The organism is Alphaproteobacteria bacterium (assembly GCA_037146715.1).
Taxonomy (GTDB): domain Bacteria; phylum Pseudomonadota; class Alphaproteobacteria; order UBA7879; family UBA5542; genus JBAWWO01.
This window is the reverse complement of the sequence record JBAWWO010000002.1, coordinates 1-57,671: the sequence shown is the minus strand read 5'-3', so window position 1 is coordinate 57,671 and position 57,671 is coordinate 1. Positions and strand designations below refer to the sequence as shown.

Here is a 57,671-nt window from a genome sequence, read left to right as displayed (position 1 = left end):
AATTTCAAGGCAGGGAAGGCCAACGCCGGGAGTATATGCCAAAGATAGGTCACGAATGGACTGCAAAGGCTTTGTGGGGGTGATTTCAAATTTTCCTGGTTTTTTGCCCTTATGATAAGCGAGTATTTCTTCAGGGGTAATCTGTATTTTCATTTCCTTAAATTCCTTTTCGTATAAAACCTATTCGAGAGTTTTACAAAAATTTAGCACAAATTGCTATCTTAATTTATTATAGCACATAAAAGCAGGGGTTTTTTCTAGATACAACTAGGTATTTCTGATAAGCTGACCCTATGCTTGGGACTTGACTATCTTTCTATCAAGCGGTAAAGGCTATGATAACTTTTAAGGATGAAGGTTTCTTTATGATTATTGATTTATTTTTTTTGGGCATTACTTTTTTGCTGGGCTGTTTGCTTTATTTGCGACTGGGTCGTCGTACAGGGGCTGAAAAAAGCCCCCTGATGTATGCTCAAAGATTTATGCGCTCTACTAAAGAAGAAGAAAACGTTCCCCAAATTGCGGAACTTCCCTTTGTCGTGGCCATTAGGCAAATTCAGAAAATAGATAAAAATTTTTCTTTGGAGGGGTTCCTAGCTTTCGCCCAGTCTTCTTTTGAGACTATTATTACAACTTACATCAAGGGAAATCTTGAAGATTTAAAGAATTTTTTAAGCAAGCCTATGTATGACTTGTATGAAAAAGAAAAACTGGTGCATGCAAAGAAAAAGCTGATAGGGGATTTGTTATTTTTTAGGTTGATTTCAGCAACCATTAAAGAAATTAAAATAGAAAAATCTATCGCCGAAATTCAAGTATGGTTTGTGTCGGAGCAAACTCAAGTCTTGAAGAATTCAAAAGAAAAAATCGTGGAAGGCGACGAAAATAGCATCGATCGGATTAGCGAATTGTGGACCTTTCAAAGAACCATTACCCGCAAGGGCGATCCGTGGGTACTTAGTGCCGTTGGGGCCCATGCTGAATAACCCAACGTCAGAAATCAGCTACTACTTCGCAAAACTACAAGCTCTTGGAGTTAATCTTCCCCGATTGAATCTCTTGGGCTTGGCCCGAGGGCCCATTCTTTGTTTTGGGCTTATAGTTTTTCTTTTGCTTCTTACAGGTTGTAAAACCGGCCATCATTCTTCCTCTCTTTCCGTTAAAGAAAAATCTTTCAACAGCTTGCCGGGCTGGGAGAAAGACGACAAAGTTCATGAAGCTTTCCACGCCTTCCGCAAGTCTTGTCCTGTTCTATTGAAAGGGGATCCTCACCGCACCATGGGCTTTGGAACAAAGGCTAAGGATTGGCACTCTGCTTGTAAACGGGCTCTGTCCCATAACCCAAAGACCCATCATGAAGCCCGGGAATTTTTTGAAGAACACTTTAGACCCCATCATGTAAAGTATGGTCCAAAAAACCAAGGCGTTTTCACAGGTTATTATGAAAGCGAGCTTAGGGGGTCACGCCATAAGACGGATGAATACTCACACCCCATTTATGCGCCACCTAAAGATCTAATTTGCCACGCAAGCTCAAAAAGTTGTGGCAAGAAAAGCTTTTTTGGGGGAATAGCACCTCACCATGATCGACAAGCTATTCATGAAGGGGCTTTAAAAAATAAAAACCTAGAAATTGTTTGGGTGGATGACCCGGTGGAATCCTTTTTTATGCACATTCAAGGGTCTGCGCGCGTTGTTTTGGACAATGGGAAAGTTGTCCGTTTAATGTATGCAGGGTCTAATGGGCACCCTTTTGTGCCGATTGGTCGAGTTTTGTTAGAAAGAAAACAAGTGCGACCAGAAAGTATGTCGATGCAATCTATCCGAAAATGGATGAAAGACAATCCTCACGAAGCAACCAAACTGATGAATAAAAATCCCCGATATATTTTCTTTAAGGAATTTCACGGAGAAGGCCCCATTGGATGCATGGGGGCACCCTTAACGCCTGGACGTAGTTTGGCCGTAGATCGGGCCTTTATCCCCATGGGGGCGCCCCTATGGGTTAATACGCACTATCCTGAAAACTATTTTAAAATTCAACGGCTCTTCATTGCCCAAGATACTGGTTCTGCTATCAAGGGTCCCATCCGAGGGGATATCTTTTGGGGTTATGGAAAAGAAGCAACGCATAACGCCGGTAAAACGAAAGTTAATGGCGAGTATTATATTTTCCTCCCTTCATAGAGTTTCAGGCTTTTCTTCTTTCTGTACGGCCAGATAAAAGCTAGCCCCCTGACCTTTTTCAGATTCAACCCAAATATCCCAATGCATATGATCAACTATTTTTTTGCAACAAAACAGGTCTTTATTTTCTCCAAAAGCATGAAAGATATTGTTCAATTTTTTCTTAGAAATTTTTGAATTTTTGCCGTGTACTTTAAAAACCAACCCCTCTTGATTTGTCTGAATAAAAATATGAACAACTTTATCAGAGTTTCCATAAAAAAACGCTATAAGTTCTGCCAAAACCCATACTATTCGGAAGTCAACTTTTTCAGTTGTAATAGCAGGGGTTTCATAGCTATAGAAAAAACTAGTACTGGGAGCCTTGCAAGCGACAACATCATTAGTGATCTGCATTACTCTTTCTACAGACTTCAGAGTAGAAGGATATTTCTGTAAATTATAATAGGAAGCTATTAGGTTCTTAAGTTTCTTTTCTAAAAAAGATATTCTATTAAAATCAGGAGCCTCAAGAGGAGCAATTTTTTTCTGCACAAGATAATTAGATTGCCGTAGGTGCTTGTACAGATCCGTGAAAGATTTTTTTATAAATATCTCTAAATTATTATTTTCTTTGATTAAAAATCCTAACATTTCTTTCATTTTGCCATCACCTTTTATTTAGACACTCCTGTTTACAAAAAAATTAAGATTTATAAAAATTGAAAAAATATAAATTTTTCCATTTTTATGAAAAAATATCTAAAAAATCATTAAAAACACTGGATCGGGAGAAAATAAGAAGTTTTTGCAACTTTATTATCATGCGGAATTTTCTATAGATTGGTCGCACATGAAATAATAAAGGTGACATATATGGCAATAAATTCCAACAAAGTACTTATGTACTTTTCTAGAAAACGACAAGAGAGTGCTATAGAGTCTCTTGAGCGGGATTTTTATAAAATGCTTTTAAGCCATAAAGAAGGAGGGGAAGGATCGGGTGCTGCATATAAGTTGTCTTCTAGAATTCACCATATGATTTCCCAACATTATTTTGAGTCAGATCTTTTGGAGTATTTAACCCATTTAGATGTTTGTGTTGTGAGCTATATAAAACCGATTGTACAAAAAATCCCTTTTGAGAAAAAGAAGATGAGTACTTAGTAAATTTGAGTTGCAATTGTTCTTATTTTTTTTTACTTAGATATTAAAGAGGTATAAAACATGACTGCAAAAGAACTGAGAGAACAAGAGCCCAATGAAACGGAGAGGTCTGCCTTTTATTCTTTTGTAGGCAGTCGCATTCGAGATCGCAGAAGAAAACTGAACTGGACCCTTGTTGATTTGGGTAAGAAATTGATATTATCTCACCAACAAGTGCAAAAGTATGAACAGGGACTTGTTCAGCTGTCAGCTGAACGGATCTATGTGCTAGCAAAAACTTTGGGGGTATCAGTCAATTTCTTTTATGAGGGTTACGAACGAGTCTTATCTGAAGAAGAGTTGTCCGAGGAATCAGATCGTATTATTTTGAAACGATCGCGACCTCTTCAAGTATTAATTGTAGACAATGATCCCCTTGATGAACTTCAAATTCGGGAAATCTTAAAGGAATGTCCGATTGAGGTAGAAATCTATTGTCTGCACGCAGGACAACAAGTTTTAGATCTTCTAAAAAACAAGACAAAGTTGTTTCCACGACCTGACGTTATTTTAATGGAGTTAGACTTGCCTCAAGTGGATGGCCTGCATGTGTTGAGAGAAATAAAAAGGGATCGACTCCTAAAAGAGATTCCAGTCATTATACTTTCAAATAATCTTTCCAAGCACGTCATGATTGAAGCGTATAAGAATTTTGCCAGTGGATATATACACAAATCTTTTGAGTCTGCTGACTTCAAAGAGCAATTGCATAATACGATTAAGTATTGGGCCTCAATTGCTCTGCCCAGAATGTGAATAAAAAAAAGGGACAAGATTTCTCTTGCCCCCTCTTAAACTTTGAAAAGTTTATTTCAGCTTATAGTGCCTTAATATTGACAGCAGATTGCTTGCCCTTATTTGTTGCAACTTCGTAGCTTACTTTTTGACCTTCACGTAATTGTGAAAGACCAGCCTTTTCAACAGCGCTGATATGAACGAAAACATCAGCTTTCCCATCATCGGGAGTGATAAATCCATATCCTTTTGTGCTGTTAAACCACTTTACTGTACCATTTGCCATTTTATTCTCCTTCGGCTTTAAGTGCGCCGCCTCACCGTGAAGCGGCTTAGAGTAACGTATTCGATTAAAGTCTTAGGAATTTTGGTCAAACGCATCAGATCAGTTTTGGCAGATCTTAAGTATCCGTTAGTTGGGCTGAAGATGTTTAAAACATCCGCAGCTTGTAAATTCAAAGAGTAAAATACGACTCAATTTTTCACTATAGGGGCCTTCCTAGAAAAAGCAAGGAAAATTATCTAAGGGCAAAAAAGCATCCATAGACTTATTTTATTCTTTTAGGTATAAACAAAGCATGGCCATAAATACTCTTTCCATTCGCGGGGCCCGGGAACATAACCTGAAAAACGTTTCCGTTGATCTGCCCCGAAATCAGCTGATTGTCATCACAGGTCTTAGTGGATCTGGGAAGTCGTCTCTTGCTTTCGATACGATTTATGCCGAGGGGCAACGGCGCTATGTAGAAAGCCTTTCCGCCTATGCCCGCCAGTTTTTAGAGCTGATGCAAAAGCCGGATGTTGATTCGATTGAAGGCCTTTCCCCCGCCATTTCTATTGAGCAAAAAACCACTTCCAAAAACCCCCGCTCAACGGTGGGGACCATCACAGAAATTTATGACTACCTGAGGCTTCTTTATGCCCGCATCGGGGTGCCTTATTCGCCCGCCACCGGTAAGCCCATCAGGAAACAAACCATTTCAGAAATGGTGGATCGTATTTTAGAATTTGATGGGGGCAAAAGGTTTTATCTGTTGGCACCTATGGTTCGGGGCCGTAAGGGCGAATACAAAAAAGAAATCCAAGACTTGCAAAAAAAAGGGTTTCAGCGCTTGAAAATCGATGGCAAGTTTTTTGATATTCAGGAAGCCCCGGAATTAGATAAGAACAAGAAGCATGATATTTCAGTGGTGGTGGATCGCTTTGTGGTAAAGGAAGATATGGGGTCCCGATTGGCCGATAGCTTGGCCACAGCCCTGCAGTTGGGGGAGGGGCTTGCGATTGCTGAAAATGCAGAAACCCAAGAGGAAGTTCTGTTTTCAGAAAAATTTGCCTGCCCCGTTTCTGGGTTTTGCCTTGAGGAAGTTGAGCCCCGTCTTTTTTCTTTCAACAGCCCCTATGGGGCGTGCCCCACCTGTGATGGGTTGGGGGTTAAGCTGGTTTTTGATGAAAGTTTGGTGGTGCCCAATGGTCATCTAAGCCTTCGAGAAGGGGCTATTGAACCCTGGTTTGGCCCCTATGGGGATTACGCCATGCAGATTTTGGAATCTGTTGCGGCCCATTATAAAATTTCAGTGAACACACCTTTTGAGCAAATTCCCCCCGCCATTCAGAAAGTTTTCCTGCACGGATCAGGGACTGAAATGATTTCGATTACCTATGAATTTGGCAGAACCCATACCAAGAAAAAAGTCTTTGAGGGGGTCATTCCCAATTTGCAGCGCCGCTGGAAAGAAACAGATAGTGACCGGGTTCGGGAAGATCTGTCGAAATACCAAACCAGCCAACCGTGCGAGGCCTGTCATGGGTACCGATTGAAGCCTGAAGCCTTGAGTGTGAAAATTCATCATCTTCATATTGGTCAGGTTTGTGATTTGTCGATTGAGGATTCAGCCCAGTGGTTTGAAACCCTGGACCAGCACCTGTCAGAAAAAGAAAAGACTATTGCTATCCGTATTCTAAAGGAAATTCGCGATCGCCTTCATTTTTTGAAGAGTGTGGGATTGGATTACTTGACCTTGTCTCGTATGTCAGGAACTCTTTCGGGGGGGGAATCCCAGCGTATTCGATTGGCATCCCAAATTGGGTCAGGGCTGACGGGGGTGTTGTATGTGCTGGATGAGCCCTCAATTGGTCTGCATCAACGAGATAATGACCGGCTGCTGGTAACCCTGCGCCATCTGCGGGATCTGGGCAATACAGTGATTGTGGTGGAACACGATGAAGATGCCATCCGTCAGGCAGATTATCTGGTCGATATGGGTCCAGGAGCTGGCAACTTGGGGGGGCATATTATTGCCGAAGGCACACCCCAGGAAGTGATGGATAACCCCGCCAGTGTTACGGGAAAATATTTAAAAGGGATTCTGAAAATAGATGTGCCTAAGACCCGCCGCCAGGGGCACGAGGGGAAGTATTTGCGGCTGACAGGGGCAACGGCCAACAACCTAAAAAATGTTTCTGTGGAATTCCCCCTGGGTAAATTTATTTGTGTGACAGGCGTGTCTGGGGGTGGGAAATCTTCCCTTGTGAATGAAACCCTGTATAAAGCCCTGTTCAAGATTTTGCATAACTCTAGAATACAGCCAGGGGCCTATAAGGACTTAACGGGTTTTCAGTATATTGATAAGGTTATTGATATTGACCAGGCGCCTATCGGCAGAACGCCACGGTCTAACCCAGCTACCTATACAGGGGTCTTTACGCCCATTCGGGAATGGTTTGCCAAACTACCAGAAGCTAAGGCTCGTGGGTACTCTGTGGGGCGGTTTTCCTTTAATGTTAAGGGAGGTCGGTGCGAGGCTTGCCAAGGAGATGGCGTCCTGAAGATTGAGATGCATTTCTTGCCCGATGTTTATGTCACTTGCGACCATTGTAAGGGAAAGCGGTATAACCGGGAAACCCTGGATATTAAATTCAAAAATAAATCTATCGCAGATGTTCTGGAAATGACAGTGGATGAGGGATTGGAATTTTTTGACAGTGTTCCCTTCATTCGGGACAAGCTGGAAACCCTGAAAAAAGTAGGCCTAGGATACATTCATATTGGCCAGCGGGCAACGACTCTGTCAGGGGGGGAAGCCCAACGCATTAAGCTTTCAAAAGAGCTGTCAAAGCGCCCCACGGGCAAGACCTTGTACATACTGGATGAACCCACCACAGGTTTGCATTTTGAGGACATTCGAAAGCTGCTGGAAGTACTGCACACCTTTGCAGATCAAGGGAATACCCTGATCATTATTGAACATAATTTAGAGGTCATTAAAACAGCCGACTGGATAATAGATATGGGCCCCGAGGGAGGCAACAAAGGCGGGAAAATTCTAGGGTGTGGCACACCAGAGGATATTGCAAGGTTGAAAACGAGTTATACGGGACAATTTTTAAAGCCGTATTTAAAAACCTAGATTTTTGGCCGATTGCTTCGCGAAATGCCCCCCAATTGATTCCCTCGGGCTTCGACCCGAGGGTCTAAGGGTGCGGAACGCGCCCCTGTTGGGGTGCTGAAAAAGTAAGGCGTGGGTCCTCGGGTCAAGCCCGAGAAATTCAAAAAAGAGAGCCCGAGGAATTCAAACAGAGAGAACCCGAGGAAGGCAATTATGGGGTGGTGTTCCCCCAATCCCGTCATCACGAGCCCCGAAGGGGCGTCGTGATCCAGCTTTTTCTCTATTCATATTTTTCCTTTTTTTATTTTCATTATTTCCATTTTTCGTTTCTTTTTACTTCGTTTTAGTTTCCCTTAAGGGGGCCATAAGAATCATTAGTGCATTTCGTGGACCATCACCAGCCCGGGGGGAATCTTTACTTTTTTGACGAACCTCTTTCTATCCGACTTGTGGTTGGGGCTATCTTGAGTATCAGCGGCCTGTTGACTTCTCTTAAGGGGTGATATACACTAGACTGTAAGGGTGGTATATTTATGAAAAATTTCTACATTTCTCCAATCCAAAAAAGTTCAATCTTTCTTTTATTTTTCTTATTTTTTGTGGGAGCACAAGTCTCTGAATCCTACGCTGACTGTATATATCTTAACAAGAAACAAAGGAATGAAATTTGGCATGATTTGTTAGCCTCCGCAGAAGATTATCAGATGTCTGAGGATTCGGATTTAGGCAAATTAATTTCAAGATACAATAAAATTCTAAAAACAGATCGAAATCTTGCCGAAGAACGAATTCAACAGCTGAAAAAAATTTCTATGAAGGCTGAAGAAGAAATGTTGTCTGTTCCAGACAATAAATGCCTCGATCTTATTAAGATAACTGCAACAAACAAAGCTGCCTATTTAGAACAAGTACTCAAAATAAAAGATAAAGCGTTCAGGAGGGCTATAGGGATAATGCAAACACCTCAAGGAAAGACATTAGGTCGACGCGTGGGGGAACATTATAAAAAGGAATGGCCACTAAGTTTAGATCCCGCCAATAGATCGCCTTCCTGCTTGGGGGGGGCATTCGATCAATGGAATAAACTTGTTGACTCTCCTGAAGGAAAAGATATTCCAGAATTTTATTTTTGGTTAGAAGGCAAACCGGGGTGGAGTAGTTGCCAAATTAAAGATCTAGAAAATTACCCGGTGGTATTTTTCAAAGACGGTCATGCTCAGATAACTTATCCTCAGGGCTTCATAGGTTCCAGACCAGGAGGAAGAATACCAGGCAGAACAGGGCAAAACCAAGGATATTTGTATGCTATTGATAGCAAAGGAGAATTTCATTTTACGGAATATAATATTTCATCTGTTCCTCATCACCCTGACCTTGTGAGAGGAGATTTGGTTGTATGTGCAGGTATTGTAGATTTTAATTCTAAGGGATTTATAACCTATATAGACGTGTCCAGTGGTCACTATGCCCCCTATACGATTCACTTAAGAAAAGGCATGATTCTTATGAAAGAATACTATAAAAATGATCATATTTTTGATCAATTGGCAGAATATGGATACTATAATAATAGAGAACAATTCGTAAAAACTAAATTTTCTAGCATTGAGAATATCCCCGCCATTTATAAAAATTTTGACAAAATGCCTTTTTCTTTTAAAGAACTTTATGATTGCCAGGCAAAAATCCCTGAAGATCTTAAGGATTCTATCACAATATATTACCGGGATTTTTTCGCCCCCCGTGGAAAGCTTGGGTCCTTAAGAACTTTATTCACAGATTTGGCAGCTGTCCACGAAAGAATTGGAGATATGTCTGATCCCCATTCATCATTATACGTTAATATATCTGATCCCTATTCATCATTATACGGTAAAGTTCCTTTAGAATATTTAACCCAAGATAGTTTGCAAGCAATCATCCAATTTCTAAAAGCTGAACTTCTTGATCTAGATTCTGCTGGAGCAAATCCTCAATTGGAAGCTCTTCATGCTGCTTCAAATGATAGTTTTATTGAGATAATGAGCAAAATTAGAACAAAAGAAGCTGACACTCTGCTGAAAAACAAGAAAAAATATGCTAACCTAGCTTATATGCTAAGTCAACCAAAATTATCTTGGGTTCATTTTTATGATGATCTCTCAGAGTTATTACCAGCCCTTGCCCCCAATATAATGATAAATTATGATGGTAAATCAATTCATCTAAAACAAATAAAAGATTTTTATGATGATCTGAAAGTAAAAAAAGAACTCTTAAAAAGATATGAAGAAAGAACAGAATGGACCAGTACAGATAACGTAAAACTAACTGGTCCAGTGTCTTATACTGTTCCTGCAGGCCTTCGCAATCTCGAAAGCATTTTTATCCAAGCTGATAAAAGATCTGCTGTAGAAAATGAAAAAATATTAGCTGCACGCATTGAAAAGAAATATGCACATATCTGGAGAGAAAATATATCAAAGAGAAAAGCTGCATCCGAAGGATGATTGTGGTTTTAAATACTTTTAGATTCCTTATCTTTCTTCTCTGGAATTAGCAGTATTTTGATTCTTTTCTTAGGATCCGGCAGACCCTTTTCGAAAGAGTCAGGCGTAAGCGTATTAAATAACTTGCTTTGTCCGGTCTTCATATCAATTGTTGCATATTCTCCAACCAATTGATTCTTCTTGTCTGTAATTTTTACGTTGTGTTTTAAGAAAATTAGATCTTTTTCCAAGTCATAAAAGCCTTCATCTGAGGTAGCAATTTTATCGGGCATCTTTATTTTTACGTGCCCAAAAGCCTCTAGCCGGATCAAATCTTTTTTATTTGTAATAGGATCTTTTTTGAAAAATCCGTGCATCACATCAGCCCACAGGGTTGAATCTTTTTGGGTAAGGGTCACATTCTTCCGAGCCTTCATAATGTTATTAGCGTCATCAAATTCCACACTTTCTGCGGCTTCAAGCACAATGGGTTCATCCGATGACAGGAAGTTGGTTTTCTTGAATTCAGCCTGTAGAGAGCAGCAGAAGAATAGGGCGATGAAAAGACCCATGGATCCTTGGGGCAAGCCCCAGGAAGACAAGCAGAAAAAATTCTTAACATGGGACCACATCATTTTTTACCCCCTGATTTTCTAATAGTTAATTTAACGGGTCCTAATAATTTCAATGTTCTGTCCTTCTGATTGATGAAAAAGCCCTGGCTTTCAAAGAACCCTTGATCGCTTTCACCTTCAACAAATTCTTTGCCTTCCATGTATCCTTTATTAAGATCAGAAAAGGCTGAATTTGTCCAAATCTCTAGATTATTTTTATCACAAATGAAGTTAACGCTCCCCTTTAACCATACAAGTTTTGATTGATCCGTGGTAATTTCCCCTTCGTCAGACAGAACAAACAAAACAGATCCATCTTTGGAAAGCAGGCGACCGTTTACCTCTTCCAAATAAACCTTATTATCGGCAATTTGGCGAGCTAGCTTGGCGGTGATGGTATAGGGTTGTTCTTTGCCCCCCAAAAATCGGGGGTTTTTGATTTCCTTTTTCTGGAAATCAATGCCGTCAACCTTAATTTTGGTGCCTGAAAAATTCCATGTATGAATCATGTCTCCAATATAAGACCACAGAAAAACTCCCACAATAATGGCGACAATTCCAATAGAAAAAGCCCGCTTAAGAAAACGAGTTCTGGAAAGAGACTCATAACTTGATTCAATAGAAAATTTGTCTTTCAGGCTCATTAGACAATGCCAAGCCGCAACAGATCATGGATATGCAAAATACCCAGAGGTTTATTGTGATCATCTACCACGAACAGGGCCGTAATAGCCCCCGCCATTTTATACAGAGCTTCTTCCAGCAAGGTTTCAGGGCCTACAGTTCGGGGGTTAGGGGACATGACATCCATTACCTTTTCTTTCAGCAAGTGGGGGCTCATATGGCGCCTTAAATCTCCATCCGTAATAATACCCACCAGCTTATCATGTTCAACAACGCCAACGCAGCCAAAGCTTTTTTCTGACATAATCAGAATGGCATCATCCACCTTTTTTCCAGCGTCAATTAAAGGCATTTTTGATCCCTTGTGCATCATATCTTTTGCACGCTTTAATCTGCTGCCTAAATTTCCACCGGGATGGATTGTTTTATAGTCTTCCTTACTGAATCCCTTGCGTTTCAATAAACATAGGGCAATTGCATCCCCCAGGGCCAACATCATGGTGGTTGAGGTTGTGGGTGCCAAACCATTTGGGCACGCTTCAGAGATAGTTGGCAGAATCAAGGCTACATCAGAGTCTTTGGCCAAGCTGCTTTCCCCTTTTTGTGTTATGGAAACCAAGGGAATGTTATAGCGGCGGGTATAGGCAATCAAATCAAAAAGTTCTTTTGTTTCCCCTGAATTTGACAGGGCAAGAACCGCATCCTGGGGCGTAAGCATACCCAAATCTCCATGACTGGCTTCCCCCGGGTGCACAAAAAATGAAGGCGTTCCTGTGGATGAAAGCGTTGCAGCTATTTTCTTACCCACAAGCCCGCTTTTTCCCATGCCTGTGACAATCAGGCGCCCCTTAATGGCAGAAAAAACATCAAGGGCATCCATGAATTTTTGGTCTAACCGATTGGCCAAGACTGTCAGGGCTTCAGCCTCTAGCCTTAATACTCGTAATGCTTCTGTTAGATCTAAGGATTCCATCTTAGTAGGGGAGTTGGGTGGCTGGATCATCATCAGTCACGTATCCAACTGTCATCAAAGACTCAGGGTGATCTGCCAACCAAACCATCTTACCATAGCGATCCCATGGCCTATAATATTTAATGTTCATTGAATTTATAGCCCTATTTTTACCGGAACCCCCGGCTAGCGAATCATCTTCTTTATAGCCGGCTTCTGAATCTGTTGATTTTGAGTCAGCCTTTACCTCCCCTGCAATCAGCATTATAAGGCAGAAAAAACAGAGTATTTTTGACAATGTCATGGGCAATTCCTTTCAGTTGACTTTCTTAACGTGGTAATTTATTTTACGGGGAACAGTCTTAGATATCAATACAGAAAGATACACGGACAGGAAAGGAAAAAATGTCAGCCCTCATTAATATTTCAGGATACAAGTTTGTTACGCTCAACGATACCGTTGCCCTAAGGCCAAAAATAAAGGGACAGTGTGTTCAACTGGGCTTAAAAGGGACCATCCTTTTAGCGCCTGAGGGCATTAATGTGACCATATCGGGAACGAAGGATGCGTTGCAGAATTTTGAGGAATTTTTGAAGGAAGATCCTCGCTTTAGTGATATGACCTTTAAGGAAAGTCCGTCAGATCATCAGCCCTTTAACCGCATGCTTGTCCGGTTGAAAAAAGAAATTATTGCCTTTGGGGTTGAAGGGATTGAACCTGGCGTTTATACGTCTCCTTTTGTGAAGCCAACAGTTTTGAAAGAGTGGCTAGATAAGGGCGAAGACGTGGTTATGTTGGATACTCGGAATGAATATGAAATGAAATTAGGCACTTTCAAGGATGCCATCAACCCCCATATTGATTCTTTTAGAGAGTTTCCTGCCGCTGTACGGGCCTTAGACCCCTCTTTAAAAAACAAAAAAATTGTAACCTTTTGCACAGGCGGTGTGCGCTGTGAGAAAGCAGCCCCTTTCATGGAAAAAGAAGGCTTCAAGGAAGTGTATCAAATTGAAGGCGGCATTTTGAAATATTTTGAGGAATGTGGCGGCGCCCACTGGGAAGGGGACTGTTTCGTCTTTGACCAACGGGTGGCAGTAAATCCAAACTTGGAAGAAACAACGGCCAAACAATGTTTTGCCTGCCGGTCACCTTTGACGTTGGAAGAATGCAAAACTTCTGCGTATCAGCCTAATGTTTCTTGCCCTTATTGCATTGGGAAGAGGGCAGCAGACGCTTTGCCAGTTCATCTGTAGGGAGAGCGCGAAGGTTTCCCACCTTTAGGTGGTCGCTAACCCTTAAGGGCAATCAACACACCGCTGATAATCAGAATTGCCCCAACGACTAAGCGTATGGAGATGGGTTCGTCAAAAAAGTAAAAGCTTAAAATGGGAATGATAATATAGGATAGGGACATAATCATATATCCCCGGCTTAAAGACAAATGCTGTAAAGCAAAAATCCACAAAATAGTCGTAAACCCATAAAGGCAAATAGCCCCAATAAACATGGGCTCTAAAGCCAAATGAAAGGGGGTTTTCAACGTACTTAAAAGCATGGCGCTTTTCTTAAACAGAATCTGCCCCATACATATTAGAATAACCGTACAAAATGCTAAAACATAGGCCATGAGTTATTTATACTCGAGTTGGGGTTTGTGAACAACACTGAAAAACATATAGCAAGGACAATTTAAGTTTGCAGCACTAAGCGACCTTAGGATATTTGAAGGCCTTCACATTTTTGAGTTTGGGACCAAGAGAGCGTTTAGCCTCTAGTAGCTCATATAGGTTCTCTAAACGTAGCCAGTATCCTTCACTTAATCCAAAGAACTTACACAACAACAAATCTGTTTCTGCCGTAATCCCTCGAGTTCCTAGTACGATGGCATGAATGCGATTAGATGGCACCCCGATTGCTTTTGCCAAAGCGTTTTGAGACAGTTCAAGGGGTACTAAAAATTCTTCCTTTAAGATTTCCCCCGCATGGGGGTTATGTAAAAGCTGAGTTTCTATCTTGTTTGCCATGATCTTAGGTCCTCTTTCGTTGTCAATTATTAATGGTAATCTACTATTTCTATATTTAAAGCTTCTGCCTTATTCCAATTAAAGCAAATTCGCCACTGTTGGTTAATGCGAATACTCCACTGGTTTTTTCTATCCCCTTTCAAAGATTCCAGCCTGTTACTATTAGGAATCTTCAAGTCATCTATGATTGTTGCCGCTGCCAACTGACGTAACTTTGAAAGAGCTCTATTCTGTATATCGCGCGGAAATCGACGGGACGCATTGCCGTGCCAAATTTTTTCCGTCTCTTTACATTTAAAGCTTCTAATCATTAAGTGATACGTATCACGTACAGTTTGTCAAGTCAACTAATTTGTGTAGGCTCGAAAGAGGTGCCGCTGCATCAGCTATTGCTTCCTAAAAGCCCTTTGCGAGCTGAAGTATACTTCGTATCCTTATCCAGCCAAATGTTGCAGAAATGTTTTGCAAAATCCATATCAGGAATATCTTTCAGCATTTTATCATTATGATAAAAACGGATGCTTAGGCCGGGGGTGACGATTACAGTCACTAGGTCGCCTTCTTTCAAATCTGGGTAAAAAGAATTTAGAAGATCCCTGTATTCCTTAGATTTTTCTGCGGTCAAAGTGGGTTGACGCTCCATCACTTCAATGGTGCTATCAACCATTTCCTTTTGTGAGGCATCCCACCGGCATTTCACTTGCAAGGCAAAAAGGGTATTAAAGCTCCAAGGAGTTTCCTTAGACCACAAACTGATGTCATAGGCGGGAATGACGAATTTGTAGACCGTACCCTGGCCCATCTTGGATTGATCGCCAAAATATTGTTTAATAACAGAGTTAGAACAGTCATCCGCCCAAGAAAATAGGGGGAGAGCAAGAATAAAAAACAAAACTTTGCAACTATTTTTCATGGTAAATCCTTATCTATTACAAGAACTTCGTCTTCTTTTACATTATTTAACATAGTCCGAATACGCTCGTCGAGCATATCTTGGTCCATATGTTCTGGACGGAGTAAATTAACCTTATTTTCTAAAGATGTTTTTTCTTTCTCTAGCAGTTCAAGGGTTTTTTGTTCCTCTGCTAAGGTTGTTTCCAAAGTCTTCCAAGAAAACCATCCATGATTCCCGCTTAAAAGGTGATACACAACGTAAAGTAGTAGAAAAAAAGCCAAAAAAGGAAAAAGCAGTTTATTCAGATGATATCTAACTTTTCGGCTAATCATTTATGAGTACTTCCTTGGAAATGCTGAGATTCCGGGGTAGAAAGCCTGCCCCTCTAGCTGTTCTTCTATGCGCAAAAGTTGGTTGTATTTTGCCATACGATCCGTGCGAGAAAGAGACCCAGTTTTAATCTGGCCGCTTCCCACAGCAACAGCCAAGTCTGCAATGGTGGTATCTTCCGTTTCACCAGATCTGTGGGAAATAATGGTACTCATACCGTTATTTTTGGCCATTTCAATAGTTTGCAAGGTTTCAGACAGGGTTCCAATTTGATTGGGCTTAATCAAAATGGCATTGCTGACGCCCCATTCCAGACCTTTCTTTAAGCGATTTATGTTGGTGACAAACAGATCGTCCCCCACAATTTGAACGAGCTCTCCCAAGGAAGATGTCATTTCTTTCCAGCTTTCCCAATCATCTTCTGCAAAGGGATCTTCAACGGAAATGATGGGATATTTTTTCACTAGTTTTTCATAAAAACGAACCAGATCTTCCCCGGAAAATTTCTTTTTTTCACCTGTGAATTCGTAGAAGCCTTTTTTATAAAGCTCTGTTGCTGCGACATCTAGGGCAAGGCCGACATCATCGCCCGGCCTATATCCAGCCTTTTCAATGGCCTTCATTAAAAAGTCCAGGGCTTCTGTAGTGGAAGAAAAGTTTGGCGCAAAGCCCCCTTCATCGCCTACATTCGTGTTATGACCCTTATCTTTTAATAGGCTTTTTAAAGAATGAAACACTTCTGATCCCATCCGCATGGCTTCCGAAAAGGTAGAAGCCCCAACAGGAACAATCATGAACTCTTGAATGTCTAAGGTGTTGTCAGCATGACATCCCCCATTAATGATATTCATCAAGGGCACGGGCAATGTGCGGGCCATAGGGCCCCCCAAATATTTATAGAGAGGTAGATCTAATTCCTCAGCCGCTGCTTTTGCGACAGCCAGGCTGGCCCCTAAAATTGCATTAGCCCCCAAGCGCTTTTTGGTGGGGGTGCCATCAAGGCGACACAGAAGATCATCAATTTCCAGTTGGTTCTGCGCATCAAAACCACGCAAGGTTTCGAAAATTTCTCCATTCACATGGGCTACGGCTTTTTGAACTCCTTTGCCTCCAAAGGCAGTTCCACCATCCCGTAATTCTGTGGCCTCATGAGTGCCTGTTGAGGCCCCTGAGGGAACAGAAGCGCGTCCTACAAAACCGCTTTCTAAGATAACTTCGACTTCAACGGTGGGGTGCCCGCGACTATCAAAAATCTGGCGGCCTTTAATATCAATAATACTACTCATGGTTGTCCTCTTACAGTTTTATGGGATTTTTCTTGGCAAAGTGATCTAACTCTTTCAGTTCCCGCAGCACCCATTCCATATCCTTCAATCGAATCATGTTGGGTCCATCGCTGGGAGCATGGTCTGGATCTTGGTGGGTTTCTATAAACACGGCACCAACCCCTATGGCTACAGCGGCCCGGGCTAGAATGGGGGCAAATTCCCGTTTGCCGCCTGTGCTTTCCCCTTGGCCCCCTGGCTCTTGAACTGCATGGGTAGCATCAAAAACGGTTGGATATCCTGTCTGAGCCATAATGGGTAGAGACCGCATATCAACCACCAGGCGATTATAGCCAAAGCAAACACCTCGCTCACATAATAAAATATTATGATTACCTGTGGATTCTATTTTTTTCACTACATTGGCCATGTCCCAGGGGGCTAAAAACTGGCCCTTTTTCACGTTAATTGCTTTGCCAGTATTACCCGCCGCCAACAACAAGTCCGTCTGGCGACATAAAAAAGCGGGGATTTGCAAGATGTCTACGTGGTCTTTAATTTGATCACAATGTTCTGGGCTGTGGACATCTGTAACCAGAGGGCAGTCAAAGGTGGTGCGAATTTCATCAAAAATATTTTGGGCGTTTTTGAGTCCCACTCCCCGAGCCCCCGCCATGCTGGTGCGATTGGCTTTGTCAAAAGAAGTTTTATAGACAAAGGGAATGTCTAACTTTGTGGTCAGTTCCTTTAAAGCGCTGGCCATTTCCATGGCATGATCGCGGCTTTCTAAAAGGCAAGGACCTGCCAACAGCACAAAGGGCAAATTGTTTCCAAACTGAACTTTTCCAGCTTTTACATGTTTAGGCGTCATGGGTATTCCTTTCTAAGGCTGCTTTTATGAATGAGACGAATAGGGGATGGGGCTCAAAGGGTTTCGATTTCAGTTCTGGGTGAAACTGGACGCCTATGAACCAAGGATGATCTTTCAGTTCCATAATTTCAGGAAGCTTCCCATCGGGAGAAAGGCCTGAAAAAATGATACCGGCTTTTTCAAATTGCTTTTGGTATTTTAAATTGACTTCATACCGGTGGCGGTGACGTTCCGTGATGTCTGAGGTTTTATAAATAGAGTGAGCCAAAGACCCCGCCTTTAAATGACAGGGGTATGATCCCAGTCGCATAGTGCCGCCTAATCCTCCATCAGAAGATCTATTTTCTTTAGAATTGTCTTTCTTCCATTCGCTCATAAACCCGACGACGTCATCTTCAGCGGGCCCCCATTCTGTGGTGTTGGCATTGGGCAAGCCGCCCTCGTGGCGGGCCCCATCAATGATGGCCAACTGCATACCATAACAAATGCCAAAATAGGGCACTTTACTTAGTCGAGCGTAGCGTGCCGCGTGCATCATGCCTTCAGTTCCCCGTTGGCCAAACCCACCGGGAACCAAAATAGCATCCACCTCTGCAAGACAAGTTGCTGCATTTTCTGCGGTGATAGAATCTCCATCAATCCAGTGCACATCAACATTTGTATGATTAGCAACGCCCGCGTGAATCAGGGCTTCGCTTAAAGACTTATAGGAATCTTTCATGTCAGTATACTTGCCTACAATGCCAATGGTGACTGTATGCTTCGAACTTGAAAGGGTTTTGCAAAACTTTTCCCATTTTTCCATGTGGGCTTTTTTTTCCCGGCCATGATTAAAGAACTGACAGATTTCTTCGTCAACTTTTTGATCATGGAAATAGAGGGGGACTTGGTAAATACTTTCAACGTCTAGAGCTGTAATGACGCGAGATTTGGGTAAGTTGCAGAATAAAGATAATTTCCGAATTTCATCTTCTGACATGACTTTTTGAGACCGACATAAAAGCAGATCTGGTTGAATACCATAGCCCAACAGTTCTTTGACGGAATGTTGGGTTGGCTTTGTTTTAAGTTCCCCCGCTGCAGCCACGTAGGGAAGTAAAGTCAGGTGAATGAACATGGACCTATTGCGGCCAACTTCGTTGGCGAACTGGCGAATGGCTTCGATAAAGGGAAGGCTTTCAATATCCCCCACCGTGCCCCCAATTTCGCAGAGCATAAAATCATAATTGTCCGCCCCATGGGCAATGAACTCTTTGATACGATCGGTGATGTGGGGAATGACTTGAACGGTGGCGCCTAAGTAATCTCCCCGTCGTTCTTTATGAAGAACATCCCAGTATATTTTACCGGCTGTAATGCTGTCTGTTTTTTCCGCATTCATTCCGGTAAAGCGTTCGTAATGGCCCAGATCTAGGTCCGTTTCTGCCCCATCTTCCGTCACATACACTTCCCCATGTTGAAAGGGGCTCATGGTGCCGGGGTCAATGTTGATATAGGGGTCTAACTTTCGGATTTTGACTTTAAAACCGCGGGCTTGTAACAGGGCCGCGATGGAAGAGGCCGCAATACCTTTGCCTAATGAAGAAAGAACGCCCCCCGTAATAAAAATAAATCGAGCGTTTTCTTTCTGTGTCATAGGTCTTTCTTAAAAAAGTTATAACCCCTTATTTGTTCAGGGGAACGTCTAAAGGTTTCTGCTGTTCTGAATCTTGCGCAATTTTGTCTATCAGCGATGCTTCAGAAACAATTTTCGTGCGCCCATTCATAATCGCAAGGATAATACATAATGACATAAAAATTGTGGCTAAAACAGCTGTTGTTTTGGTTAAGAGATTCGCAGTACCCCGAGCCGTCATCCCGCCCATAGATGGACTTGCGCCCCCAAGACCCCCGCCTTCACTGCGTTGCAGCAAAATAATACCAATCATGGCCAGTGTTACCAGCAACAAAATTACCAATAAAATTAAATTCATTTGAGTCCCTTTTCTATTGATTTGAACCTTATATAATTTGCCATAAAAATTCAAGAAAAAATGCAACCATCTTATAAGGCTATCTTTTACACTCGCTTATACTCATCTTCAAAGCGTTCGATATCATCTTCGCCAAGATAATCGCCCAGTTGAGTTTCGATGATTACAACGGGTTCAGAGGTTTTATTGATGAGTCGATGTTTGGCGCCTTTTGGAATATGGAGGGATGCGCCCTGTTTGAGTTCATGCTCTGTCTCTTCACACAGGGCAAGGGCGGTGCCTTGCACAGTCACCCAAAACTCTTCCCGATGTTTGTGAGACTGCAAAGACAGCTTGGAATGGGGCTTGACCGTAATTTCCTTAACCTTGTATCCAGGTTCTTCCAGCAGCACTTTAAAAGATCCCCAGGGACGCTCTTCAAATATTTTCGTCATACAAAGTCTTTCTTTTTTTTGCAGTATGGATTAAAACAATTGAAAGGACAATAAGGTATAAAACATGGAACTTTTTTGGTTATCAATTTTACAGGGAATTACTGAGTTTATTCCCGTCAGTTCGTCGGCTCATGCTTTTATTTTTGCAAAATTTTTCCATTTTCAGCCCATGACCCGGGCTATGGAAGTCAGCTTAAACACAATCACTCTTAGTGTCATTGTCCTTTATTTCCGAAAAGATATGTGGGAAATGATTCGGGCTACTTTTTTGGTTTTAAAAGGCCGCATGACGGAACCCTTTCACCGGGGTATGAAAATTTGTGTGGCAACTATCCCGGTCGTCATTGCGGGTTATTTTATGCACGAATATTTTGACCACTATGTGCAAATGGCCACATTGATTGGGATTATGTCTATCGTGTTTGGTACATTGCTTATGGTAGTGGATCGTTTTTGTACTGCGAACAGAAAATTTCGCCAAATTTCCTATTGGCACGCCTTTGTTATGGGATGCTTTCAAATGCTTGCTTTGGTTCCTGGGGTCAGTCGGTCTGGGTCAACCTTGATTGGGGCGCGCTTGCTTGGGTATGCTCGACGAGATGCGGCCCATTTTTCCTTTCTAATGGCCATTCCTGTGGGGGTTGGGGCCTTTGTTTTGACCGCCAAAGATTTGATATTTTTCAAGTGTTCTGAGGGGCCTATGGCATTCGTTATGCTGATGCTGCTTCTAACCTTTTCAATTGGGTATGCAACGCTTACTTTTTTCATGAAATGGCTTGCCCACCAACCTCTTTTTATCTGGGCACTTTATAGAATTATTTTTGGCTTGTTTGTGTTGTATTATTTTTATTAGAGTTGATGAATCCAAAAAAAGTTGATGAGTTTTTTAAACTTTTAAAGGCCCAAAACCCCCATCCCAAGGGGGAACTTTACTACACAAACTCCTTCACTTTGTTAGTGGCGGTTATTCTTTCGGCCCAGGCCACAGATGTGGGGGTCAACAAAGTTACAAAATCCCTGTTTGAAAAGTACGACACCCCAAAGAAAATAGTAGCATTGGGGGAGGAAGGCCTAAAGCAATGGGTCAAAACAATCGGTTTGTATAAAACAAAAGCTAGAAATATTTTCAAAACTTGTCAGATTTTAGAAGAACGCTTTCAGGGGGTTGTTCCCCATACTCGGGAAGAGCTGGAATCCCTGCCAGGAGTTGGACGAAAAACAGCCAATGTGGTTTTAAATATTGCATTTAATCAGTCGGTCATTGCAGTTGATACGCACGTTTTTAGGGTTTCGAATCGGACGAGACTCGCCCCCGGCAAAACGCCTGAGGCTGTTGAGGAAAAACTGATGCATATTGTTCCTAAAACCTATATCCACAATGCGCACCATTGGTTGATTTTGCATGGACGCTATGTCTGTAAGGCCCGTCAACCCCTGTGTTATAAATGTGTTGTCCGGGATCTATGTGCGTACCCGGACAAAACAAAAAATCCTGAATCCTGATGCCTGGTTTCTTGCACCAATTCTGGAAGTCTTTTCTTGTTTGCTCTATCGCCTTTTGTGCCTGTATTTCCGCCCTGACTTACCGAAATCATGTATCGAAAAAAGCGACAGCTGTTCGGATTCAGCATGAAAGAATATATGATTTTTTGATGGCGCGTAAAAAAGATCTTCAGTCTAAGATTTTATTTTTGGAAACTGGAGCTTCCGAGAGCTGAACAATATTACTATACTGCCCGAACTTCTGTAACCTCGGGCACATAATAGCGCAGCATGTTTTCAATGCCAGACTTTAAGGTGGCTGAGGAGCTGGGGCAACCGGAGCAGGCCCCCTTCATTTTTAGAAAAACCACGCCATCTTCGAACTTCGTGAAGACAATATCGCCCCCGTCTGCCGCAACAGCGGGCCTGACTCTTGAATTGATGAGCTCTTGAATCTGATCAATGATTTCCCGGTCTGTTCCTTCAACAGTTTCAGACTGAACGGACTCCTCAGGAATTTCATCCAGAATAAGGGGCTTTTTGGCTAACAAATGTTCGATCATAGACCCGAGCAGAGAGGGTTTCAGGGCATACCATTCGGCCTGATCCTGTTTGGTGATGGTGATAAAGTCTTTTCCAATAAAAACTCCTTCTACCCCATCAACAGCAAATAAGCGGGCGGCCAAGGGCGATATTTTGGCCGTTGCGGCATTGGGAAAATCCATGGGGGTATCCAATAGGGCAAACCCAGGAATGAACTTTAAAGAATTAGGATTAGGCGTTTCTTCCGTTTGAATAAACATAAAGATTTACCTGGAAACGGTTTCAATCCACTCGATCAAGCGGGGCTTTGGAATCATCCCAATTTTTGTGTCCACGGCTTCCCCATTTTTAAACATCATCATGGTAGGAATAGTACGAATATCATACCGAGCCGCAATGGCAGAATTTTGGTCAATATCAACTTTTACAATAACTACCTTGCCGTGCAGTTCTTTGGCTAGTTCCTCAAGAACAGGGCCCAACATCTTGCAGGGGCCACACCAGGGCGCCCAAAAATCTACCAACACGGGCAGCGCAGAATCTAGTACATCTTTTTGAAAGGAAGCGTCGGTTGCATTTATAGTCATCATATCCTCTTTTAACAGTCCATTGGGTTTTTTGGAACACACCCACTCGCCCCACTATACCGAAACTATTTTTTTTGTCGAGGGGTAGGTTGAAAATTGCCCGTTTTCAGGGGTCCCCGGGACATGCCCGGGGACGACAAGGGGAAAGGAATGGATCCTTTCCCCTTTCCGTTAATGGTTTATACGGCTTCGATCACGCGGGTGCGGTCGCTCTGCGGTTCATAGGCTGTGTTCAGATCAAGACCTTCGCGCAATTTTTCAAAGTGTTTGACAGCCCATATGAAGCCCACGGTTGTAGGGGCTAGAATAATCCACATACCCCAGTGGCCTAAGTATTCTGTTAGATAAACAAGCCCGAAAGAAGTAATGACGTAGACAATAGCGCGAGACCCCGCATAAATTGTGCTGACGTATGTAAACCTTCCGAAAACAGGGAAGTGTTCCATAAAGACGGCTACTGCTGGTGTTCCTGTCAGCACAAAGAAAGCTGAAAACGCTTGCAAAATAAAGAAGGTCGTAGAGCTGACATTTTCCATTACAAAGGGAAACAGAATAACAAAAGGAACAAACGCCCACGCCCGTAGCCGAACAATCTTTAATGGACATATTTTAAACGCCATAAAGGTAAACAAGAAATAGGAAACCATTTGAAAAATGGACATCACCAAGTTTTGGTGAATAATTTGTTCGGCAGTATAATGAAAGGTGTTTTTCAAAATAAGGCCACAATGCATGAAAGTGAAATAAAAACACACAGCAAAAGCGCACTCTGTCACAAAAAAAGCAGTGACTGTTTTCTTTCCAATTTTCTCTTTCCAAATGCTATTTGAATTTTTTAACAGGGCTGCAGCCTTACCAAGGCCAGCTTCACCCGCATCTTCAATGGCTTTAGCCATGCGGCGTTTCATGTCAGAAAATTCAGGGGTTTCCCGCAGGCGTGTGCGCGCTACAGACCCAACCAGAGCAATAGTTGCCCCAATCCAGAAAGCAATGCGCCAGTTAAGGCCATGAGAGGTTACGAGGCTGGCTACAATCAGCGCAACAACTGTTCCTACACGGGATGTACACCCAATCAGGGCAACGGCTGGGTATCTTAAAGGGGGCTTAGTAATTTCCATTACATAAATAGTGGCCCCGATAATCTCTCCCATAGATGAAAGCCCTTGCATAATACGACAAATCGTCACAATCCACGCGGCAGAAATACCAATCTGGGCATAGGTTGGTAAGTTAGCCATGACAACGCAAGAAATGGCCATACTGGTGGTTGTGATAATAACAGTGGTTTTGCGACCAATTTTATCACCAATATACCCAAATAAAAGGGCCCCAAAAGGCCTTAAAACATAAGTCGAGCAAAAGGCAAAGGCTCCGATAAGCGCCGCCGTATGGGGATCTGTTGCTGGAAAGAAAAGGTCATTCAATAATACCGCCATATGCACATACAGCATCAAATCGAAATATTCCAGAAAAGTCCCAACTTGCAATAAACCTATAGCTTCTCGTTGGTCACGTCTTAAGCCTGCAAATATACTCATGTTTTCCCTCTCTTTTTATTTTTAATATTGACGCGAAAGTAGCACGCACTTGATGTCTGGACAAGAAAGAATTATTCAGATTTATCAATGATGGGGAAAAATATTATTTTTTTCTCTCCATAAAGACCTATAGCTAATCTTCTTTAATGCATAGTTGAGGTTAACGTATTTAAAAATAACATGGATCAAAAAAAGGCTTGACATGCTTTTTATAGGGGGCTTAAATACAATAAGTTATATAAAGTTTAAAAAAAATATGAGGGACGTTAACATGACTAAAAAATTTATTCTTCCATTATTGATCGCTGGTTTGCCTTTCGCGGTATTCGCTGATAAAGCACATCATCATAAAGCAGGTTCTGCTGATAAATCAGGTTTTTATGCAGGTTTAGGTTTAACCTATACGAAAACGCCTGTAACTAGGTTCGGGGTGTATGCGTCAGATTTGCTAGGTGGGGTGGCAGGTTACGATACGGTGCGTCTAGCAGGTAAAAGTAAAATTGGTGGGGCGTTCATGGCGGGCTATCATTATAGACCAGAATCCTGGGGAAATTATTTCTTAGAAGGAGAATTCCTTGCGCGAGTTACTAATAACAAACTTAAAAATGGCAAGGCTGATGTTAAGAGTAATACTAACCCTCCTAATTCGTACATTTTTTCTTTGTCCATTAAACAAAAGGAAACTTATGGGGCTTTGTTAAGAATCGGAAGTTACTTGACAGAATGTTTTGGCCTGTATGGAAGTGTGGGTGCAGTGAATACAAAGTTTCAGACATCTGTTTATGGTCAGGGAACTATTCCTGCTGATAACATAGGGTCTACTAAAACGACGCGCGTATGGGGAACTCGGTTTGGCGGTGGGCTTATTCAAGGGCTTAATGATGATGGAGCGTTGTCTTTAAAGCTTGATTATGGGTATGAAATGTATCAAGCCTATTCAACGGGGCCTTTGCTTGCTTATAATGATCGAGTGGCAACTAATTTAAGCGCTTCTATGTCTCCCAATTTAGCTTCGCATGTTTTGACTTTGTCTTTGAACTATAAAATCTAAGAAAGGAATCCATTGTGAGTAAAAAGATATATTTTTGGGTGTTGTTGGGTCTTTTATCTCTCAATTTTGAAGGGGCAGTTGCTAATCCAGCAGATAACAATATAAGGAGAGCTGCGCAGGGAAACTATACCCCAGACGAGATAGCGATGCTAGTATCAAGCAGGAAATTTACAGTGGAGCAGATCCGAGGGAACGTTTCTGAAGTGAAACAATCCTTAGCCGCGATAAGGCATCCAGAAACGGTGGCAGAGCTTAATAAGGCAATAAGGATGAAGGAAGAAGGAGGGGGAGATGCGAATGCTCTTAAAGTTGAAAAAACAAGAGTTCTCCAGATGACGGTGCTAGCAGAAGATGAAAGTAGGATACGTGGGGAAGCTGGAGCATCAGATCTAAAAGGCACAGAAACACAAGAACACATAGATTGGTTTCATAAGCAGATTAAGAAATTAAACGACTCCAGCGCAGTTTTTGATAAAAAAGGTCTGGAGGCTCTAAGGGGTGAAGCAAGCAAAAAAAAGATTCCGACTATAGAGGGTCAATCTTTGCAGACTCAGCTTTTCGGTATAATTGATGCTAAGCTTGCGATCCTTGACTCTCAGACTGCTAATCAACAACAGAGTTCTAGCCGGCTTAGTAGTGTAGGGGTGAAATCGTTGCAAGAGCTTGCTGTTGAGTATGTTGGACATAGAGATGTTCAGGACCTTATTCAACAGATCAAGAATATTAATCAAATAATAACGGCAAGGGACTACGCTCATTTATTTGTTCCAAGAGCGAAATTTACTGAGTGGTTGCGCAAGAGTGCGACGCCGGGGAAGATCTGCACAACAACTCTAGCAGGAGGCAAGCAAGTAACTCCAGAAGATTGTTCATTATTAATGAAGTATAAGGAAGCTGCCCTAAAGAAAAGGCATATATTGAAAAATATTGCTGGAGATATTTTGACGCAAGAGAATCTAAGGGGGGATGCAAGTCCATTAAAAGTAAAATTTACAACTACACTTGCCAAAATAAATGATGAGATTAGGAACAATAAAAACCTGGGCATTCATTTTGCTTCAGAACCGTTTGGAGACTCTGATGTCTGATTTTAGGGCGATTCAAGCACCCAATAATTGTCTTTCCCGGGTTTGACCCCGAGGGTCTATTTTTTGGTAAGACCAGTGAGTTGGAGTTTGGCAGAGAACACTGAAAATTATGAAACTCTTAACTGAATCTGCTAAAAAAGAAGAAGGTTTAGATCTGGTGATGCCAGTAGGGAAGTAGTTGAATCTGGGATAAACAAGAAAATTTTTTAGATCTGAAGTTTGCAAAAAAGTGGCAGATAATTGGGGAAAATATGAGTAAAAAGATATATTTTTGGGTGTTGTTGGGTCTTTTATCTCTCAATTTTGAAGGGGCAGTTGCTAATCCAGCAGATAACAATATAAGGAGAGCTGCGCAGGGAAACTATACCCCAGACGAGATAGCGATGCTAGTATCAAGTAAGAGATTTACACTGGATGAGATCCGAAGTAACACAATGGCTGTGAAAGCTCGTCTAGCTCAATTGATGAGTAGTAGTAGTTCGGATACGTCAAATCAAGCAACGGAAACTGCTCAAGAGCCGACCCCCAGTGTTCCTCCTCGGCCCGCCAGCCGCCCCCATGCGGCGCCAGCTAGTTTGCAACCTACTCCCCCAGCAACGGAAGCTCAAAAGCCAGCGATGGTAGGGTCGGTTTCCGCTCCTCATCCGAATTCGAAAACGGGAGTTGCTGCTCAAAGGAAGCCAGTTCCCCCCCGCCCCTCTATGCCTCCAGCGGCTAGTTCGCAACCCACTCCCCCGGCAACGAAAGCTTCTCAAGGGCCGGCGACTCGTCCCCTCCCTGTTCCTCCTCCCCCCAGCCGCCGCCCAGTAAGTACTGGTATTGATTGGAATGTGGAGACTTCTGGTAAGCTGACAGAGGCACAACGGGAGGCTCTGAAGAAACGGACTTCTCCTCCACCACCACCACGGCAACCTCAAGCAGCACAGAGAGTACAAGGTTTCAAGATCGAGAGTAAAGAAAGTATTATTCCATCTATGCTTCCGCAAGATTCTGTTATGAAGGAGCTGCAAATTAGAGACGCTGAACAACAAAAACGAGAGCTTCACACTCCTGCCATTCTCAGTCGGAGCTCCTCAATTGATTCTTTTGACTTGCCCCCCTCAGCACTCTCCTCCGGTAAAAGCGTTCAAAAAGAGGGCCAAGAACCTGTCCTTGCGCCCCGTAGAGGATCTGCGACATTCACTATTCCTCCTCCTCCTTTCTCTCTTCCTCCGGATCAGGATATTCAGGCATCAAGCGAAGATGAAGAAGAAGACGCTGCCGGACATCAAGTCATCCGTTTGGAAGGATTGCAAAGCCCTGCGGCTGCAGGGGGAGAAGCATCGCAACAAAGTGATTCTCAAAAGAAAAAACCTCTACTTGTCAGAGCAGGAAGAAAGATATTGAAGTGGGCGGGGCTCAAAAAAGCTAGTTCTCCCTCACCAGAGGATTCTGGATTGACTGAAGCCTCTCCCTTGGCAGAGAAAGTTCAATATTTGGGGCAACTTATCCCGCCAAGGCGGTCGGATGAAAGTCTTACGCCGGAATTTACAGAATGGAGCAGATTAAATAGGATCTTAACTGATTCAACTACATCTGAAGGGGCTAAAAAAGACCAATACATAAAAGTTATACGTCTATTGCTTATTAATCCAAAATTACCTGATTTTATGCGAACTGAATATGAGAACAGTCTTCCTACTAATGTTACCAAAAACTCTAGTTATAGAGATAGGATAGACTATTTGATGGGAGTTGCGAGCAAAGTCTTGGTTAAAAGCTATCAGGGGTCTTCTTATTCTCAAGCGAATAACTTGAGACAAGCTATGTTTAAGGCTGAGGAGGCCTTAAAAACAACAAGTATAAGTATTCAGGGCCCCGCATATCGTGCACTTGTTCAGGCAATGAAGGAATTGCAGATTCAAATGCCAGACTTTGCGGAATAGGCTCTTGCAGAGTAGGAGAGACAGTATAACCAAACTCAGATAAAATGAGTATCTTTCAGTTACTCCCTCGGGCTTAGCGGGAGGGTCCAAACCCTATGTTTTTATAGAAAAATGGATCCTCGAGCCAAACCTGAGGAAAGCAATAGAGGGGAGTATCTTTTCACAGAAGTTTAGCTATAACATTTAAGTTTACGTGACGACTGCAAGAATTCGTCTTCGCAAGTAAGGCGTGGCCATCTAGCCAAGTCCAGGAAGAATGACGGTGCAGAATACATCTTGTGCAGCAGGGGCATATTCAGTTATACATAAAGAATGGTTGCTTTAAACATTTTACGTATTGGGACGTTGACTTTAGACTTCATGAAGTACCTGGGGAATATTTCTTTATTCGCCGCTAACATTCTTTATTGCTGCTTCAGACCGCCTTTTTATTTCAAACAATTTTTTAAGGAACTTTATAAGATCGGTTTCTTGTCTTTGCCGGTGGTAGGGTTGACAGCGGTTTTCACGGGAATGGTGCTCGCGCTGCAAAGCTATACGGGTTTTTCTAGGTTTTCTGCTGAAAATTCTATTGCGACCGTTGTGGTTCTTTCGATAACTCGTGAACTAGGCCCTGTTTTGGCCAGTTTGATGGTAGCGGGGCGCGTGGGGGCAGCCATGGCGGCAGAAATCGGAACTATGCGGGTGACGGAGCAAATTGATGCCTTGATTACCCTGTCAACAAACCCCATGAAATATTTGGTGGTGCCCAAGGTTTTGGCTAGTATTATCAGCTTGCCTCTGTTGGTGATTTGTGCTGATGCTATTGGCGTTCTGGGGGGCTATTTGATCAGCGTTCACAAATTGAAATTTAATGGGGCTTTGTATTTGGAACAAACTTTTAAATATCTAGAAGCTCATGACGTGAATTCGGGTTTGGTTAAGGCGGCTGTATTTGGGTTTATTATTTCTTTATTCGGGTGTTATCAAGGGTATAAATCCAAGGGTGGTGCCCAGGGTGTTGGTTTTGCTACGACGAATGCTGTTGTGTTGGCCTCAATCACCATTCTGATTTCAGACTATATATTAACAGCTCTTTTATTTGCGAAATAGATATGATGATTCCTAAAATAGAAGTTATAAATCTGCATAAAAGTTTTGGAGACAAAAAAGTTCTTCAAGGGGTCAGCTTTAAGGTGATGCCGGGGGAATCTTTGGTGGTTCTGGGGGGGTCAGGCAGCGGAAAATCCGTGTTGTTGAAGTGCATTTTGGGGCTGATTAAACCAGATATGGGCGCTATTAAAATAGATGGGGAAAATATTCTGAACCTTAGCGAATCGGAACGCATGAAAGTGTTGCAGAAATTAGGGATGCTGTTTCAGGGGAGCGCCCTGTTTGATAGCTTGCCCACCTGGAAAAATGTGGCTTTTCAGTTGCTTTACAACTATAAATTACCAGCCCTTAGGGCCCGCACCATTGCCCGGAAAAAGCTAGAATCTGTGGGGTTGGGGGATGAGGTTTTGGATTTGTCACCATCCGAACTTTCCGGGGGCATGCAAAAGCGGGTGGGTTTGGCCCGTGCCATTGCGACGGACCCGGAAATTTTGTTCTTTGACGAGCCCACAACGGGGCTTGACCCAGTTATGTGTGGAACGATTGATAATCTGATCAAAAAGTCTGTGACGGATCTGGGCGCCACCACCATTACCATTACCCACGACATTGAATCTGCTAAATTTATTGCGGACAAAATGACCATGCTGAAAGACGGCAAGTTAATCTGGACCGGGAAAGCCTCCCAACTGATGGCGTGCAAAAATAAGTATGTACAGGAATTCGTGAATGGCCATAAGCATATTCGGCCTATCGTCAAAAGAAAATTGAGATCTGCTTGAGCAAGTCATCTGTTGTTTTTATCTGCCAGGAATGTGGTGTGCACCAACCCAAATGGAGCGGCCAGTGTGCGGATTGCGGGGGATGGAACTCTATTCTGGAAGAAACCGTTGCTGTGATTCCCAAGGGGATGACCCCGTCTAAAAGTTCAAATTCCTTAGAAATGTTTCCTCTTAAAGGAGAGTCTTCAATCCATCATCGCTTTGCGTCAGACATCAATGAATTTGATCGGGTTTGTGGTGGGGGGTTGGTGCCGGGATCCGTCATTCTGGTGGGGGGTGACCCGGGTATTGGAAAGTCGACTTTGTTGTTGCAAGTGGCGGCAGCCCTTTCAAAAAACCAAACTTGCTTTTATATTTCAGGGGAAGAGGGTATTGACCAGGTGCGCCTGCGGGCCCATCGACTGGGCGTTGAAAATGCGGCGGTTCAGCTGAGTGCCAGCAGCGATTTACGGCGCATTATTAAAACCCTGGAAGCTAAGCCGGCACCGCAGTTTGTGGTGATTGACTCAATCCAAACCATTTATCTGGATAGTATTGATTCAGCCCCAGGCACGGTGACTCAGGTGCGGACGTGCGCGCAAGAACTGATTCGTATCGCTAAAAAGAATAATCTGGTTCTGATTTTAGTGGGCCACGTGACCAAAGAGGGCACCTTGGCGGGACCGCGGGTTCTGGAACATATGGTGGATACGGTTTTGTATTTTGAGGGGGACCGGGGCCACCAATTCCGTATTCTGCGGTCTGTCAAAAATAGGTTCGGCGCCACAGACGAAATTGGGGTTTTTGAGATGACTCAAGAGGGGCTTCGTCAGGTGGAAAATCCCTCAGCCGCTTTTATTGCGGACAGGCAAGAACATGTGAGTGGCAGCGTGATCTTTGCGGGGATCGAAGGAACACGGCCTTTGCTGGTGGAAATTCAAGCCCTTGCGGCGCCATCCCCCTTTGCGGCCCCTCGGCGAAATGTGATTGGCTGGGATGCGGGTCGGTTGGCTATGATTATGGCTGTGCTGGAATCTCGCTGTGGCATTGGGTTTGGGGGCAAAGATATTTTCTTGAACGTGGCGGGAGGATTAAAAATTACGGAACCGGCGGCGGATTTGGCGGTGGCCATGGCACTGCTTTCCTCTATTTCAGATACGCCCCTTCCGACAGACCATGTGATTTTTGGGGAAATTGGCCTTTCCGGTGAAATTCGAAATGTGGGCCAAATTGCCAGCCGTTTGAAAGAGGCGGAAAAGCTGGGGTTCAAGGGGGCGATTCTGCCAACTTATAAGCAGGGCGAAAAGAAGAATTCTTCCACGGGGTTCCAAGCAACTTCTTTGAAAAAGGTCATGGAAATTTTGCCCTTTGCGGGGATTGATGTGCCCTCAGGCATCTAAATGAAACTAGAATTTCCTTCAATTAAGAATATTATCGCCGTAGTTTCCGGAAAGGGGGGCGTTGGAAAATCAACAATTGCCTTTACCCTTGCCAATTTATTGGTGAAAGATGGTTTGAAGGTGGGGTTACTGGATGGGGATATTTATGGCCCCTCAGTCCCCAAACTGATGGGCATTGAGGACAAACCAAAGATTCAGGATAAAAAGTTTGTGCCCCTTGAGAAGGATGGACTTAAGGCCATGTCTATGGGGTTTTTGCTGGAAAAAACAAATCCTGTGGTGTGGCGGGGACCTATGGTACAAACGGCGGTGAAGCAGCTGTTTCAAGATGTGGCATGGGGGGATTTGGATTGGCTGGTGGTAGACATGCCGCCGGGAACGGGGGATGCCCATTTGACCCTGGCCCAGTCGATTCCCTTGATGGGGGTGATCGTGATTACAACGCCGCAAGAATTAGCCGCGCAGGACGCCGCCAAATGCCTGGAAATGTATAGAATGCTGAAGATCCCTATTCTGGGCGTGGTGGATAATATGAAGGGGGTAGCTTGCCCCTGTTGCCAAGAAAATTTCGAAATTTTCCCCGGCCGTGGGGGAGAAGATCTGGCCGAGCATTTCCAAGTGCCCTATCTGGGGGCGGTGCCGTTAGACCCTGGGATGGGGGCGGTGGAGAAGATAAAAAACCATCTTTTTGGGTATAAAACCTAGCCTTTTGTGGCTTGAGGGTGACATATTATGTGAACCTATACATATACAATTATTCCCTTGCAATTTAATTTCACATCCTCCATATATTTGCCGGAGTAATTTTTTTAGAGGTTTAAAATGCATACTAAGTTTTTCTATACGGTTCTTTTTAGTTTAGCTTTAAGTCAGCAGGGTCATTCTGCTGCGTACGATTTGACGAGTGAAGAGGCTGCTAAAAAACTCATCACCCATGCAATGAATGGATATGATCGTGCCAATATAATAACCGCTCTAGCAGCTGTGCCTGCGGCTGAGGTGGATGGCTTTATTAGCGCTGCTCAAAGCCTCATCACCGCTGCAATGAGTGGATTTGACCGATCTGCAATAATAACCGCTCTAGCAGCTGTGCCTGCGGATGAGAGGGATGGCATTAGTAGCGCTGCTCAAAGACTCATCACCTCTGCAATGAATGGATTTGACCAATCTGCAATAATAACCGCTCTAGCAGCTGTGCCTGTGGATGAGAGGGAGGGCTTTATTATCACTGCTGAAACACTCATCACCGATGCAATGGGTGAATTCATCACCCCTGCACTGAGTTTCCGTCTGAAGATAATAATCACTCTAGCAGCTCTGCCTGCGGCTGAGAGGGAGGGCTTTAGTAGCGCTGCTCACGGACTCATCACCGCTGCAATGAGTGGATATAATCGTGCCAATATAATAACCGCTCTAGCAGCTGTACCTGCGGCTAACAGAGAGGGGATTAGTATCGCTGCTCAAAGACTCATCACCCGTGGAATGCAATATAATTGTCCCAATCATGGATATGATTGTGCCAGTACAATAACCGCTCTCGCACGTGTGCCTGCGGCTGATAGAGAGGTTCGCGTCACTGAAACGCTTCGTCTTTACGGAGAAGCTGAAGGACGAGGAGAAACGCAAGGCGCAGAAGGTCGTGTGATGGTAGAAATTCTTGAAGGCACCTACCGGTCTACTGTCCACCACGCCGTCGCCATCCCCGGACGGGCGTTTGAAGTACATCGTTATGCAGAAACTCAAGTAGCAGGACCTGCGGATGCAGCGCCTAAGTCTAAACGACTCAATCAAGCGGTTTTGGAGGCTATACAAGCAAGGCTTGCAAGAAAGCAGGTAAAAATGGATTTTGCAAAATCTTTTGCAGCAGTGAACGCTCTAGCTGCAAAAATTTACAGCGGTCAAGAATTAGAAAATGCTAAGACGGCTATAGCCACAGGATTGGAAGGAAAGCATGCTAAAAAGGAATTGTGTCAAGTCTATGCCTTTCTTAAGGATTTCCATCCTGCTGCGCTAGAGCTATGGGCCAGGCAATTTATAGGAGAATCCATCACGGCTTATGAAGATAGGCGTAATCCCACAAGCTGCATCAAGGGTATCAGGGAACGTATTGTGATAGGACTGCGAGGCATTGACCCAGAACTCAATAAACTTTTTGGTCAAGCAGAGCGCCCTGCAACAATGAAAGCACTGCTGGCCCAATCTAATTTTGGAGAAAGCGCCGCGAACGCAACCTGGATGGCGCAAAAGTTAGTGGAATTAGGCGCAACCCGGCAAACAACCCCTGAAGACATGGGGCAACTGTACAAGGATTTCTTGGAAAAGACTTTAAAAGAATATGGGGTGGAACATAACGAGACTTTTGAAGGACAAGCTAAGGCGTATGCCGAACTAATCAAAGAAGATTTAGAGGCAGAAGAGAGTCATTTAAAACCAGCATTGGCCGCTAAGTTTGCGGAGATGAAAGGATCTGCATCTCCTCAATTGGGTGCAGTGCATGAAACGTTAGAGGAAAGACGTGCTATTCTGGCTCAACAAGATGCAGCCTATCAGGCTTCTTTGGCGGCAGACGAAGAAAAAGAAAGACTAAGAGCAGAACGTGCATTGGCGGTTGAGCCTCCTATGTCTCATGAAGAAATTAAAAGAAGAGTTGCTGAAGCCGCAGAAAAAAGACGCAAACAAAATGAAGGTGCTGGCCCTGCGGATTAAGGAATGGATCCATGGGGCAAGCCTATAGAGCTTGCTCCGAAGGGTACTCGGGATCAGGGTACTCAGACAGAGAAGCCTGATCAAGCCCTATAAGGCTATCTTTCAAAAGAGCATATACCATTGTGAATCCTCGGCTTTGAGTCGAGGGTTCATTTTTCTAAATATAGAATGGGCCCTTGAGGAATGCTGGAGAGATGAAATAGCCCTGGACTTACTCAGTCGTGGGGGCGGCAGAGGCGCCGGCTAAAATGCCGCCGTCGATGGTGAATTCAGCCCCAGTCATGTAAACAGCTTCATCAGAGGCTAAGAACACGGCCAAGTGGGCCACTTCCTGTGGGGTTCCCATGCGTTTCAGCGGGATATCACGTTCAATATTTTTCAGGTTTTTAGCGCGGCTAGGGCCTGTGCCCAACATGGCGTCCCACATGGGAGTCAGGATAGCGGCGGGGTGAATAGAATTGCAGCGAATCCCATAGTTTTTTTCAGCACAGTAGAGGGCAACACTTTTCGTGTGATTGCGGATGGCGGCCTTGCTAGAGGCATAAGCAACGGCGTGGGGAATACCCACAACGCCGGAGCGGGAAGACATGTTAATGATGGATCCCCCGTGCTTTTTCATCAGACCAATGCCGTATTTGCAGCCCAAAAAGGTGCCATCCATGTTGATTTTGTGAACAGCGTTCCAATCTGCCAGGGCACATTCTTCTGGGTTTTGGGGGCCAAAATGACCGCCAAATCCAATAATACCCGCGTTGTTCACTAGAATATCTAAGCGCCCAAATTTTTCTTTCAGGGTTTTCATGAGGGCTTCCCAATGGGATTCTTGGCTGACGTCTAAATGATAATATTCAGTCCCTTTCCCAAGGGTTTTGGCTAAGACTTTGCCTGGGGCGTCGTCAATATCAGTTATGATGACCTGGGCACCCTCTTGCACGAAAGATTCAGCGATGGACTGACCAATGCCCCGGGCAGCACCGGTTACTAAAGCAATTTTATTTTTTAGCCGATTTGTCATAAGGGTATTATAAAACGGTGGCAATAAAAAAGCTATAGCCGATCATCGTCTCCCAACCCCACAAGGGCGCGGGCAAAGTTGTGGGCGTTAAAGGGTTGAAGGTCTGTGATTTTCTCCCCAACGCCTAGGGCGTAAAGAGGCAGCTTAAACCGCTCGCACAGACCCACGATCATGCCACCCTTGGCGGTGCCGTCTAGCTTGGTGACAATTAGGCCCGTGATGTTGATGGATTGTTGATAAACTTCAACCTGGCGATAGGCGTTCTGCCCCGTGGTGCCATCGATGACCAAAATACTTTCGTGGGGCAGGTTGGGGTTTATTTTCTGCAGGACTCGGGTTATTTTGGATAGTTCTTCCATCAAGTTTGTATTGGTGTGCAAGCGCCCTGCCGTATCAAAAAAGACGATATCATCCTTGTTGATCTGGGCTTTTTCATAGGCTTCATAGGCCAGGCCCGCCGCATCAGCCCCATGGGGTTTGGATACAACGGGAATGTTTAATTTATTGCCCCAGCTGACTAACTGTTCAACAGCGGCTGCCCGGAAAGTATCGCAGGCGGCCATGGATATTTTGTATCCTTGGTCCTGAAACAAGTGGGCTAGCTTAGCGGTGGTGGTGGTTTTACCGGTGCCATTCACACCGGCCATCAAAATGGCAAAAGGCACCCGGCCTTTTTCCGGAGTAAGGGTTTTTTCATAGGGTTTCAGGGCTTTTTCAATTTCTTGCGCCATCAGATTCAGAGCGCCGGCCATTTCATCGTCTTTATCAAAACGGGCGGTGCGCAGTTTTTCAATGATGGAGCGGCTGACGGTGGGTCCTAAATCGGCTTGAATCAGTGCATCTTCCAGATCTTGCAGATTTTCTGGGGCTAACTTTTTTTGAACAAAAACTTGCTTCAGACCTTCCCCCAGATGGGTTGAGGTTTTTGTAAGGCCTTGCTTTAAACTTTGGAACCACTTTTTCATGTTGAGAGTACTTTACCACATAGAAAATTACCGTCTATCCCTATAATTTCAACCTTGGCTAAGGATCCAGGCTCTAAAGTTTGATCGGGTTTCACGGGGGCAAAATGTTCCGTGCGGCCTGTGTGATCACGTTCAATCAAAATCTCACAAACCTGGCCCTGTAACTGCTGAAATAAGTGATGCAAATTTTCTTTGCCTAAAGCTCTAAGCTGGGCAGCCCGATTTTTAATGGTGGCTTTTTCAACCTGAGGCATGCGGGCAGCAGGCGTTCCCGGCCGGGGTGAATAGGGAAAGACATGCAAGTAGCTGATTTTCTGGTCCTTTAACAGATCATAAGTGTTTTGAAATTGATCCTCAGTTTCCGTTGGGAAGCCCGCAATCACATCGGCACCAAAGACCATATCTGGGCGCAAGGTGCGCATTTTGTCGCAGAAATTTATGATATCCTGTCGCAAATGGCGACGCTTCATGCGCTTTAGAATCAGGTCATCTCCGGCTTGCAAGCTAATGTGAACGTGGGGCACCAGTTGGGGAAAATCAACGAAGGCTTGGAAAAGATCCTCGTCTACCTCAACGGGGTCAAGGGATGAAAGTCGTAAACGCTTTAGCTGGGGTACGTTGGTCAAAAGGCGGCGTATCATTTTACCCAGGGTGGGGGTGCCGGGCAGGTCTTCCCCATAGGCGGTGATATCAACCCCCGTTAGAATGATCTCTTGGTAGCCCTGATCCACAAGAAGTCGTGTTTGATCAACTAAAGCACCCAAGGGAACGCTGCGGCTGTTGCCGCGACCATAGGGGATGATACAAAAGGTGCAGCGATGATTGCATCCGTTCTGAATTTCCATGAATGCCCGGGTCTTGCCATCAAAACTTTTGACCAAATGGGTCGCGGTTTCTTTGATGGACATAATATCGTTGACCAACACTTTTTGGGGAATTTCGGCTAAAAAGCTGGTTTCTTTCATCTTTTCTTGATTGCCGAGGACCCGGTCAACCTCGGGCATGGCGGCAAATTTTTCAGGGTTAATTTGGGCGGCACATCCGGTCACAATGATTTTTGCGGTGGGGTTTTCGCGCTTGGCTTTGCGGATGGATTGCAGGGCCTGGCGTTCAGCCTCAGCCGTGACAGCACAGGTGTTGATGAGGATGGTGTTTCCCAGCCCCTCTTTAGCCATCAGGTCTTGCATGACCTGGGATTCGTAGATATTCAACCGACACCCGAAGGTGATCACTTTGTTTGGAATTTGGGAAGACATCCTACAGACCTTAAAAATGGTAAAATTGGGGCGAATGATGGGATTCGAACCCACGGCATCCAATACCACAAACTGGCGCTCTAACCAACTGAGCTACACCCGCCGCACAAGTCATAATTTCTAGCTTCTTTTGATATGAAAGGTCAAGTTAATTTTCGATTGCTTAAAATTCTCCAAGAATCATCTTGAAAAAAGTTTTTATCATGCTAATATCCTGGCAATAACTAGAAAGCGGGAATAGCTCAGTGGTAGAGCACAACCTTGCCAAGGTTGGGGTCGAGGGTTCGAACCCCTTTTCCCGCTCCATAATATTGTGCAGATGGTCTGTAATAGGGCTCCTCAAATTAACATGAAGGATAATCAAAAAAAAATTCTCAGGGATGAGTTTATCGGGAAAATTTTGAAGATTGCAGAAGAAAAGTCTGCGTCTAGTGTTTTTCAAAAGTTTGTTTCCCTTTTCTTTCAGCAGTTTTCCCTGGAAGATTTTGAATTCCATGATATGGAGCTTTTGTATCATTTGGCGGCGCATGCCTTTGAAACTTTAGAAAAAAGTCCTTCAGGGGTTCATGTCTATAACCCAGCTCTTTCGAATGTTCCCCAATCTTTAGAACATACAATTGTGGAAATTACCCATCCCCACATTCCTTTTCTGGGGGATTCAATTTCTGCCTATCTGAACAATCATAAAATAGCCGTGCATAATTTTGCCCATTTGATTTTACATGTTGTTCGGGATTCTAAAGGCAGCATTACAGATATTGATTTTGCTTTACCAGGGCAGGGGGAAAAATCGGCGGAATCTTTGATTTTTGTTGAGCTTCATGACTTGTTGGATCAGGCTGAGATAGATGATTTGACGGGCGAGTTCAAGTGCGTTTTAGATGCAGTGACTCACGCGGTTAATGATTGGCAAAAAATGCGGGATCAAAATCAAAAGGCCAGTGTTCAATTACCCTTGGATTTGTCTTTGGCCGAGTCTGAAACAAACGAGATTCAAGAATTTTTACGGTGGATTGACCAGGGAAATTTCACTTTCTTGGGGTATCGGTTTTATGATTTTTCAAATAATGCTGCTACTTGCCAGCTGGGTGTTCTCAGAAATTTTAAAGGGGCTTTATTTGGGGATAATCCCCAAACTGAAGCAGATATTCTACAGCAAGCCGGGCAGGATGCATCCCCTTTAAGTATTACAAAAACCATGGTCAAATCTGTGGTTCACCGGGCGGTTCCTATGGATGTGATTCGCTTGAGCCATTTTGATGAATCGGGAAAAGTGACAGGGGAGCATCAATTTTTCGGGTTGTTTACCTCATCGGTTTATACTCAAAGTATTCAGTCTATACCGTTACTTAGAAGCAAAGCCAAACAGGTTTTGCAACGGGCGGGTTTGTTACCAGAGGGACATGATGGAAAGGCCTTTTTGCACGTTCTGGAATCATTCCCTCGGGACGAGGTTTTTCAAACAAATGTTGAAAAATTGTACGGGATGGTTCGGGACATTCTAAACCTTAAGACCCGACAAAAAGTTGCCCTATTCGTGCGACCAGATACTCTGGGGCACTTTGTTTCCTGTTTAGTTTATATTCCCCGAGATCGTTACTCAGCCACCTTGCGTAAAACCATTTCTGCCATGATTGCGGATTGTTTAAAGGGGTCTGTTGTGTCCTTTCATACGGAAATTGGGGGTGATTTAGAATTTGCCCAGATCCACATTACCATTGCGACCCCTATTCGATCATCCCGCACCATTACCTGTGATTTGGGGAGTGTTGAAAAACTGCTTTCCCAATATACCCTTAGTTGGATTGATCGCCTTGGGGATCTTTTATCAGAACAGGTGGGGCATAAGGCAGCTAAGGAAATGTTGAATTTGTTTGGGGATGCCTTTACAGAATCCTATAAAGAAAAATTTTCTATGCAAGAAACGGCTGTGGATCTAGATTCTTTAAGGCAAGCTTTAGAGCAGGATTCCTTACAAATTCAAATTCACGAAACAGGAAGAGACCAGGGCCACTTTATTAATTTCAAATTTTTTAATCCTAACTATGCTTTGGCTCTTTCCGATATTTTGCCGATTCTGGAAAACTTTGGACTGCACGTGTTTACGGAATCTGCCTATAAGGTTCAGCCAACGGGGGATAAGGTTTTATGGATTCACCACTTATCAACCTCGGTAAAATCGGGGCAGGCTATTCAGCTGAATGAAGTGCGCCCCCATTTGATTGAGGCGCTGACGGAAGCTTGGTTCAAGCGCATTGATAATGATGGACTGAATGCTTTGATTTTGACGGAAAATCTGTCGGCTCGTCAGGTTGTTATTTTGCGGGCCTATTTAAAATATATGGCCCAGATTCAGTGGGTCCATGACCCAGATATTGTTGAGGCCTGCTTGGTTAAATATGGGGATATCGCCCGCCAGTTGGTTGATTTTTTCTATGCCCGATTTGCCCCGGAATCAGAAATAGATGAAAAAAAGATTTTTGATCAAATTGAAAAGTCTTTTGATCAGGTGACCCTAGCCAGTGATGAGCATATTTTGCAAGGGTTTTTATCAGTCATTCAAGGAACCGTTCGAACCAATTATTTCCAAAAAGATAAGACGGGGTTTTCTAAAGATTATGTGTCTTTCAAGATTCAAAGTGATTTGTTAGATACAGCTGACGACATTAAGCCTATGTATGAGATTTTTGTGTACGCCACTTGGATGGAAGGCATCCACCTTCGGGGCGGCAAAGTGGCCCGCGGAGGGATCAGATGGTCTGACCGTAAGGAAGATTACCGCAAAGAAGTGCTTGAGCTGATGAAGGCCCAGATGGTCAAGAACTCTGTGATTGTTCCCCTGGGGGCCAAGGGCGGATTTGTGGTGAGAAAATCTTTAGATAATCTTTCCTATGATCAGAAACAGCAGGAAGCTATCTTTTGTTATAAGACTCTGATTCGGGGAATGTTAGACCTGACGGATAATTGGGTGAATGGCCAAATAATTCCCCCTACCCAAGTTAAGCGCCGGGACGCGGATGATCACTATTTGGTGGTGGCTGCAGACAAGGGAACGGCCACATTTTCAGACATTGCCAATGGCCTTTCTGCTGAGTATGGGTTTTGGATGGGGGATGCTTTTGCCTCGGGCGGGTCAGCGGGTTATGACCACAAAAAGATTGGGATTACATCTCGCGGGGCCTGGGAATCAGTTAAACGACATTTTCAAGAAAGGGGAGTTGATGAAACAAAAACCCCTTTCACAGTTGTGGGTGTGGGGGACATGTCAGGGGATGTTTTTGGCAATGGCATGTTGCTTTCTAAAAACATTAAAATGATTGGGGCCTTTAATCATGCGCATATTTTCATAGACCCAACCCCTGATTTAGAAAAAAGCTTTTCAGAACGGCAGCGCTTGTTTCAGTTGCCCCGTTCCGGTTGGAATGATTACGATCCAAAAGCCTTGTCTAAGGGCGGGGCCGTGTTTGAACGGTCTGCCAAAACTTTAAAAATTTCCCCAGAAATTCAGGCATTATTAGATTTTTCAAAGGATGTGGTGACCCCTAATGAGTTGGCTGTGGCCTTGTTAAAAGCTCCCGTTGATTTGTTATGGTTGGGGGGTATTGGGACTTATGTGAAAAGTGCTTCCGAAACCCACCAGCAGGTGGGGGATAAAACCAATGATGCCTTGCGGATCAATGGGGAAGATCTGCAGTGTAAAATTGTGGGGGAGGGGGCCAACTTGGGCTTTACCCAAAAGGGCCGTATTGAATATGCTTTAAAGGGGGGCGCCCTGAACCGAGATGCCATTGATAACTCAGCGGGGGTGGATTGTTCAGATCACGAAGTAAACTTGAAAATTCTTTTTCAACCTTTGTTGCATCAGGGAAAAATCACCCTAGGTGAACGAGATCAAATTCTGAAGGACGTAGCGGATGAAGTGACCCAGCTGATTCTGCAGAACAACTATCTGCAAAATCAAGCCATCAGCTTAGTTCAAAGTTCGGGGGCTAAAAATCTTGGGGTCCAAAGGCGATTCATTACAACTTTGGAGGGACTGGGTATCCTTAACCGAGGGGCAGAATTTTTGCCTTCTGACATAGAGATGGAAGAGCGAGAAAAAGCGGGCATTGGCCTGACGCGGCCAGAAATCTCTGTTCTAATTGCCTATGCCAAGATGTTTGCGTATGAAGAGGTTTTGGCCTCCGACCTGCCGGACCTACCCCGTTTAGAAGAAACGTTGCTGAGCTATTTCCCCGTGCCCATTCAGCAGAAATTTAAAGATGAAATTATGCGCCACCCCTTGCGTCGTGAAATTATTTCAACCTTGCTAGTCAATGATGTTGTGAACCAGAAGGGACCTACTTTCTTGACAGAAGGGATGCACGAAACAGGTAAAGGAATTGCGGAAAATCTATCTTTTTGAGAGCATGACTTCGTCAGCCATCGGCCGAATAAATGCTCAAGTACGTTAGTACATTTCACTTTATTCGCCTCGGCTTCCTCGTATTCATCTCAAAAATCCAGGTTTTTTAATAATACCGTCATTTATTCAGGCCAATTGCATTGCACTAGACTTTAAAAAGAAGAAATGGTAGCGTTAAAAAAACAGGGAGCATATCATGGCGAAAAAAATCACGAAATCATCTAATGGTAACTTTTTGGCAATGATGTGCCATTTGAGCTCTCTTCTGGGGCTTTTCCTGTTGCCGGTCCTTGGAAATTTGATTTTCCCTTTGATCATTTGGGGCTTTGGTAAGAGAGATTTTCCCCTTGTTCGTGATAATGGTAGATCTATCATTAATTTTGTGCTGTCCATGTGGTTTTACTTTTTCTGTTTGATGAGTAGTCTTATTTTGTTTCTTGCGATCACATCTTTTTCCACTTTAATGATTACCAATACAAGTGCCTGGGTGCAGACCTTGCCAAACCTGAGCTTTAACTTTGGATTCGGGTGGTCATGGCTTATGATTCTATGGTCTTTTTCCTTCCTTTGTTTTGGATTGTTTATGATTTTCTGCCAATTTGTTTTGGTTCTTTTTGGCTCTATGAAGGCCCTTAATGGGGAGGTGTATGAATACCCCTTAACCATTAAATTTCTAAAAAATTAACGATACTAAAATCTGCTAAAGCTTTTTAACTTATAGGTCAGGGTTACTAGAGCGTTCAGGGCACTGACGTTTGTGCTATCGGATCCAATGGAGCCAGTGGTATTAGCAAGAGAACCACTAATTTTTCTATATTTGTCGAACTCAAGAAGTCCCCCTATCATAAACCTATCCGTCACGTTCACATCAACGCCGCCGCCAATAACCCCACCCCATTGGAGCTTTTTCTGATAATCACGGAAGGTTGCATAGTTTGTATTGAGCGTAAAATCTCCCAAAATGGCCCCCAGCTTAAGATAGGGGGATAAATTATTTATTTGTTTGCCAAGTCTTAGGGAAAGTTCGTAACGTTGATCTTCTGATGCTTTATAGACAAGACCTGTTATGGGTGTTTGGTATTCTCTAAGTTCCCCCTTTTGCATGCGATAGGCAGCGCTTAATCCCCAAAAACCAGTCAGATTAAATTCTTTATCCCATGTGACCCGCGCGCCCAATAGGAAGGGCATGTTCGAATAGTTTATGTTGGCATTGCCGATAGAGGATCGTATCTCATAGGCATGCTGAGCCGCCCCAAAACCTGTTTCAAGACCTACGGATAATCTGGAACCTTCTAGGGTATTATCTATGATTTTTTTATACACAGGAGTTGGTGGTGCGTATTCTTGATGAATTTCAGGTAAGGGATCTTCCGATAAAGATCTTGGTTCTTCGGGGATAAGTTCATACCTTTCGACTTTATGGGAAAATAGGGGAGGTATGTTTTCTGGAGGCAAGACTTCTGCTGTGGGATCCTCTGGATAGTCTTTTAAAGAAAAGGTATGAGAAGTGGTATCTGAAAAAATATCAGCTGTCATGGCATCAAGCCCTTGATCCACATCTTGAAACATGTCGGCTTTTGTTATGGAGGGCATAAACAAAATACCTAGAACAAGCCCCAAAAACAATGACAGGTGAGTGAGTTTTTTAAAGGGGGAAGGCATCTTAAGCGTTAGGACCAAAAATAACGCTTATAACCGGCGGATAAGTAGTAAAAAGAAAAGTGTTTAACTCAGCTATAGTGCTGGGAACAGTGGTATTATTAGTGAAAGTGAAAGTTATTGTTCCTCGAAGCGTTGCAAGCTCCCGTATAGCGTCCTGAAAGTTTGTCAATAAAGCGCTATGATTATCTTGTAGAAGGGTTACTTCAGAGTTTAGCGTAGTGATATTCGTGGTCAGAGTTGTTATTTGAGTTGCTACCTCATCAATGTTTGTGATGCCACCTGTAAATACGCTGTTAGCGGCTTGAGGAGAAGGATTTACTAGGGCCCGAGCCGCTTCTGCAGTGAAATCTCCAGGGCCTGCAAAACATGCAAGATGAAGCGTTAAAACAGCTAATATAATGGATAAAACTTTTTTCATTGGGACCCCCATCTTCTTTTATTCTTTTTTTTATCATCTCTTATAAAAAAACAGCTGTCAAATCTTTAATGGGCAGTAGATCTTGATTTTAGGTTTTTTCTAAGGCATCTTAGAGCAGGTTTGAAAATTAAGGAAATCACATGGCATTTAAATCGGCATTTTTACAAGAACTGTCAGACAGAGGTTTGATTTATCAAGGAACTCATCTGGAGGCCCTGGATCAGTTAGCTGCTGAAAAATCTTTAACCCTTTACATTGGATTTGATGCAACGGCTCCTAGTCTTCATGTGGGTCATTTGATGCCTATTATGGTGTTGAGGTTGGCTCAAAAACATGGTCACAAACCTATTGTGATTATGGGGGGAGGCACCACAAAACTGGGGGACCCATCCTTTAAGGATACGGCGCGCCCTTTATTAGACAGCGCAACTATTAATAGTAACTTACGCAGCATCCAAAAGATTTTTGCCAAATATCTGAAGTTTGGGAGTAGTTCGGCTGATGCGCTGATTTTGAACAATGATGATTGGCTTGGGGCTTTAAATTATTTAGATTTTTTGCGGGATTATGGACGCCATTTTTCCGTTAACCGCATGTTGACCTTTGAGGGAGTTAAGTTAAGATTAGAGCGCGAGCAATCTTTAAGTTTCTTGGAATTCAACTATATGATTCTGCAAGGATATGATTTTCTTGAACTTTATCGTCGTCATGATTGTGTATTGCAAATGGGCGGTTCAGACCAATGGGGCAACATCTTGAATGGGGTTGAGTTGGTGCGTCGTACGGAAAGCAAGGAAGTCTTTGGATTAACTTATCCTTTGTTGACGACAAGTTCAGGCAAGAAAATGGGCAAGTCAGAGCAGGGGGCTGTTTGGCTGAATTCTGATCAATTATCTCCCTTTGATTTCTGGCAATTTTGGCGTAATACAGATGACGCAGATGTTCTGTCTTTTTTAAAGATTTTTACGGATTTGCCTTTGGCTCAGATTGCAACTTATGAAGGTGTCGAGGGAGAGGGCCTTAACGCCTTAAAAGTCTTGCTAGCAGATGAGGCGACAAAATTGGCTCATGGGGAAGCGGTTCTTAGTGAAATTCAAAAAAGTGCCCATCAACTTTTTGATCAGCATCATTTGAGTGTTGAGGTTACAGGCCATGATGCTGAAGGTAACCCTATTTTAAAGACAGGCTTGCCCGTGGTTAAAATATCGGCGGATGTGATCAAGGCAGGTATGCCTATTTACGATCTGCTGGTTCAAGCGGGCCTGTGCCCGAGTAAATCAGAGGGACGACGCTTGGTCCGTGGTGGGGGCGTTTCCGTTAATGGCGCCAAAGTGACGGATGAAAACACAATGATTGATGCAAGCTTTCTGCAAGAGCCAGGGATTATTAGAGTATCTGTGGGAAAAAAGACTCACGTCATTCTACAGCCCATTTCCTAAGTTTTACACAAAACAGGTGACTCCCTCATATTGATGCATTTTTTTAGTTTACATATGCTTCAGAACGTGGCATCCTGGAAAAAATAAGAATAAAAAGTGGGAGAGTAAACATGGCAGAGAGTATTCAACATAAGTTAGACAGGGTCCGCCCTCCGCGGGTGCAAATCACCTATGACGTTGAAGTTGGCAATGCTATCGAATTAAGAGAATTACCTTTTGTTATGGGCATTATGGCGGATTTGTCAGGCGACAGAGACCCAGATGTTGAAATGAAAATTATGCGCGATCGTAAATTTATTGAAATCGATCGGGATAATTTTGATGGCATTATGAGCGACATTAAGCCGCGTTTGGCTTTCCGAGTGGATAACAAGCTGGTGCCAACGCCGGCTGCTGATGCACAGCCCGCAAAAGCCGGCGCTGATGCTGACGCTGATACACAACTGAACGTTCTGTTGAATTTCAAAAGCATGGAAGACTTTGAACCCATTAACGTGCTGCAACAAGTTGATCCTTTGGCTAAATTGTTTGATGCACGGACAAAGCTTCATAACTTGCTTGCGAAACTAGATGGCAATGACAAGTTAGAAAAGTTGCTTCAAAACATTTTAGAAAATGCCGACAGTCGGGCCAATGTTCAAAAGGATATTGCTGCGGCGAAACCTGCAGCAGACGCCAAGCCTGCAAAACCGACTAAATAAAAAATTAGGGAGGAAGACATGCCAGATTCAAAAAAAACCGGAGCCGCAGTAGCCGATAAGGCTGCACCGCAAAGTTTACTTGATGAAGTTTTAACGAAAGGTAAGCTTGTTCGTGACCCGGACATGAAATCTTATGCTGTTGATATGGTGGACGAATTCGTTCAACAGATTCTGCAAGCAGGTGATACGGTTAGCAAAGATACGATTGCTTTTATTCAAACCCGTGTGGAAGAAATTGATCAATTGATTTCGTCCCAGTTAGATGAAATTATGCATCATCCTAACTTTCAACAATTAGAAGGGTCTTGGCGCGGTCTTAACTATCTGGTTATGAATACAGAAACCAGCGTTAAGTTGAAATTGCGATTGCTGAACGTTAGCAAAACTGAATTGCGTCAAGATCTTGAAAAAGCAACAGAATTTGACCAAAGCGTTCTGTTCAAGATGGTTTATGAAGAAGAATACGGCACCTTTGGTGGTAGTCCCTATTCTTGCTTGATTGCAGACTATGACTTTAATAGTACGGCTCCAGACATGTCTTTGTTGTCAAAGCTTTCAAATGTGGCGGCAGCGGCCCATGCGCCTATGCTTTCTGCAGCGTCTCCTGAATTGTTTGACTTGGATAGCTTTGTGGATTTGGGCAAACCCCGTGATCTAGCGAAGATTTTTGAAAGCCTTGACAAAATTAAGTGGAAATCTTTCCGTGAAAGCGAAGATTCTCGATATGTAGCCTTGATGTTGCCGCGGGTTTTGATGCGATTGCCTTATGGGGCTAACACCTTGCCAGTTGAAGGTTTGAATTACGAAGAAGTTGTAGATGGCAAAACGCAAAAGACTTTCGTGTGGGGAAACCCAGCCTATATGATGGGTCAACGAATCACCAATGCTTTCGCCTTGTATGGCTGGACAGCAGCGATCCGCGGCGTTGAAGGCGGTGGGCTTGTTGAAGGGCTTCCTTCCTATACCTTTAAAACAACTGAAGGTGACTTGGCTTTGAAGTGTCCAACACAAATTGCCATCACAGACCGTCGTGAAAAAGAACTTAGCGACCTTGGGTTTGTTGCTTTCTGTCACTGCAAGGGAACGGATAAGGCAGCCTTCTTTGGTGGGCAGACAGCTCAAAAATCAAAGAAGTATAACTTGCCGCAAGCGACAGCGAACTCAACCCTGTCCTCACGGTTACCTTATATCTTGGCCGCGTCTCGATTTGCTCACTATATCAAGGTGATCATGCGCGATAAGATCGGTAGCTTCATGAGCAAGACGGAAGTTCAGAAATACTTGCAAACTTGGATTGCTAACTACGTGTTGTTGGCAGATGAAGCGCCTCAAGAACTGAAAGCACGTTTCCCCCTTCGGGAAGCCCGTGTGGATGTGTTTGATGTCCCAGGGGAACCAGGGAAATATCGGGCAACTGTGTTCTTGCGTCCGCACTTCCAGTTGGAAGAATTGACGACATCCTTGCGGTTGGTCGCCGAGTTGCCACCACCAGCGAAATAAGAAAGGATTATAGAAAATGGCCGATCCACATTCTACTGCTATTTTTCCTTACCAACCCAGCAACATGCTTATTGTCATGTTGGCGGCCGACACAACAAAATTTGCAGGCAGCGTAAAGGTTAACTTGCCCAATGCAGATTTCAGTTATTCTGTGCGGTTGTTAGATCGACCTAAGTTTCCAACGGTTAACCCCGTGGATATGGTGGGAACGGGCAATCGGTTTGAAGGCGGATTCCCTGAGGTCTATTCAACGGAATTACACCTGTTTGTGGACAAAAGCATCATCAGTGCTATTCAAAACTGCTTTGGCGGAACGAATCTAGGAACTATGACTATTTATGAAGTGGGTACAGGCGGGGGCGGCCCTGCTGTCATTACGACTCGCACGCTTTATAACGTATTCATTGAAGCTGTTAAATTTGAATTTAATGCCAATTATGAACTTTGGACATCAGAAGGTATGGTTTTGACTCTAGTTCTAAAATATCCAAAAATTGATGAAATGCGCACACAGTACGATCAAGATATGAGTGCGCAAGGTAATGTAGCATCTTCTTCCGACACGGAAAAAGCTGTTTATGGACCTGGAACGGGAAGTTAAAAACTTAGGGGATAATTATGACAGTATTTACATCAAAAACCGGACTCGCTTATTTAGTTTGCCCAGATCTTCCAGGGGATGAAACCTTGGGGGATGGCAGTGTTATCAGTACAGCTATTCGAGTTTTCAAGTCGGAATTTGGGATGAAAAAGTCGGTATTTCCTGCCTATAACGGACATTTGAACTCAAGTTCTCAAGTAACTGTTAGTGATTTTAGAATGTTGATCAACCAGAACACAGCGGAAACTTTTAAGAATTTCTGCGGTCAGGGTAAGGTTTTTGATAGCGTTAAGTTTATCGTTTTAACCAGCTATGGGGCTCCCTCTAGTATGGCCCAATCAAAATTGACGATCGAGCTTAATCAAGCTCGTATTGCAACGGCCACAGCGAACGTTCCTTACACTCAATATGATTTTGCAGGGCCCGGGCCCGTTACAAGCGATCTGATTCAAGGAGGCGGCAGCATCGATGCCAGATCCTATAGTGGGGATGCTCTGAAAAATTTTAAATCCACAGATCTTTTCCTAATGGAAGTTGGATTTGTGTTTGATAAGGCTAACTTCATTTATTCTCCCGTGGGTACAGATGGTACGCAGGAAGGTCAGTTGGCGACAACATTCCAAGTATCAACTAACTCAATACCTGCAGCAGCCTCCTAATCTAGATGGCTAGATCTTGGGCAGCAATTGGAAGTAGTGCGCCTTTATTTGATCGGCTAATTGATAATCATCCAGAAGTAACGGCTGAGGCTTCTCCCTTTATGAACTATGATAAGGCGGAAACGATAGAGTCTATTATGCGGGAAGCGGAAGCCCTTTTAAATACTCGCTGCAAAATGCCTTTGAAAGAATATCTGGCCCTGGATCCCGCGAATTTAGATTATGGAGTGCCTGATTTATACGGGTTCCCAGATCAATCCTATGGAGACGCTTCTAATTCGGATGGGGCAGGGAAGTTGGCCCGCATGATGGCGAATAGTCTGAAGTTGTTTGAACCAAGGCTTGCAGATGTTTCCGTTGAAATTCGCAGGTATGATGAAGAAACCCAAAATCTGTATCTGCACATCGAAGCCAATTTAAAGGTGGATGAGGTTCTAGAGCCCATCTCTTTCCCCGTTTCTATCCAAAACTTTCAAGATATTGGGAAGCGCGAAAAAAAGGCCTACACTAAAACCTAGCTTTTTGGCCGATTACTTCGCGAAATCGCAGGTTCGTGAATTCCTAAGGTACCAAGTGTACCTGTCGGAATCCCCACCCTTTATTTCGCTCGTACTCGACACAAAAATCTAGGTTTTATAGGGGAAGGCTTTTTGGCCGACACCTTCGAAAAACTGCAGGATCTCAAATTCCTCATGTACCCAAGTGTACCTGTCGGAATTCCCGCCCTTTATTTCGCTCGTACTCGACACAAAAATCTAGGTTTTAGGGGGAAGGCTTTTTGGCCGACACCTTCGCGGAACTGCCCCATTCCCGTCATCACGAGGAGGACGTAGTCCGACGTCGTGATCCAGCTATTTCAGGGCGCAGCCCAAGAAGTAAGGTGTGGATCCTTGGGGCACGCCCGAGGAAAGCAATAGAGGGGTATTTTTTTCCTTCCCTTTTTTTCCAAAAAAGCTAGTATCGAAGACAGGATTTGAACGAACTTCAAATTCAAATAAAAAAGTAAACGTGGGATTCCAGTGACACCAACACATAGAGCCCCACTAATCGTATAAACCTAAAAAGGAGGTCTACATGACTAACCACAACTTAAACGATTTTTCCCAACCTTTAAAGGACCTTGATAAGCGCTATCACGATTTGCTAGTGCTGTTTGAGCGTCACGTAGATTTTGGGTACAACATCGCAATTACCCTGGCACAGATTCGTTTTTTGCACGAAGAAATTCGGGAAGATCTTTCTGTTCGCGCGAAAAAGACGCTGCATTAGTCTAATCCAATATCTGTGGAAAATCAGGGGGTGCGTTTTGCGCCCCCTTAGTCGTGCTCTGCCATCTCTAAGAGGTCTATTTTTTTGACAAGCCTTGTGAAAAATGTAATGATGAAGAAAATCACAGGTAGCATGCTCCGTAGGGGGAACAGGGTAAAAAAAATTGCTTAAAAGAAATATAAAAAAGCAACAAATGACAGGTCACTTTACTGTGGGGGCTAGCCTATGACAAAATCCAGTGATCTTCAGCTTATGTATTACCAAAAAGAGATGTCCTTCTTGCGGCAAATGGGGGGCGTTTTTGCGGCCAAATACCCCAAAATTGCCCGGCGGCTAAGCTTTACAGAAAATCAATCGGCAGACCCCCATGTGGAACGTCTTTTGGAATCTTTTGCCTTTTTATCGGGCTATTTACAACAAGATATTGATAATCAATTTCCCCGTCTTTCGTCCGCCCTTTTAAGTATTTTATATCCTTTTTTAACGAATCCTATTCCACCCATGAGTGTGGCCCAATTCAAGCCTGATACGCAAAAGCCCATGACGACTAGCTATCCCATCCCCAAACATTTTTCCGTGTTTACAGAAGCCTATGATGGGGAGATTTGTCGGTTCAGAACCTGTTACCCCATTGACCTTTGGCCTTTGGATGTGAGTGACGTTGCCATGGTCAAGACTGAGAAATATGACTTCGGTTCTTCTGTCACTGACCACGCCTATTTCATGAAGATTTCTTTAAAGGCACAAGGAACACCTTTAAACAAACTAGATATCAAAAAATTAAGGTTTTACATTAACGCTCACCGAACAGAAGCGAATATTTTGTACCAGCTTTTATTCGAGGAAGATCATCAAATTGCTGTGGTGGGCGGGGGAACGACAAAAATTTTGGGGGCGGGTTCTATCAAACAAGTGGGATTTTCTGAAGACGAGGCAGCCATCCCAACGCCTGCTAATGGGCATCCTGCTTATGGGTTGTTGCAAGAATATTTCGCCTTCCCCAAAAAGTATATGTTTTTTGATTTAGAGGGGTTGGATTTCAGTCATTGTAAGGATTCTGTTGAGATTTTTATTCCGGTGAGTTCGCCTGAAGAAGCTAAGGGGGTTGCTTTTTCTAAAAACACATTCTTATTGGGATGTGCGCCCATTATTAATCTTTTTCCCCGAACAACAGAGCCCATTCGATTTGATCATAAGAAAATAGAATACCGCCTTGTGCCAGACTATAGGCGGGAAATGACGACAGAAATTTATAGCTTAGAAAAGGTCTTTTCTTCAAATTTGGATGCAGTTGAGGTGCAAGAAATAGGTCCTTACTTTTCCTATGATCACCACTCTTTGCAGAATAAAAAAACTTTCTTTTGGTTTGGGCGGCGGACGCCTTCTAGCAATCCCCGTGTTCCAGGAACGGACTATATGCTTTCTTTTGTGAATTGGGAGTGCAAACCAGAGCTGCCCTCAACCGAGGTGGTTTATGCTAGGACTTTATGCACTAATCGTCATCTGGCCACGATGGTTTCTGGCAACACGGTTCTGCAAGAGGATGAAGGCATTCCAGCCAGCAGTATTATTTGTTTGCATCCCCCAACCGTTCCAATTTATCCAGACAAAGAAGGGGCTACTCAATGGCAGTTGATTTCGAATCTATCTTTGAGTTATTTGTCTCTATCTTCAGAAACAGAAAGTTTGGATGCATTAAAAGAAATTTTGAAACTGTATTCTGTAAATGAATCCCGGGATGTGGATATTGAAATTACCCGATTATTGGATATGAAATGTGATCAAACAGTCCGGCGTTTGGGGAAAGATGCCTGGCGAGGATTCACAAAAGGCATGGCCGTGACATTGACGTTGGATGAGGGTGATTCTTATAGCTTAGGGACCTTTCTTTTTTCAGCAGTTTTAAGCCATTTTTTGGGCTTATATACCCATATTAATTCATTCACAGAGCTTTCAATTAAAAAGAAACATCAAGAACAGATTTGGAAAACATGGCCGGCAATCGCAGGAACACAACCCCTTCTTTAAAGCAGACTCTGATTGATGATGCAGATCAGTTTGAGTTCCACGCTATTGTCAAAATTCTGGAGGGCATGAAAAAAGAGTCAGTCCCCCTGGGAGAAGGGGTGTCGCCTGAGCATGAATCTGTCAGAATTCAAACCCATGTGAGTATGAATTTTCCCACCACAGATGTGCACGATTTGGTGTGGTCTGATGATTCCCAAGTCCCCCCCTTGCTGACCACAAATTTTTTAGGAATTGCTGGCATTCAGGGCCCTTTGCCTACGCCCTATACCCAAATTCTGATGGAACGAGATAGTCAAAAGGATGGGGCTTTTCACGGATTTTTGGATATTTTTAACCATCGATTAGTGTCTTTATTTCATCGTATTCGCAAAAAACACTGGGTGGGGGTTTCGGGGGATGAACCAGAAAAAACCTTTGTAGGCTTATGCTTAAAGGCCCTGCTGGGTTTATCGGGGAAAGAACTGAGCAATCGCTTGAATGTTCCAGATCGTAGCTTGCTTTATTACGCAGGTCTTTTGTGGCAACGGCCTCGATCTGAAGTGGGGCTTGTGAAGTTGTTGACGGCTTTTTTCAGGTTACCTGTTTCGATCAGTCAATTCCAAGGGCGGTGGATTCGAGTTCCGGAATCTCAACGAACTTCCATCGGAGCCAAGGGATCTTTTGCACGTTTGGGAGATACGGCTATTATTGGGGATCGCTTTTGGGAACAACAGGCTGATTTTACTTTACATATAGGGCCCATGACTTTGGATCGTTATATTGATCTGTTGAAGCCGGCCCCATCCTATAAATCTTTAAAAAGTTTAGCCCTTTACTACGTAGGAAAAGACCAAGATTTTAAAATTAATTTGATTTTGGATAAACAAGAAAAACCCCAGACAAGATTGGGGTTTGGCATGGCTTTAGGGTGGACCGCATGGGTGAATTCTTATTCGCCCCCACAAGACACGCCAGACAGACAAAACATCATGACATTAAGACCCTTTAAAGGGGTCCCAGGGAGGTATCACGCATGAGCAGTATTCAGTCACTGATTGAAAAATTAAACCAGACTTGTAGGCGGGCTATGGAGGAGGGGGCGCAAATTTGCGTTTCCCAAACCCATTTTACGGTGGATATCGAGCATATTCTGCTGAAACTGTGTGAGAAAAAAACCACAGATCTTCAGGTTGTTTTTAGAGCTTATGATATTGATGAAAAAAGTGTGGCGACTCAACTAAAGCAAGCCCTGGATCAATTCAAGCGGGGGAATAATAAAACGCCTAGCCTGTCGCCCCAAATCACAAAGCTTTTAGAGCGCGCGTGGGTGATATCGTCCTTGACGCTTAAACAACCTCAAATCAGATCTGCAGCTTTGTTGATTGCCTTGCTGCAAACGGAAGAATTATTGGGAATTGTGATGAACAGTTGCCCGGCTTTGTTAAAAATTCCCCGCAATCAGCTGATGGAAGATATTCATGAGCTTATTAAAAATAGTCCCGAGGAAGTGGTGGGGGATGAAACGCATCATCCCAAGCGCTCTCACGAAAGTTCAACGGAATCTTTGGACCGGTTTACGGTTGATCTGACCCGTCAGGCACAAGAGGGAAAAATTGACCCTATTGAGGGACGGGAAGAAGAGATCAGGCAGATTATAGACATTCTGACCCGACGCCGCCAAAACAACCCCATTCTGACGGGGGATGCGGGGGTTGGGAAGACGGCAGTTGTCGAAGGACTTGCTTTGCGCGTTATAAAGGGAGACGTGCCGCCAGCCCTGAAAAACGTTCGTATTCTGAGCCTGGATCTGGGTTTGTTAGAAGCGGGTGCGGGCGTAAAAGGAGAATTTGAAAATAGGCTAAAGGGTGTGATTACGGAAGTGCAAGCATCTTTACAGCCAATTATCTTGTTTATTGATGAGGCTCATACCTTGATTGGGGGAGAGGGGGCTAATCAGAATGATGCGGCGAACCTGTTAAAACCAGCCCTAGCCCGGGGAGAGCTGCGCACTATTGCGGCCACCACATGGGATGAGTATAAGAAATATTTTGAAAAAGATGCAGCCCTAACCCGTCGTTTCCAAGTGGTTAAGGTGGAAGAACCTTCCCCAGAAAAAGCTGTTCATATGCTTCGGTCTTTGGTTTACAAATTGGAAGAACACCATAAGGTTCTGATTCTGGATACAGCGGTTATGGAGGCGGTGAAGCTATCAAGCCGTTATATTACAGGACGTAAACTTCCAGATAAGGCGGTGAGTGTATTGGATACGGCTTGTGCCCGTGTGGCGGTTGGGCAAAGCTCAATCCCCGGGGAAATAGAAGATATGCAAACGCACATTTCTTTACTGAATCATGAAAAAAGTCGCCTGGAAAAGGAAGTCAGGAATGGATATCAGCATGATGCTCGTTTGGATGAAATTAAAGAGGAATTGGAGACTTCTGAGAAGAAACTAAAAACCCTAGATCATCAATGGAAAGAAGAGCTGGATTTAGTAAAACAAGTCTTAGAATTACAAAGAACTTTGCAAGATCAAGAGGGAACCAACGCAAGTGCCCATAAAAAATTAGAAGCTCTGAAAAAAGAACTGGAAAGCAAACAAAAGGATAATCCTTTGGTTCCCCTGTGCGTGGACGGCCATGTAGTGGCCCAAGTTATTGCCAGCTGGACGGGAATTCCCCTGGGTAAAATGATGCGCAATGAAATTGATACGTTGCTGAATTTGAAAGAAAAAATGGCCGAAAAAATTATTGGCCAAAAAGAAGCACTGGAAACCGTTTCAAAACATATTGTGACGTATCGAGCCCATTTGGACGACCCCAACAAACCTGTGGGGGTATTCCTGCTGGTGGGGCCTAGTGGTGTTGGCAAGACGGAAACGGCTTTGGCTCTGGCGGATACGCTTTATGGGGGTGATAAAAACTTAATCACTATTAACATGTCTGAATACCAAGAAGCCCATACGGTTTCTTTGCTAAAGGGCTCACCCCCTGGCTATATAGGCCATGGGAAGGGCGGCGTGCTGACTGAGGCTGTGCGACGTAATCCCTATAGCGTTGTTCTGCTGGATGAAATTGAAAAAGCCCACCCAGATGTGATGGAATTATTCTATCAGGTGTTCGACAAAGGCATTATGGAAGATGCCGAAGGCATTGAAATCAACTTCCGCAATACTATTTTGTTAATGACCTCTAATTTGGCATCAGATTTAATTATGGAATCTTGTGATGGCAAACATCCGGATTTCGAAAAGCTGCATCAATTGATTCGGCCAGCGCTCATCCAGCATTTCAAACCAGCCCTGTTGGGGCGTATGGTTGTGGTGCCCTATTACCCGCTTACGTCTGCAGAAACCCAGAAAATTATTCATCTAAAATTGAATAAAATAAAGAAACGGTTTGAAGGGCATCACAAGGCGCAATTTACCTATGGAGATGATGTGATTGACCTAATTGCCGAAAAATGCACAGATCCTGAAACGGGGGCCCGTAATATCGATTTCATTTTGAACCAGCATGTATTACCGGTTTTGTCAGCCAAAATACTGGAAAAGATCTCAACCCAAGAGCTGTTCGAAAACGTGAAGATTGGGGTTAAGGATGGGGCATTCTGCTGTGCCTTTGGGAAGAAAATTTAGATTTTATTACTCCCCACAGCGTCTTCCAGGGGCTTGCGCTGTGGATCCATAGAAGTCCTCATCAAAACTCTTCCTTGATAAAATAATCTATGGTATTTTAAAGATATATTTTAAAAAATGGATGTATGACAGGGTCCCTTAAACGATTCGCAGTTTTCTTACTGTTTTTTACCGTGATGTGTGCTGCACATTCTGCGCAGGCTATCTCACGCTTTACGCCTGTTTCTAGTATCCCTTATAAAACCTATATTTTTGGCATTACAAATGATGATCTTAGGGCCGCAATTTTAAGTCAATCTGATTTGGTTAAGGGTGAGAAAAATCCCCCCGAAACTGTTGAATTTCTAAAAAACCGGGCACAAGAAGATTTAGGTAATCTGCAACGGGCTTTGGCGGCTGAGGGCTATTATGATGCGGAATTGGATTATTTCGTGGATGCCCGAACTACCCCCTCTATGGTTTATGTAAAGGTTAATTTGGGCACTCTTTATACCATTGGGGCTTTCAAAATAAAATCTGATCCGGTGGCCACAAATCTGGTTGAAATTTTAGGGGCTGATATCAGCAAAGTGGGAATCACCCTGGGGCAGCCGGCGAAAAGGACTTCGGTTCAAGAGGCCACCCTGAATACAGTGACTTATTTGCAAAAACATGGATATCCCTTTGCCAAGCTAAAAGCAGACCGGGTGGTGGTTGACCGGTCAACAAAACAAATGCAGGTGGCGCTTCTTGTTCAGCCGGGAGGAATGGCGCGTTTTGGGAATACCATTTTGCAAGAAAACGGCGGCGTGACGGGGGAGTTCATTAAAGCCCGACTGCTGTGGAAAAAGGGTGAAATTTATAACGAACAAAAAGTTTTAGACACCATCCAACGGCTTTATAATACGAAGCTTTTCAAAGAAGTCAAAGTCACCCACGATGACCGTATTGATGCGGGTGGGTTTATTAACCTGTATCTTAAATTGGTGGCATCCGACCGTAATATTGTACGACCCATTGCGTCCTACATACCAGGTCTAAGCTTTGAACCGGGGGTGTCTTGGGAAAAACGAAATTTTGCGAATCAGGGAGACATTCTAACCACCTCAGTCCAGATGGGTGTTGATCGGAAACAGGGCCATGTGAGTTATGTAGTTCCAGATTTTCAGTTGTTGAATCTTAACTTAAGCAATGATCTAGATATTCACAGCGATACCTTTAAGCCCTTTACCATGACCGGGGGTGACTTCCAGTCTGTCCTTGATTATCCCTTCAGCGAAACGATCGTGGGGGATGGGGGGGTAAGCATAGAATCGAATAACGTGACGGTGAATGATAGTCGTAAAACCTATCGTTATTTGAAAGTGTTGCTGGGTGCTACTTTCACGAATATTGAAGATGAAATGGCCCCCAGGCAGGGTGTGCGTGTTCGCCTAGATTACATTCCCTATATTCGGATTTTGAATCGGATGGCGGTCTTTGAGCAAATCGAATTGAAGCCAGAATTCTATGTTCCGCTAAGCATTGACACTAATCTAGTTCTGCATGGTTGGGCGCATATTGGAGCAAGCCCAGGGGCAGGGAAGCATGTTATACCGGCGCACAAATTATTCTATAACGATGGTCCTGGAACCGTGCGTGGGTATAGGTTCCAAATGGCGGGTATTTTGAATGGTAATATTCCAACCGGTGGTCGTTCAGCCCTATCCTTTGGGGCGGAAACAGAATACTACTTCACAGAACTCTTCTCAGTTCTGGGTTTCATAGATTTCGGTACCACCTATGTGCGCCAATTCCCAGACTTTAAAAATGCTCTGCTCTACGGTGTAGGCGGCGGTGCCCGCTACAGAACCCCCTGGGGAACAATCCGTTTCGATGTAGCATCCCCCATGAAGCGGCGTACGCAGGATTATGCGGTTGAAATATACGCCGGTCTCGACAAACCCCTGTAAAAAATCCATCTTTTGGGGCTCTTCATCGCAAAACGGTGGGATCTCAGGCTTCTAATGTACGAAGATGTACATGTCGAAACCTTCGACCCTGG

General features: G+C 43.7%; 54 protein-coding genes, 2 tRNA genes and 1 pseudogene (1 of these 57 running past the window's edge). 31 read left to right on the top strand and 26 right to left on the bottom strand.

Annotation, left to right across the window (positions count from 1 at the left end; all coding sequences use genetic code 11):
* Positions 1-153 (bottom strand): annotated as a pseudogene (locus tag WCG05_01215) (malic enzyme-like NAD(P)-binding protein); it reaches 1,095 nt to the left of the window's first position.
* Between the two features lie 182 nt (positions 154-335).
* On the opposite strand from WCG05_01215, the gene WCG05_01210 reads away from it, so the two are divergent.
* Together WCG05_01210 and WCG05_01205 are read left to right on the top strand one after the other, a co-directional pair.
* The gene (locus WCG05_01210; GenBank protein ID MEI8320616.1) at positions 336-986 is read left to right on the top strand and encodes a Tim44/TimA family putative adaptor protein; all 651 of its coding nucleotides are present in this window, start codon (positions 336-338) and stop codon (positions 984-986) included.
* The gene (locus WCG05_01205) at positions 976-2,187 is read left to right on the top strand and encodes an MltA domain-containing protein (protein ID MEI8320615.1); all 1,212 of its coding nucleotides are present in this window, start codon (positions 976-978) and stop codon (positions 2,185-2,187) included. Before WCG05_01210 ends, WCG05_01205 begins: the two co-directional genes overlap by 11 nt.
* On the opposite strand, the gene WCG05_01200 is transcribed toward WCG05_01205, so the two are convergent.
* Positions 2,182-2,829, bottom strand: a complete 648-nt coding sequence (locus tag WCG05_01200; GenBank protein MEI8320614.1) for an ATP-binding protein — start codon at positions 2,827-2,829, stop codon at positions 2,182-2,184. The genes WCG05_01205 and WCG05_01200 overlap by 6 nt on opposite strands.
* 213 nt (positions 2,830-3,042) lie before the next feature.
* Between WCG05_01200 and WCG05_01195 the strand changes: the two genes are divergently transcribed.
* Both WCG05_01195 and WCG05_01190 read left to right on the top strand, forming a co-directional pair.
* Entirely contained in the window at positions 3,043-3,333 is a 291-nt protein-coding gene (locus WCG05_01195) for a hypothetical protein (protein MEI8320613.1), read from the top strand.
* A gap of 60 nt (positions 3,334-3,393) precedes the next feature.
* Complete coding sequence (locus tag WCG05_01190; protein MEI8320612.1) at positions 3,394-4,128, top strand: response regulator; 735 nt, start codon at positions 3,394-3,396, stop codon at positions 4,126-4,128.
* A gap of 61 nt (positions 4,129-4,189) precedes the next feature.
* Here the strand turns inward: WCG05_01190 and WCG05_01185 are convergent, their stop codons facing one another.
* Positions 4,190-4,393, bottom strand: a complete 204-nt coding sequence (locus tag WCG05_01185) for a cold-shock protein (protein MEI8320611.1) — start codon at positions 4,391-4,393, stop codon at positions 4,190-4,192.
* 292 nt (positions 4,394-4,685) lie between these two features.
* On the opposite strand from WCG05_01185, the gene uvrA reads away from it, so the two are divergent.
* Complete coding sequence (gene uvrA / locus WCG05_01180; protein ID MEI8320610.1) at positions 4,686-7,514, top strand: excinuclease ABC subunit UvrA; 2,829 nt, start codon at positions 4,686-4,688, stop codon at positions 7,512-7,514.
* 683 nt (positions 7,515-8,197) lie between these two features.
* The gene (locus WCG05_01175) at positions 8,198-9,982 is read left to right on the top strand and encodes a hypothetical protein (protein MEI8320609.1); all 1,785 of its coding nucleotides are present in this window, start codon (positions 8,198-8,200) and stop codon (positions 9,980-9,982) included.
* A gap of 8 nt (positions 9,983-9,990) precedes the next feature.
* On the opposite strand, the gene WCG05_01170 is transcribed toward WCG05_01175, so the two are convergent.
* Genes WCG05_01170 through WCG05_01155 form a run of 4 tightly spaced genes read right to left on the bottom strand, consistent with a single transcriptional unit; the run spans position 9,991 to position 12,455 of the window.
* The gene (locus WCG05_01170) at positions 9,991-10,596 is read right to left on the bottom strand and encodes an LptA/OstA family protein (protein MEI8320608.1); all 606 of its coding nucleotides are present in this window, start codon (positions 10,594-10,596) and stop codon (positions 9,991-9,993) included.
* Complete coding sequence (lptC, locus tag WCG05_01165; GenBank protein MEI8320607.1) at positions 10,593-11,219, bottom strand: LPS export ABC transporter periplasmic protein LptC; 627 nt, start codon at positions 11,217-11,219, stop codon at positions 10,593-10,595. Before lptC ends, WCG05_01170 begins: the two co-directional genes overlap by 4 nt.
* Positions 11,219-12,205, bottom strand: a complete 987-nt coding sequence (locus tag WCG05_01160; protein ID MEI8320606.1) for a KpsF/GutQ family sugar-phosphate isomerase — start codon at positions 12,203-12,205, stop codon at positions 11,219-11,221. Before WCG05_01160 ends, lptC begins: the two co-directional genes overlap by 1 nt.
* On the bottom strand, positions 12,174-12,455 hold the full coding sequence (locus tag WCG05_01155) for a hypothetical protein (protein ID MEI8320605.1): 282 nt from the start codon (positions 12,453-12,455) through the stop codon (positions 12,174-12,176). Before WCG05_01155 ends, WCG05_01160 begins: the two co-directional genes overlap by 32 nt.
* Before the next feature lie 101 nt (positions 12,456-12,556).
* On the opposite strand from WCG05_01155, the gene WCG05_01150 reads away from it, so the two are divergent.
* Entirely contained in the window at positions 12,557-13,405 is an 849-nt protein-coding gene (locus WCG05_01150; protein ID MEI8320604.1) for a sulfurtransferase, read from the top strand.
* A 35-nt stretch (positions 13,406-13,440) separates the two neighbouring features.
* Here WCG05_01150 and WCG05_01145 read toward each other — a convergent pair whose 3' ends face one another.
* From WCG05_01145 to WCG05_01100, 10 genes are all read right to left on the bottom strand, one after another.
* On the bottom strand, positions 13,441-13,779 hold the full coding sequence (locus WCG05_01145) for an EamA family transporter (GenBank protein ID MEI8320603.1): 339 nt from the start codon (positions 13,777-13,779) through the stop codon (positions 13,441-13,443).
* A 76-nt stretch (positions 13,780-13,855) separates the two neighbouring features.
* Entirely contained in the window at positions 13,856-14,176 is a 321-nt protein-coding gene (locus WCG05_01140) for a HigA family addiction module antitoxin (GenBank protein ID MEI8320602.1), read from the bottom strand.
* Positions 14,177-14,205: 29 nt separating this feature from the next.
* Entirely contained in the window at positions 14,206-14,487 is a 282-nt protein-coding gene (locus WCG05_01135) for a type II toxin-antitoxin system RelE/ParE family toxin (GenBank protein ID MEI8320601.1), read from the bottom strand.
* A gap of 71 nt (positions 14,488-14,558) precedes the next feature.
* Entirely contained in the window at positions 14,559-15,089 is a 531-nt protein-coding gene (locus WCG05_01130; protein MEI8320600.1) for a chalcone isomerase family protein, read from the bottom strand.
* Positions 15,086-15,403, bottom strand: a complete 318-nt coding sequence (locus tag WCG05_01125) for a septum formation initiator family protein (protein ID MEI8320599.1) — start codon at positions 15,401-15,403, stop codon at positions 15,086-15,088. Before WCG05_01125 ends, WCG05_01130 begins: the two co-directional genes overlap by 4 nt.
* Positions 15,404-16,687, bottom strand: coding sequence for a phosphopyruvate hydratase (eno, locus tag WCG05_01120; protein ID MEI8320598.1), 1,284 nt, complete (start codon positions 16,685-16,687; stop codon positions 15,404-15,406).
* A gap of 10 nt (positions 16,688-16,697) precedes the next feature.
* Positions 16,698-17,537, bottom strand: a complete 840-nt coding sequence (gene kdsA, locus WCG05_01115) for a 3-deoxy-8-phosphooctulonate synthase (GenBank protein MEI8320597.1) — start codon at positions 17,535-17,537, stop codon at positions 16,698-16,700.
* The gene (locus WCG05_01110; GenBank protein ID MEI8320596.1) at positions 17,527-19,173 is read right to left on the bottom strand and encodes a CTP synthase; all 1,647 of its coding nucleotides are present in this window, start codon (positions 19,171-19,173) and stop codon (positions 17,527-17,529) included. The genes kdsA and WCG05_01110 overlap by 11 nt, the downstream gene beginning before the upstream one ends.
* A gap of 28 nt (positions 19,174-19,201) precedes the next feature.
* Complete coding sequence (secG, locus tag WCG05_01105; GenBank protein ID MEI8320595.1) at positions 19,202-19,510, bottom strand: preprotein translocase subunit SecG; 309 nt, start codon at positions 19,508-19,510, stop codon at positions 19,202-19,204.
* 86 nt (positions 19,511-19,596) lie between these two features.
* Complete coding sequence (locus tag WCG05_01100) at positions 19,597-19,944, bottom strand: phosphomannose isomerase type II C-terminal cupin domain (protein ID MEI8320594.1); 348 nt, start codon at positions 19,942-19,944, stop codon at positions 19,597-19,599.
* A gap of 64 nt (positions 19,945-20,008) precedes the next feature.
* Here WCG05_01100 and WCG05_01095 point away from each other — a divergent pair, with 64 nt between their 5' ends.
* Together WCG05_01095 and nth are read left to right on the top strand one after the other, a co-directional pair.
* Positions 20,009-20,797 (top strand): undecaprenyl-diphosphate phosphatase, encoded by a 789-nt coding sequence (locus WCG05_01095; GenBank protein MEI8320593.1) that lies wholly within the window; start codon positions 20,009-20,011, stop codon positions 20,795-20,797.
* A gap of 5 nt (positions 20,798-20,802) precedes the next feature.
* Positions 20,803-21,447, top strand: a complete 645-nt coding sequence (gene nth / locus WCG05_01090; protein MEI8320592.1) for an endonuclease III — start codon at positions 20,803-20,805, stop codon at positions 21,445-21,447.
* A 224-nt stretch (positions 21,448-21,671) separates the two neighbouring features.
* Here nth and WCG05_01085 read toward each other — a convergent pair whose 3' ends face one another.
* The 3 genes from WCG05_01085 to WCG05_01075 all read right to left on the bottom strand — a co-directional run bounded on the left by WCG05_01085 (position 21,672) and on the right by WCG05_01075 (position 24,094).
* A complete protein-coding gene (locus WCG05_01085; GenBank protein MEI8320591.1) occupies positions 21,672-22,229 on the bottom strand; it encodes a NifU family protein in 558 nt (185 codons plus the stop codon).
* Between the two features lie 6 nt (positions 22,230-22,235).
* Positions 22,236-22,559 carry a thioredoxin gene (gene trxA / locus WCG05_01080; GenBank protein ID MEI8320590.1) on the bottom strand — a complete coding sequence of 108 codons (324 nt, stop codon included), beginning with the start codon at positions 22,557-22,559 and terminating at the stop codon, positions 22,236-22,238.
* Positions 22,560-22,735: 176 nt separating this feature from the next.
* On the bottom strand, positions 22,736-24,094 hold the full coding sequence (locus tag WCG05_01075; GenBank protein MEI8320589.1) for an MFS transporter: 1,359 nt from the start codon (positions 24,092-24,094) through the stop codon (positions 22,736-22,738).
* A 271-nt stretch (positions 24,095-24,365) separates the two neighbouring features.
* Here WCG05_01075 and WCG05_01070 point away from each other — a divergent pair, with 271 nt between their 5' ends.
* The 8 genes from WCG05_01070 to WCG05_01035 all read left to right on the top strand — a co-directional run bounded on the left by WCG05_01070 (position 24,366) and on the right by WCG05_01035 (position 34,117).
* Positions 24,366-25,145 carry a hypothetical protein gene (locus WCG05_01070; GenBank protein ID MEI8320588.1) on the top strand — a complete coding sequence of 260 codons (780 nt, stop codon included), beginning with the start codon at positions 24,366-24,368 and terminating at the stop codon, positions 25,143-25,145.
* 14 nt (positions 25,146-25,159) lie between these two features.
* On the top strand, positions 25,160-26,233 hold the full coding sequence (locus WCG05_01065; protein ID MEI8320587.1) for a hypothetical protein: 1,074 nt from the start codon (positions 25,160-25,162) through the stop codon (positions 26,231-26,233).
* A 251-nt stretch (positions 26,234-26,484) separates the two neighbouring features.
* Complete coding sequence (locus WCG05_01060; protein MEI8320586.1) at positions 26,485-28,158, top strand: hypothetical protein; 1,674 nt, start codon at positions 26,485-26,487, stop codon at positions 28,156-28,158.
* A 312-nt stretch (positions 28,159-28,470) separates the two neighbouring features.
* Positions 28,471-29,250, top strand: coding sequence for an ABC transporter permease (locus WCG05_01055; GenBank protein ID MEI8320585.1), 780 nt, complete (start codon positions 28,471-28,473; stop codon positions 29,248-29,250).
* A 2-nt stretch (positions 29,251-29,252) separates the two neighbouring features.
* The gene (locus WCG05_01050) at positions 29,253-30,032 is read left to right on the top strand and encodes an ATP-binding cassette domain-containing protein (protein ID MEI8320584.1); all 780 of its coding nucleotides are present in this window, start codon (positions 29,253-29,255) and stop codon (positions 30,030-30,032) included.
* Positions 30,029-31,411 carry a DNA repair protein RadA gene (gene radA / locus WCG05_01045; GenBank protein ID MEI8320583.1) on the top strand — a complete coding sequence of 461 codons (1,383 nt, stop codon included), beginning with the start codon at positions 30,029-30,031 and terminating at the stop codon, positions 31,409-31,411. The genes WCG05_01050 and radA overlap by 4 nt, the downstream gene beginning before the upstream one ends.
* On the top strand, positions 31,412-32,116 hold the full coding sequence (locus WCG05_01040; protein ID MEI8320582.1) for an Mrp/NBP35 family ATP-binding protein: 705 nt from the start codon (positions 31,412-31,414) through the stop codon (positions 32,114-32,116).
* A gap of 117 nt (positions 32,117-32,233) precedes the next feature.
* Positions 32,234-34,117 (top strand): hypothetical protein, encoded by a 1,884-nt coding sequence (locus tag WCG05_01035; protein MEI8320581.1) that lies wholly within the window; start codon positions 32,234-32,236, stop codon positions 34,115-34,117.
* 211 nt (positions 34,118-34,328) lie between these two features.
* On the opposite strand, the gene WCG05_01030 is transcribed toward WCG05_01035, so the two are convergent.
* From WCG05_01030 to WCG05_01015, 4 genes are all read right to left on the bottom strand, one after another.
* Positions 34,329-35,132, bottom strand: a complete 804-nt coding sequence (locus tag WCG05_01030; GenBank protein ID MEI8320580.1) for an SDR family oxidoreductase — start codon at positions 35,130-35,132, stop codon at positions 34,329-34,331.
* Between the two features lie 32 nt (positions 35,133-35,164).
* On the bottom strand, positions 35,165-36,097 hold the full coding sequence (ftsY, locus tag WCG05_01025) for a signal recognition particle-docking protein FtsY (GenBank protein MEI8320579.1): 933 nt from the start codon (positions 36,095-36,097) through the stop codon (positions 35,165-35,167).
* Positions 36,094-37,353 (bottom strand): tRNA (N(6)-L-threonylcarbamoyladenosine(37)-C(2))-methylthiotransferase MtaB, encoded by a 1,260-nt coding sequence (gene mtaB, locus WCG05_01020; GenBank protein MEI8320578.1) that lies wholly within the window; start codon positions 37,351-37,353, stop codon positions 36,094-36,096. The genes ftsY and mtaB overlap by 4 nt, the downstream gene beginning before the upstream one ends.
* A 26-nt stretch (positions 37,354-37,379) precedes the next feature.
* Positions 37,380-37,456: transfer RNA gene (locus tag WCG05_01015), tRNA-His, on the bottom strand.
* A gap of 128 nt (positions 37,457-37,584) precedes the next feature.
* Here WCG05_01015 and WCG05_01010 point away from each other — a divergent pair.
* From WCG05_01010 to WCG05_01000, 3 genes are all read left to right on the top strand, one after another.
* Positions 37,585-37,659: transfer RNA gene (locus WCG05_01010), tRNA-Gly, on the top strand.
* A gap of 94 nt (positions 37,660-37,753) precedes the next feature.
* A complete protein-coding gene (locus WCG05_01005) occupies positions 37,754-41,758 on the top strand; it encodes an NAD-glutamate dehydrogenase (protein MEI8320577.1) in 4,005 nt (1,334 codons plus the stop codon).
* Between the two features lie 196 nt (positions 41,759-41,954).
* Positions 41,955-42,443 (top strand): DUF4870 domain-containing protein, encoded by a 489-nt coding sequence (locus WCG05_01000; protein ID MEI8320576.1) that lies wholly within the window; start codon positions 41,955-41,957, stop codon positions 42,441-42,443.
* A gap of 5 nt (positions 42,444-42,448) precedes the next feature.
* Here WCG05_01000 and WCG05_00995 read toward each other — a convergent pair whose 3' ends face one another.
* Together WCG05_00995 and WCG05_00990 are read right to left on the bottom strand one after the other, a co-directional pair.
* On the bottom strand, positions 42,449-43,351 hold the full coding sequence (locus WCG05_00995; protein ID MEI8320575.1) for a hypothetical protein: 903 nt from the start codon (positions 43,349-43,351) through the stop codon (positions 42,449-42,451).
* Between the two features lie 70 nt (positions 43,352-43,421).
* On the bottom strand, positions 43,422-43,838 hold the full coding sequence (locus WCG05_00990; GenBank protein ID MEI8320574.1) for a hypothetical protein: 417 nt from the start codon (positions 43,836-43,838) through the stop codon (positions 43,422-43,424).
* 140 nt (positions 43,839-43,978) lie between these two features.
* Between WCG05_00990 and tyrS the strand changes: the two genes are divergently transcribed.
* The 11 genes from tyrS to WCG05_00935 all read left to right on the top strand — a co-directional run bounded on the left by tyrS (position 43,979) and on the right by WCG05_00935 (position 57,579).
* Entirely contained in the window at positions 43,979-45,277 is a 1,299-nt protein-coding gene (tyrS, locus tag WCG05_00985; protein ID MEI8320573.1) for a tyrosine--tRNA ligase, read from the top strand.
* Between the two features lie 110 nt (positions 45,278-45,387).
* Positions 45,388-45,978 (top strand): type VI secretion system contractile sheath small subunit, encoded by a 591-nt coding sequence (gene tssB, locus WCG05_00980; protein MEI8320572.1) that lies wholly within the window; start codon positions 45,388-45,390, stop codon positions 45,976-45,978.
* A gap of 18 nt (positions 45,979-45,996) precedes the next feature.
* A complete protein-coding gene (gene tssC, locus WCG05_00975; protein MEI8320571.1) occupies positions 45,997-47,478 on the top strand; it encodes a type VI secretion system contractile sheath large subunit in 1,482 nt (493 codons plus the stop codon).
* A gap of 16 nt (positions 47,479-47,494) precedes the next feature.
* On the top strand, positions 47,495-48,079 hold the full coding sequence (locus WCG05_00970) for a hypothetical protein (protein ID MEI8320570.1): 585 nt from the start codon (positions 47,495-47,497) through the stop codon (positions 48,077-48,079).
* A 17-nt stretch (positions 48,080-48,096) separates the two neighbouring features.
* Positions 48,097-48,738 carry a hypothetical protein gene (locus tag WCG05_00965; GenBank protein MEI8320569.1) on the top strand — a complete coding sequence of 214 codons (642 nt, stop codon included), beginning with the start codon at positions 48,097-48,099 and terminating at the stop codon, positions 48,736-48,738.
* A 5-nt stretch (positions 48,739-48,743) separates the two neighbouring features.
* Positions 48,744-49,256 carry a type VI secretion system baseplate subunit TssE gene (gene tssE, locus WCG05_00960; GenBank protein ID MEI8320568.1) on the top strand — a complete coding sequence of 171 codons (513 nt, stop codon included), beginning with the start codon at positions 48,744-48,746 and terminating at the stop codon, positions 49,254-49,256.
* 556 nt (positions 49,257-49,812) lie between these two features.
* Entirely contained in the window at positions 49,813-50,007 is a 195-nt protein-coding gene (locus WCG05_00955) for a hypothetical protein (GenBank protein MEI8320567.1), read from the top strand.
* A gap of 225 nt (positions 50,008-50,232) precedes the next feature.
* Positions 50,233-52,035, top strand: coding sequence for a type VI secretion system baseplate subunit TssF (gene tssF, locus WCG05_00950; GenBank protein MEI8320566.1), 1,803 nt, complete (start codon positions 50,233-50,235; stop codon positions 52,033-52,035).
* Positions 51,999-53,051 (top strand): type VI secretion system baseplate subunit TssG, encoded by a 1,053-nt coding sequence (gene tssG, locus WCG05_00945; protein ID MEI8320565.1) that lies wholly within the window; start codon positions 51,999-52,001, stop codon positions 53,049-53,051. The genes tssF and tssG overlap by 37 nt, the downstream gene beginning before the upstream one ends.
* On the top strand, positions 53,048-55,648 hold the full coding sequence (gene tssH, locus WCG05_00940; GenBank protein ID MEI8320564.1) for a type VI secretion system ATPase TssH: 2,601 nt from the start codon (positions 53,048-53,050) through the stop codon (positions 55,646-55,648). Before tssG ends, tssH begins: the two co-directional genes overlap by 4 nt.
* A 125-nt stretch (positions 55,649-55,773) precedes the next feature.
* Positions 55,774-57,579, top strand: coding sequence for a BamA/TamA family outer membrane protein (locus WCG05_00935; GenBank protein ID MEI8320563.1), 1,806 nt, complete (start codon positions 55,774-55,776; stop codon positions 57,577-57,579).
* Positions 57,580-57,671: the final 92 nt, after the last annotated feature.

Bases quoted from the DNA above. Each gene is read 5' to 3' on its own strand.
- WCG05_01210 (MEI8320616.1), top strand. From the start codon at position 336: ATGATAACTTTTAAGGATGAAGGTTTCTTTATGATTATTGATTTATTT.
- WCG05_01205 (MEI8320615.1), top strand. From the start codon at position 976: ATGCTGAATAACCCAACGTCAGAAATCAGCTACTACTTCGCAAAACTA.
- WCG05_01200 (MEI8320614.1), bottom strand. From the start codon at position 2,829: ATGAAAGAAATGTTAGGATTTTTAATCAAAGAAAATAATAATTTAGAG.
- WCG05_01195 (MEI8320613.1), top strand. From the start codon at position 3,043: ATGGCAATAAATTCCAACAAAGTACTTATGTACTTTTCTAGAAAACGA.
- WCG05_01190 (MEI8320612.1), top strand. From the start codon at position 3,394: ATGACTGCAAAAGAACTGAGAGAACAAGAGCCCAATGAAACGGAGAGG.
- WCG05_01185 (MEI8320611.1), bottom strand. From the start codon at position 4,393: ATGGCAAATGGTACAGTAAAGTGGTTTAACAGCACAAAAGGATATGGA.
- uvrA (MEI8320610.1), top strand. From the start codon at position 4,686: ATGGCCATAAATACTCTTTCCATTCGCGGGGCCCGGGAACATAACCTG.
- WCG05_01175 (MEI8320609.1), top strand. From the start codon at position 8,198: ATGTCTGAGGATTCGGATTTAGGCAAATTAATTTCAAGATACAATAAA.
- WCG05_01170 (MEI8320608.1), bottom strand. From the start codon at position 10,596: ATGATGTGGTCCCATGTTAAGAATTTTTTCTGCTTGTCTTCCTGGGGC.
- lptC (MEI8320607.1), bottom strand. From the start codon at position 11,219: ATGAGCCTGAAAGACAAATTTTCTATTGAATCAAGTTATGAGTCTCTT.
- WCG05_01160 (MEI8320606.1), bottom strand. From the start codon at position 12,205: ATGATGATCCAGCCACCCAACTCCCCTACTAAGATGGAATCCTTAGAT.
- WCG05_01155 (MEI8320605.1), bottom strand. From the start codon at position 12,455: ATGACATTGTCAAAAATACTCTGTTTTTTCTGCCTTATAATGCTGATT.
- WCG05_01150 (MEI8320604.1), top strand. From the start codon at position 12,557: ATGTCAGCCCTCATTAATATTTCAGGATACAAGTTTGTTACGCTCAAC.
- WCG05_01145 (MEI8320603.1), bottom strand. From the start codon at position 13,779: ATGGCCTATGTTTTAGCATTTTGTACGGTTATTCTAATATGTATGGGG.
- WCG05_01140 (MEI8320602.1), bottom strand. From the start codon at position 14,176: ATGGCAAACAAGATAGAAACTCAGCTTTTACATAACCCCCATGCGGGG.
- WCG05_01135 (MEI8320601.1), bottom strand. From the start codon at position 14,487: ATGATTAGAAGCTTTAAATGTAAAGAGACGGAAAAAATTTGGCACGGC.
- WCG05_01130 (MEI8320600.1), bottom strand. From the start codon at position 15,089: ATGAAAAATAGTTGCAAAGTTTTGTTTTTTATTCTTGCTCTCCCCCTA.
- WCG05_01125 (MEI8320599.1), bottom strand. From the start codon at position 15,403: ATGATTAGCCGAAAAGTTAGATATCATCTGAATAAACTGCTTTTTCCT.
- eno (MEI8320598.1), bottom strand. From the start codon at position 16,687: ATGAGTAGTATTATTGATATTAAAGGCCGCCAGATTTTTGATAGTCGC.
- kdsA (MEI8320597.1), bottom strand. From the start codon at position 17,537: ATGACGCCTAAACATGTAAAAGCTGGAAAAGTTCAGTTTGGAAACAAT.
- WCG05_01110 (MEI8320596.1), bottom strand. From the start codon at position 19,173: ATGACACAGAAAGAAAACGCTCGATTTATTTTTATTACGGGGGGCGTT.
- secG (MEI8320595.1), bottom strand. From the start codon at position 19,510: ATGAATTTAATTTTATTGGTAATTTTGTTGCTGGTAACACTGGCCATG.
- WCG05_01100 (MEI8320594.1), bottom strand. From the start codon at position 19,944: ATGACGAAAATATTTGAAGAGCGTCCCTGGGGATCTTTTAAAGTGCTG.
- WCG05_01095 (MEI8320593.1), top strand. From the start codon at position 20,009: ATGGAACTTTTTTGGTTATCAATTTTACAGGGAATTACTGAGTTTATT.
- nth (MEI8320592.1), top strand. From the start codon at position 20,803: ATGAATCCAAAAAAAGTTGATGAGTTTTTTAAACTTTTAAAGGCCCAA.
- WCG05_01085 (MEI8320591.1), bottom strand. From the start codon at position 22,229: ATGTTTATTCAAACGGAAGAAACGCCTAATCCTAATTCTTTAAAGTTC.
- trxA (MEI8320590.1), bottom strand. From the start codon at position 22,559: ATGATGACTATAAATGCAACCGACGCTTCCTTTCAAAAAGATGTACTA.
- WCG05_01075 (MEI8320589.1), bottom strand. From the start codon at position 24,094: ATGAGTATATTTGCAGGCTTAAGACGTGACCAACGAGAAGCTATAGGT.
- WCG05_01070 (MEI8320588.1), top strand. From the start codon at position 24,366: ATGACTAAAAAATTTATTCTTCCATTATTGATCGCTGGTTTGCCTTTC.
- WCG05_01060 (MEI8320586.1), top strand. From the start codon at position 26,485: ATGAGTAAAAAGATATATTTTTGGGTGTTGTTGGGTCTTTTATCTCTC.
- WCG05_01055 (MEI8320585.1), top strand. From the start codon at position 28,471: ATGGTTGCTTTAAACATTTTACGTATTGGGACGTTGACTTTAGACTTC.
- WCG05_01050 (MEI8320584.1), top strand. From the start codon at position 29,253: ATGATGATTCCTAAAATAGAAGTTATAAATCTGCATAAAAGTTTTGGA.
- WCG05_01040 (MEI8320582.1), top strand. From the start codon at position 31,412: ATGAAACTAGAATTTCCTTCAATTAAGAATATTATCGCCGTAGTTTCC.
- WCG05_01035 (MEI8320581.1), top strand. From the start codon at position 32,234: ATGCATACTAAGTTTTTCTATACGGTTCTTTTTAGTTTAGCTTTAAGT.
- WCG05_01030 (MEI8320580.1), bottom strand. From the start codon at position 35,132: ATGACAAATCGGCTAAAAAATAAAATTGCTTTAGTAACCGGTGCTGCC.
- ftsY (MEI8320579.1), bottom strand. From the start codon at position 36,097: ATGAAAAAGTGGTTCCAAAGTTTAAAGCAAGGCCTTACAAAAACCTCA.
- mtaB (MEI8320578.1), bottom strand. From the start codon at position 37,353: ATGTCTTCCCAAATTCCAAACAAAGTGATCACCTTCGGGTGTCGGTTG.
- WCG05_01000 (MEI8320576.1), top strand. From the start codon at position 41,955: ATGGCGAAAAAAATCACGAAATCATCTAATGGTAACTTTTTGGCAATG.
- WCG05_00995 (MEI8320575.1), bottom strand. From the start codon at position 43,351: ATGCCCTCCATAACAAAAGCCGACATGTTTCAAGATGTGGATCAAGGG.
- WCG05_00990 (MEI8320574.1), bottom strand. From the start codon at position 43,838: ATGAAAAAAGTTTTATCCATTATATTAGCTGTTTTAACGCTTCATCTT.
- tyrS (MEI8320573.1), top strand. From the start codon at position 43,979: ATGGCATTTAAATCGGCATTTTTACAAGAACTGTCAGACAGAGGTTTG.
- tssB (MEI8320572.1), top strand. From the start codon at position 45,388: ATGGCAGAGAGTATTCAACATAAGTTAGACAGGGTCCGCCCTCCGCGG.
- tssC (MEI8320571.1), top strand. From the start codon at position 45,997: ATGCCAGATTCAAAAAAAACCGGAGCCGCAGTAGCCGATAAGGCTGCA.
- WCG05_00970 (MEI8320570.1), top strand. From the start codon at position 47,495: ATGGCCGATCCACATTCTACTGCTATTTTTCCTTACCAACCCAGCAAC.
- WCG05_00965 (MEI8320569.1), top strand. From the start codon at position 48,097: ATGACAGTATTTACATCAAAAACCGGACTCGCTTATTTAGTTTGCCCA.
- tssE (MEI8320568.1), top strand. From the start codon at position 48,744: ATGGCTAGATCTTGGGCAGCAATTGGAAGTAGTGCGCCTTTATTTGAT.
- WCG05_00955 (MEI8320567.1), top strand. From the start codon at position 49,813: ATGACTAACCACAACTTAAACGATTTTTCCCAACCTTTAAAGGACCTT.
- tssF (MEI8320566.1), top strand. From the start codon at position 50,233: ATGACAAAATCCAGTGATCTTCAGCTTATGTATTACCAAAAAGAGATG.
- tssG (MEI8320565.1), top strand. From the start codon at position 51,999: ATGGCCGGCAATCGCAGGAACACAACCCCTTCTTTAAAGCAGACTCTG.
- tssH (MEI8320564.1), top strand. From the start codon at position 53,048: ATGAGCAGTATTCAGTCACTGATTGAAAAATTAAACCAGACTTGTAGG.
- WCG05_00935 (MEI8320563.1), top strand. From the start codon at position 55,774: ATGACAGGGTCCCTTAAACGATTCGCAGTTTTCTTACTGTTTTTTACC.